Raw genomic sequence first — 57671 nt, forward strand, 5'->3', positions numbered from 1 at the left:
TCTCTGTTGCTGCATTTCCGTTTCCGGATGGTCCAACATAGTCACGGAACTTACACTCATAGTAACCTCCTACCACATTCAATGGGTCAACAACTTTCACGTTGATTGGTCCACCGTTGTAGTCGTATTCCAATTCATCCTTGAATCCATTGGTAACAATCGCATTCTCTGATGCGGTAGTCAATTGCAATTCTCTTCCTCCGTTTCCGGTTCCATCCAAGCGTGTGATTCGTGGAGTCTGTCCGTAAACAGAGTTTGCCATCGATCCACCCAATTCCGGTGAAATGTTGTGAGGAATTGCAGGAATACCAGCTAATGGTGTACCATCTGCATTAATACGTGAACGTAAGTAAGGTTTTTTCTGTCCATCAAGGAATTGTGCATCACTCGGGTCATATGGTTTATAGTTATTGTAACCATAAGCAACTGCCAGGTAATAATAAGTCTTGAAGTTCACCAACTTACGGTCTCCCGCTGCAAATAAATCTTCTGTTACTCTGAATGTATGATTAACACCCAAATCAGCCCCCTTCACTTTCTCTACCGGGAAAGAAAAGCCTAATTCTTCATCAAATTCGAAGTTAATCAAACGCTTCACTCCATTTTTAACGTCACATTGCGCTACCAAACGAGCTACAGTCTGATCATCCAAGTCAGTAATACCAACTTGTGCATTTTTCAACTGATAGATCTGGTATCCTTCGAAGCGGTAGAATTTGTCATAAACAATACCTCCTGTTGATGGATCTACGATGTTAATTAAATCTTCCTCGATGTATTTCTCCTGGTAGTTATTTGAGTTAATTGGGTTATCCAACATGATAATCAACTCATTCCCCATTTCCTGGATTGTCATTACCGGAGCATTTGGTGGCTCCAAAATTCGGAAACAGTTGTCAAACAATGCTTGCGCTTTTGTATCCGCAGTTTTCAATGAGTTTACAGAAGAGAAAATTTGTCCTTCAAAACTTCTTGCATAAACGATACCAACTGTAATGTTGTTCACCGCTCCAGGACGTAATGTAAATGGTCCTGCAGACTGAACGAAACGACGGTCACCTGATGGATTGGATGTAGATCCTGTTCCACATGGCTCAAATTCCGACCAATCAAATCCCGGATCAACTCCGGCAGTTGCCCAATTCAAAGTATCAGAATCAGCAGGGAACATGTAATTTGTTTCAATTGATCCAACACAAGGTGCTCCAGGGAATCCTGTTCCTCCATAGTACAACTGATCTCCAAACTGCCACAAACCTTGCATATAGTTGTAGAACTGAGAAGATGAATTTGGATCCGATTGTCCAGCAGGAGCATTTGTTCCTGTATAGATTGTAAAGTTACGCATACCGTAACGCTCGTTATCTGCAATTCCGTCTCCGTAACCGATACCCAATCCTTTGTAAACAATCCCTTTGTTTGCAATAGCATTTGCAACAGTAGGAATCACTAACTGACCAGTAAGTGTATCTACAACTGGTCCCGGGTTATCCGATCCATCCGCATCCTGGTAAGGACCTTCAAAGAAGTCAACTCCAATTGCAGGTGGATTAACTCCAAATCCTGGTCGTCCGGAGTTCGGCTCATCATTCAAATCCCCGTTATACATGTAACTCAATCCACGAGTCACATCACATCCTGCGTAGTCATCATTGTAGTTTCCTAAATCCGCATCGACATATTGTGAGAAATAAGTATCATACAATGTCTGAGTACCACGGTTGATCAACTCATAGTTATAGAATGTCATTTTATTGATCTCATCATCCGTTGCAAAAGCAAAAGCCTGAGCATGGATTTCCATTCCAATCGGTTCACCTTGTGATTCAGTGTGAATGTTTCCTTTATCGTTGAATACCCACCAGTGAGTCTCATCTCCAAATAAACTAACACGTCTGTCTGCTCCACACTGAATGTCATTACGACCTAAGATATCATCATACCATGGGTAATCACCTTCTTCAGGTTCGTAGAACATATCATTGTTCACATCATAAAATGGTGCAAGAAACTGATCTTGTCCACGACCAATATCTCCGTTACCCGGCCAAGCATTGATCTGAGCCAAAGTTTCGTTTGTTGGAGGAGGACAATCACCTGTCGTACAATCATTATAGGTAATGAATAGTATAACACCAGCTTTTGTAATCGTGAAAATGTTGTCATACAACAAACACTGATCCGGGTCAATGGTTCCATCACCATAATCGCGTCTTGCAGTATCTCCCTGAACAACAGACGGATCGAAGTTACCTGTACCATACTGAACAGTAAGCGGACCAGGCCAGAAGTCATTTCCATCTTGGCGGAATTTAACGGCAGCCAATTTCAATTGACCATTCACGTCAGTTCCTCCCATCCAAAGTGCTCCAGCATAAATTGTTGTAACTGCAGTTTCACTTCCTTTTTTCTTTGGAACAGTATAAGTTGCTAGTCCGTTTGCGCGATCCAGGAATAACAATCCTCCTGTTTCCAACTGACAACTAACATCATTAAAGGACATGGTTTTACGGTAATTCGCAGGTGCACAATTGGCAGCCTTTGTTGTCACCGTGGGTTTCGGCTTATTCCCAGCCGACTTCCCTTTCCCAAAATCATGATTATACGCATTGGCCTGACCAATGAAGCACATCGTAATTGCGAGCGATAAGTATTTTAATGTTCGTTTCATACTTTAATTTTTTTCTTTCTTAGAAATCAAACTTAACCCCTAAGCGAATAGTTCTTGGTGCACTAATATTAAATGGATTAGCCACTTTCATTGCGTAATAATCTCTGAAAGACTGCTCATCCAGCTGGTTTTGAATTGATGTTTGGTACTGAGCTGCTGCCAAATATCCATCATCATTCCAGTTACCTGTAGCTCTATAAACACCTAGAACGTTCATTGTATTGAAAAGGTTGGTTACACGAAGATAAACTTGCAAATAAGTTGATTTTTTCTTTGTGCCGTCTTTCCCACCGAAGTTAAGTCCAAACGTACGATCCAACTGAAGATCCAAACGATACTGCCAAGGCAATCTTGAACCATTTACTGTTCCAGTAATACCGGAAGTGTTTGGATTCAATAATGCATCACCTGTAACACCTGTTTGTGAACTGTAAGGAGAACCTGAATAGATATTCGTAATGATATTCAATCCTGTATTCTCAAGGATCTTAGCATCACCAATCATTGGTCCGTTGTAATCAGCTCCTTCACCGTAACGGTAATCAAGTGTGATTGCAAATGTATGACGTTGGTCATATGAATAAGGGAATACACTACGTAAGTTCGGCAAACCTGCAGTTTGAAGACCTGTCAACAATGAAGCTGCAGAAGTTGCATCAGAACCTGTACCATCAGCAAACTGCAATGTATATGCAGCTGTTATACGAACGTTTCCAGTTCTACGAAGGTCGTAAGAAACCGTCAGACCTTTCACCGTACCGAAGTCACGGTTACCAAATGTGCGGTATGTATTCGGGTAAGCCTCAAATACATTCATCAACTGCACATTGTTACGTTGTTCACGATAGAATGCAGAGATTTTCAATGATGAAGTCTTAGACAAAACTTGTTGGAAACCGATTTCGTAATCGATTGTTTGTTCCGGTTTCAAGTTCGGATTGTTGATCGTATTTGTTCGAGATTCGATGAACTGATAATCAATCGGATTAAAACGGTTACCTGTTGTAGGACGTTTCGTCAAGATATCGTAATGTGCAAAGAATGATGCCTCATCCGAAATAGGGAATGAAAACGCGATACGAGGCATCACATTGATTTGTGGTTTGTAATCCTCAAATGCATCTGCATTCACTTTTTGATTGGTAGCAGCAGAAGGATCTTTCAACCAAGGCGAAATACCTGTAACACCACGAATCAATTTCGGATCTTCAATTGCGATACCATTTGCATCATACCATTGATCACCATTTCTAAATCCATTGATTCTAGTCGGGCTGTTCACGTCATCAACATACACCACATAATCATCACCCATTGAAGTAGGGATCACCATGTTTGCATATTTTGTAGGATCACCTGCGATCAAAGATCTAGCTTCTGTAACGTTGTTAGCAGTATAAACCAAATATTTGTCTTTTAGCACCGGTTGATTCGCATCGAATACATCCACACGAACCCCTACGTTGAATACGATGTCCTTGAATGCAAACTTATCCATGATGTAACCAGCGATGTAAACCGGTTGGAATGCACCAATGAAACGTTTGTAGTTTCCATTCTCATCAAATTCATTGAAATACTTATTGATATCCGTATTTCCTTTCACTTTTTTACCTGTATGATCGTACCCGAAGTAATTCACATAGTTATCTCCCTGGTTGAACAATTCATCCGGAGAGAACATATCTAATGAGAATGTACTTGGATCATATTGATCAACTACAACATAATCAGTTCCAGCAGGATTAAATCCAAGTTTTTGACGAAGATTGTAATCGAAGAACGATTGTTTGTCATCATTTTCCTGACCACCGTATTCACCTGTTCCGGATGTATAAGCATATCCGGTATTCAAACGGTCGTAGCTGTATTGCTGGTAAGCACCAAAATTAACTACTGTCGGATTAGTCAAATCCAACTCTGTTAAGTGATTATTCGCTAACAAACGAGCAGTTGTCCAAAGTGAAATCGGTCCTGCATTTCCATTTGACCAACCTCTATCCCAACGTTGTTCGTATTCAAATCCTAAAGAGATGGAGTGGTCACCAATGTTCACTGAACCTGATCCTGTAATACGGAACTGATCTTGCTCTGATTTACTGAATCCATTATTCGGTGTACCGATGTTATTCCAGATTCCATAAACTGAAGTAGGAACATCACCGTTTCTCAATGCACGTCCGTTTTGAACTTGCAACAATGTCTCAAAATGGTCTGTTGGATTACCTGCGTATAGGTCAAAATAATTTTGAGTGATCGCAGCTAAAGCAGAGTTTGTCTCAGAAGCCTGGAATTGAACCAAATATTCCTGAGGTGTCGCAGTTTGGTAATAGTCACCATTTTTGAATTCGTAAGTAGGACGGAAACTTCTTGTAAACTTCCCTACGTGTCCATAACTAAACAAATCGTATTTGTGGTTCTTATCGTAAGTTTCAGTTTTTGTTTTTGAGTAATCCACCATGATGGAATAAAACGCCGACTTCACTTTTGAACTTGATCCTTCTTTATTGTTCGAGAATCGTTGAGTGAAACGTCCGTAAACACGGTAATCCAATTGATTGTAAACTCCAAAATTAGTGAAGTTCAACAATGAATTATCATAGTCGTAATTACTTCCATAAGAGTAGTTCAATGATCCCCCGAAAGTCAAGTTGACTGAAGGTCCAGTATTCACATCAATTTTAGCGGAAGCAGAAATTGTTGAACGACCAGCATTCATTCTCCATTTCGTTTTTTCGAAATCACTTTCTCTCAGATAATTTGCATTGTGGAAAGTTCCGTTACCTGTAGAGCTCGCTCTTACCGGATTGTCCAACAAATAATCTCTAGCTTCTTTCTTGATTCGGTATGACCCACCATTCAAAGGACGGCTGTCCAATTCATTCGTGTAGTTCACAGAAAGCAAGAAACCTAAGATTGGTTTTGTTTTTTTACCTGTTGAGTCTTTTCTCATTAAAAGTGGTCCGGAAAGTAATCCTTCAACTAGGTTGTATCCGAATTTATCCAATCCAATCACTTTTCCGTCATACCCGTTCGGGTCTTTTCCTTTAAAGTAGAAACCAGATGTTACACCTTCCAATGAACCAAAGTATTTAGCCGATGGACCACGTGTTGTTACAGCGATAATACCACCGGTAGCATCACCATAGTTAGCTGGCAAACCTCCGGTAATTACAGATACCTCCTCAATTGCTGATTTCGGTAAGTTAGAAGACCCACGAACTTTGATACCATCAATAAAGAAGTACGTACCATCCGAACGAGAACCACGAACAGAAAGTTCTCCCGTTCCCTCATTGGTAGTAACCCCACCTACCGTACTTGCAACTCCAGCTGCAGAACGTGTTGGTAGGCGCGCGATGTCCTCACGCGTGATCGTCGCCCCGGAAGGACCACCATCTTTATTAATTAATGGGACTTTGTAGGCCACGATAACGACTTCATCTAGGGCTTTTTCACCCGATGGGAGTCCGAGAGCAGTGTTGTCCAGGAAAGTGATACGGTCAGCATTGACCACAACTCCTCTAATTGAAGTTGCCTGATACCCTTCCCCCGGATTACTGATCTCAACATCGTAAGAACCTGGTGACAACGAGTTAAGTTGAAACTTACCATCTGTATCAGTGGTTGTGTTCCCCTTAACCGTTCCATTCTGCTTGATGACTACGATACAATCGTATATAGCCTCCTTGCTGTCCTTATCAACAACACTACCACGAATCGTTCCCAAACCTGATTGGGAATAACCGTAAGTCACTGTCAACAAGATACTTGCAATTAACAAGTTGAGTTTACGTAACATAAGTACAGTTTAATTTTACATCATTTTTATTGTAACAAAGCGTGTAAATATAGTAATTTTCGATTTGTTAACATTTCCTAAAAAACTTTTGTGATTTAAAGTAAATTAACGCTGATTAACTTTCCCTTAACGTTTGGAACCTTCAAAAGCCCTTATTCTTAAGGCATTGGTATTAAATAATATCTGAATTAACCATCCTTTTTAAACGATTCTGACATACCTTTGCAGTATGTCTACCATTTCTATTATCAATTTAAATGCTGTTTCTATTTATTTAATGGAAATCGATTTTTCTCATTTTGAAACGTACAAATCGACGTTGAATATGGAGGAAAATTTGAGGTTAAATGGCATTAAGCATCCCGAGAAAAAATTGGAGTTTGCAGCCTCCAGATATCTGAAACATCACCTTTTCGGTGAAGCGAATATCGAATATGATTCGACGGGAGCTCCTGAAATCAAAGGCGTTGGCTTCATTTCCCTATCTCATTGCAACACCCATATCGTATTGGCAACCTGTGTCGAACATTTGATTGGCGTGGATATCGAAGAGGTGCGTGAAAAGGCTGTTCTGCTTGCTCCCAAATTCATCACTCAAAAGGAGTCCTTGATTTTTGATCAAACGAATTCCATAGACATGTCGACTCTTTGGTCATTAAAAGAATGTTTATACAAGCTTTCTGATCGGAAAAAACTAATTTTTAAGGAGGATATACTGGTCTCCAGGCGGGATGACAAACTTTTTGGAACGATCAAAAAAACATCCGGAATCTATGAATATGAGCTACATGTTGAAAACTTCCAAAATATTTTAATAACTTTCAATTTAGGAAAAGGAAAACTACTACATGAATATTCTGAATAAAATTCAATCCAAAAACGGGCAATTAGCTCTATTGATCGATCCTGAAAAGACAAAAACGGAAGAACATCTGCTGGAACTTATCCGGAAAGCTGAATTTGCGCTGATCGATTTCTTTTTTGTGGGAGGAAGCACTGTTACAAGAAAAGAGATTGAAGCGGTTGTTTCGATCATTAAGAAAAACTCTTCCATTCCAATTGTGTTATTTCCCGGATCCAGCAACCAGCTATCGGAACAGGCAGACGCATTACTTTTCCTGAACCTCATTTCCGGCAGGAATCCGGATTTCTTAATCGGTCACCATGTCTCATGTGCGGAAGAAGTGCTGGATATGAAACTCGAAGTGATTCCAACTTCCTACATCCTGATTGATGGAGGCAAAATGACCTCCGTTGCTTATGTCAGTCAGACAACACCCATTCCCAGGGAGAACAGCACCATTTCGTTAAAAACAGGAATAGCAGGGTTCCTGATGGGACAAAAGCTTACCTATTTTGATGCAGGCAGCGGTGCACTTCAATCTGTTCCAACCCAATTAATCATTGAATTGAAAAAGAAGATTGATACTCCGGTTATAGTGGGAGGTGGTGTTCGTTCGCTGGAACAAATCGAATCATACAAGAATGCCGGTGCCAATGTGATTGTAATCGGAAACAAGATCGAAGAGAACATCGACTTTTTGCTTGATATTGAGACTTATCAAAAAAGTTCATTTAGAGTCGATTAGAAAAATCAATACCGTTCAATCAGCATCAAACACACTTCAATAAATAGAGGCGTTGTTTAATCACATTGTTAAAAATAATCAACTATATTTACCCAGTGTGAACTACGAAAACTAGGAGTTTTATGCTTTTTCAAGTAATTTAAAACCTTGATACAAAGCATATTAATTAAGTAACAAAGCCAAAAAAGCTCTCAAATTCGATACAGATTACACCACCGCATTTTTTATTAAAATGTTAGTTAAGTTGAAAAAAACAATGTTGAATCTATTAAATTGTTAAACATGCGCAAAAAATTACTTTTGGGTGTATTTTCTTTAATTGGTGTGATTTCAACTGGGAAATCATTTGCTCAGGAAAATCACTTCACTTGTGGAAGTCATACACAAATGAAAAAATTGTATGCCGAAAATCCCGGATTAGAGGAAGATTACAAAAAATTATTACACCGTTATACAGAAACTCGTATCGTTGATGGAAAATCAATTACGGTTCGTATTATCCCTATTGTTTTCCATATCGTTCACGAATACGGTGTAGAAAACGTTTCTGACCAGGTAATTCAAGATCAAATGGCAATCCTTAATAGAGATTACCGCAAACTAAATCCGGATACCAGTATAGTTGTAAGTCCTTTTGATACACTTATCGGTGATTCAAAAATTGAATTCCGTTTAGCTACATTGGATCCTTATGGAAATTGTACAAATGGTATCGAGCACATTTACGATCACAACACCAATCAAGGTGATGATTACTCCAAATTAAGCCAATGGGACAGAGACAAATATTTGAATGTTTGGCTTGTTAAAACAATTGGATCTGCCGGAGTTGCTGGTTATGCTTACTATCCGACAGGTGTTACAGGAACAGGTTTCTTCAGAGATGGAATTATCATCCTTTACGATTATGTAGGAAGTATTTTCCCAAGTAGCCCCAATAATTCAAGAGCTTTGACTCATGAAATCGGTCACTACTTAGGATTGGCGCACACTTGGGGGAATGATAACGATCCAGGTAATGCAGCTAGCTGTAATCAGGATGACGGTATTGATGATACTCCGAACTGTATCGGTATGACTAGCTGTCAACTAGCTTTGAACTCTTGTGTTGACGGTGTTCAAACTACAGATTATTGGTATCCGAATGATCCACAGGACAATGCTCAAAACTACATGGATTATTCCTATTGTTCCGTAATGTTTACAAAAGGTCAGTCGAATTTCATGAACAATGTATTGGATCAGGAAACTAGTGGACGTAACAATTTGTACACTGCAGCTAACTTGATTGCAACAGGAACTTCTACCATAACTCCTGTTACTTGTACTCCGAAGGCTGATTTTTACGTGGATGCAAATGGTGCTTCAGGTAACAGCGGACCAAATGCAAATGGTATTACTGCTTGTGTTAACGATCCTATCGCTTTTAAAGATGCATCATGGAAAGCAGGTGTCACTTCATGGTCTTGGAGTTTCCCTGGAGGAAGCCCTGCAACTTCAACAACTCAAAATCCAACTGTAACGTATGCTTTACCAGGATGGTACGCAGTTACTCTAACAGTATCCAATACTGCTGGATCTGATACTAAAATGGTTGATCACATGATTTACATCCAAGGTGATTGGGCTGAATATTTAGGTCCAAGAACAGAAGACTTCAACCAAAACGGAAATTTCTGGATTTCTCACAATCCTGAAAACAACTATCCTTCATTCAACCGCGTTGCAACTGGAGGAAGAGCAAACTCTGGATGTTTCAAGTTGAACAACTACAAGAATGTTAACGGAGCTCAAATGTTTACAGACGATTATTACTATTACGATCGTTTAGGAAACTCGAAAGATTATTTGATTTCTCCTGCTATTGATTTGAGAAGTACATCAAATATCAATATCTCATTTGATTATGCTTATGGTACAAAAGCAACTGCTTCTACAGATATCACGGAGAAATTGGTTGTTTACTACTCAAGAGACTGTGGTAAAACGTGGATTCAAAAAACATCCATTACTGGTGCTGCGTTGATAACAGCTGGTTATCAGAATGCGGATTACGTTCCAAACAATGATCTTCAATGGAAAACAGCTACTTTCACATACACACCATCAGCTGCAGATAACAAGACCAGATTCAAATTTGAGTTTATCGCTTCTGACTTCTCTTCTAACTTCTACTTTGACAACTTCAATATCAGTGGAACACTAGGGATTGAGGATAATGGAATGCTATCTAACATTTCAATTGCTCCAAACCCTGTTGCTACTGGATCTGACTTGTCAGTTGAAGTTGCAAACACAGAAATCGGAATGAAACTGATTGTGATGGACTTGAAAGGTGCAATGATCTCAACTACTGAGGTTCCTGCTTCTTCCGGAGTTCAAACAGTAAATATCCCTATGAATGTTGCGAAAGGATGTTATATCCTATCAGCAGTTCAAGGAGCGGCTAAATCTACTCACCGAGTAGTAGTTTATTAAAAAGATTCAACTTAAACATAGGAAAGTCCTGACGATAAAAGTCAGGACTTTTTTTGTTTAAACAACTCGCTATTCAGTTGGAAATTACTACTTTCACTCTATGAACCCTCGTGTTACATTTGCTACTCCTTATCCATTTCAAAGACCTGCATTCATCGGAATTCGTGAATACAGTTTTGTGAATTTACTTGGCGACGAATACAGTGTTCAGTTTGTTCAGAAAAACAGTCATATCATGAACTACATTGTAGACTTGAGTCTGAAAAGTCATGATCAGGATGAATATCAAACCATGAATACAGGAGATGTTTACAAAGTAATGGCAACAGTCGTGGCAATATTACTTGATTTCATAGAGCAAACCCCTTATTGTCAAAGCATTGAATTTGTCCCTGTTTCAGAAAACGATCAATTATTCAACAGAAGATCCGTCTTATTTCTGAGATATGTGCAACTATTTAAAACCCTAACCGGCTGGGACTACAAAATAAACGACGGTCTCTTCACCCTGACTCGTCCGAAAACAAAATAATTTGTCTTATTTTGCAGTATGAAGTTTGAAGAATTAAACCATCGACTGGAAAACACACTTATCGAGTTAGGCCTTGAAGGCTATACCGAAAGACAACAAAAATTAATCAAACTATCCAAACAAGGAAAAAATCAGTTGATTTTCGCAACACCCGATCAGGATCTGATTGATGGAATGCATTTCATCTCATTTATGAGAGCTCCGGAAATGCTGGAAGGTTCCCCTCGGGTTTTATGGATCACCCCATCTTGGGAAAGTGCCCGTGAAAAAGTAAAATCATTTCACCACTTAATGAAACGAACGGATGTTACCATTGAACTTGCAGATGATAAAAGCAAGATCATTGAGCAACGCAATGCCATTTTCGAAGGTGCTGAAATAATTATCGGGAATCCAAAGCGATTATTGGAATTGTATAATCAGAATGGGATTCACATGAATCAGTTGAGCCTGGTTATTATCGATCAAGCTGAAACTATCTGCAAGAACCCGATCACCATTCAGTCTATCAAACGAATTGCCGAGAGCTTGCCAAAATGTCAAAAATTGATTTTTTCGGAAGGAACGCATGCTCGCCTTGAAACTTTTTGCGAGGATATTTGTACCTTTTACGAAACTTCTGAAATCTGATCGCATGTTAGCCAAACAACTGAAAAACATTTCCACTATTTGTTATATCATTGGAATGGTATGCGCGGTTTTACTTTACTCACGCAACACTTTTGGTATTACGAATGCAATACGAATCGGTTTTTATGTTTTTGGCGGGCTAGGACTTCTTTTAAGTCTTCTTCAATTTCGGTTTATTCCGGAAGATAAATGGGAAGAGTTCAATTTGTTGTTTTGGATCGGATCCCTGGTTGTATTTATCGGTTTTGTGACTCAAACCATGGGGCTGAATTATTCGTCCTACATTCTGATCCTTGGTCTTGCAATTACCGGTTTCTCCTATTTTGTGAATCCATTCAAAAAAGATAAGGACGAAGAAGACGAACTTTTGGACAACTGAATCAGGCACCAATCACTATTTAAAATATTTTTATATTTAAGGTAAAACCAATTCATTGGTAATTGCGTATTTGGTATACTGAAACGTTGCACACTAAACCTGCATTGTGAAAAATTATTTCGTTGTATTTATTTTATCTTTTGTTCATTTACTTTCGAGCGCGCAAGTTTCAATAACGGAGCACGATGACTTCCTGAAACTGGAAAGGAATCAACTAAAGTACTTCATAGCACCGAATCATCAATCGAGTCTTCAGGCTGTCAAATCACATTTGAATAGCTTCAAACCGATCAATTCCCGAATGGTTAACCTGGGGTTCGAAACGAAGGATGTGTGGTTCTATTTTGAAACCAAGAACCTTTCTAAATCGCGCCTTATACGCATGCTTAAATTAAGCAATCCGATTATCGATGAAGTGGATGTCTATAAACGGATTGGAAACAGTACGTTCATTCCTGTTGCTCATAGCGGAGATCAACGTCCCTTTGCATGGCGTTACAATGGGAACCGCGAATTAATCTTCCCTTTAAAATTGGATCCACACAGTACAAATGGCTTCCTGTTCCGCGTAAATAACGGCGGAGAACAATTCTACTTTCAAAGTTCACTTGAAAAAGGCTCATACATCCAGGTAAAACACGGAAACAAACAAGTGTTCTACGGTCTGTTATTCGGAATAATGATTTTCATTATCATTCTCAATTTAGCGATTGGAATCTTGTTTCGTCAACGAATTGCTTACATCTACACTTTATATGGGGCTTCCTTCACCCTACTCCAGATGTCCTTATTAGGTTTCGGGACAACCTGGCTTTGGACTGATCAGTATTTCATTTCGAATAGGGCAAATCCAATCCTGGCATCGTTGGGTGTTTTGTTTTTCCTAAACTTTACCTACCGTTACCTTGAATTGCATATCAACACGCCTAAAATCAAACCGATAGTAAGGACGATTCAACTTGTTTTATTACTGAATGTTTTTCTGAGCCTTATTCCCGGAACCGCATTTATGAATATTTCGGCTATCACCGTAAATGCGATGACCCTGATATTAAATCTGTTCATCATTTACCCTTTAATTATCACCCTGAAAACGGGTTCAAGGACTGCCAAATCCTATTTGGTCGCATTCTCCATTCTACAAATCTCTGTTTTTGCATTTGTACTAAGGAACTTTGGAGTCATTCCCAACAGTTTTCTAGCAGATAACGGTTTGCAAATCGGGTTTGCCGTAGAAATGATCATTTTGACATTCGGGATATTGCAGCGATTCAAAATCATGAATGATGCCTCCATTTCCGTACTGGCAGAAGCAAATGAACTGAAAGAGAATCTGAATATCCAGTTGGAAGCAGAAGTTGAATTAAGAACAAAGGAAGTCATCCAACAGCGGAATGAACTGGAACATAAAAATGAAGAGATTACAAGCAGTATCTTGTATGCAAAACGGATTCAGAACGCGCTATTGCCAAGCAGTTCCTATTACTCGACCCTCATCCCGCATCTAAATGTTTTCTATTATCCGAAAGACATTGTTGCCGGAGATTTCTATTGGGTCAAACGTATCCGTATCGGAGAAGATATCTGGAAGTTTGTTGCTGTTGCCGATTGTACCGGACACGGCGTTCCGGGAGCCATGATGAGCGTCTTATGTATGAACGCACTCAATGAATCGTCCCGCTTGTTAGAGGATGCAGATCCAGCAGACCTATTGACCCGTGTCAGCTCTTATCTAAGAAACTATCTGTTAACAGATGGAATGGAGCTCTCCGATGGAATGGATATCTCCGTAGCATGCTATAATTCTGAAAAACAGATTTTACGTTTTTGTGGTGCCAACAATCCATTATGGATTTTAAACGAAGGGGAGATTCAAGTGATCCCGCCTACCAAAAGACCTGTTGGTAAATCAGAGTCCAGTTTAGCATTCGAACTACATGAAATGAGTTACCGGGAAAACCAGCGCATTTTATTGTTTTCAGATGGGTGCATTGACCAGTTCGGTGAGAAATCCGGGAAAAAACTGAAAACTCCGGGACTGAAGAAATTGGTTCTCGAAGAGTATGATCCGAATCCACAAAATCACCTTCAGAACATTGAACAAGGTTTAATGAAATGGATGGGAAAAGAAGAACAATTGGATGATATCTGTATGATGCTAATCGATTTGAATTAAAAGGTTGCCTTCAAACTCATATCCAGGCTATTAAAACTATGGGTTAATGCGCCAACGGATATGAAATCCACACCTGTCTCTGCAAAAGCACGAATAGTTTCTTTCGTAATTCCGCCGGAAGCCTCCGTTTCGTAGCGACCGTCAATTTTCACAATCGCTTCGTTCAACAAGTCCGGAGTGAAATTATCCAGCATGATCCGATCCACCATTCCTGTTTCCAGAACCTCATCCAATTCTCTCAGGTTACGGACCTCTATCTCCACTTTCAATTTTTTTCCGGTGGATTTCAAATAATCATGGGTTCTTAAAATAGCTTGTTTGATTCCACCTGCAAAATCCACATGATTGTCTTTCAGCATGATCATATCGTAGAGTGCAAAACGGTGATTCATCCCTCCTCCAATCCGGACAGCCCACTTTTCCATATAACGAACTCCGGGAGTAGTTTTGCGTGTATCCAATAAATTTGTTCGGGTTCCTTCCAACAGATCAACATAGCTCTTTGTCTGGGTTGCAATTCCCGACATCCGCTGCATGAAATTCAACAAGGTACGTTCTGCTGCCAAAATGGATTGCGCACTTCCTTTCAGGTAAAAAGCAATATCTCCCGGTTTCACAGATGTTCCGTCAGTTAACAGCTCTTCAAAGACCAATGTTGAATCCACTAGCTCACAGACTTTTTTGGCCACTTCAACACCCGCAAGAATGCCGGTATCCTTCACCAATAACTTTGCAATTCCGGAAGCATTTACAGGTATACAAGCCAAAGAAGAATGGTCTCCATCTCCTAAATCCTCTTGAAGAGCGTTTTTTACAATTTCATCAAACATGGAACAAAGTTAATGCAAAATGCAGAATTATGAATTCAAAAATCCTACTGCTTAATGGTTCTGTTTTTTTGAATTTTGAATTTTGAATTCACTCGATGGAAAGTGATTCGATCTTCAATTCCGACCCGATATGTTTCCATTTGATGGTTACGCGAAAAGATTCACTTTTGGAGGAATAGGTTCCGGTAGTTAGCGGAGAATCATCGCTCTCCTTACCCTTGAATGTAAAACGGAAGCTCGAAACCGGTTTTCGGTTAAAGAAATCTTTCAACAATTGAGTTGCTTGGGATTGCGCATAAATGCCTTCTTTCCCTTGAATCTGAAGCAATACTTTATCCTTTCCATAAGAAATGATCTTTGCGGCATCTTCTCTATTGAATGCTTGTTCAACGGCTGTGAAATTTGCATCTGTAACCGTATGAAGTGATAAAATAAAAGAAGCTATTAATGATAAAACAAAGCCCATATTTTCAATTGTTATTTGACCGCATGCAACAAATATAGTGCCTAAAATCAAATCCCGGCAATTCTCTACTATTTTAATAGATTAGTTTGCTCTTACTCCATGAAAAAAGCGAAACAATGGCGAATGATTTAGGTGGATTTAATGACTAGCAACAATTTTCGTATATTCGTTGCATGCAGGTAACACTACTTTGTATTGGTAAAACAGGAAAGAAATTTCTGGAGGATGGAGAACAGGAGTACTTAAAAAGACTGCGGCATTATATTCCGTTTCAACTACAAATCATCCCGGATATCAAACAGGCAAAAAGCTTATCTGTAAGTCAAATCAAGCAGCGGGAAGGAGAATTGATCCTGGAAAAGATCAGCCCGACAGATTCGCTCATCCTATTGGATGAAAACGGGAAGGAATACAGTTCACTTGAGTTCTCAGCTTATCTTCAAGACCAGTTCAATCGGGGTGGCAAACAGATTTGTTTTGTTGTTGGCGGACCATATGGTTTCAGTGATGCAGTCTACCAACGGTCGAATGGAATGATTTCCTTGTCCCAGATGACCTTTTCGCATCAGATGATCCGTTTGTTCTTCATCGAACAAGTTTATCGTGCAATGACTATTTTGAGGAATGAACCTTATCATCATCAGTAGGCATGAAATATCCTGAATTTACCCTGTATGATTATATTTTCTTCACTGCTTACCTGGTTCTATTCAGTCTGATTGCCATTCTTATTTTTCTTAAGAACAAAGAGAATCCGGAATACCGTTATTTTCTCCCCCACTTTTTTTGGAAGATATTCATGGGGTTTGCTATGGCTTATGTTTATGTCTACAGTTACGGTGGAGGTGATACAACCGCATATTGGCAGGGAGCGGATACTCTGAACAATTTGTTTTACCAATCTCCTGAGAACTATTTCACGGAGTTATTCTACACCTCAAACAAAGGGTATCTTCCGCATTATTACAATCAGACAACCGGCATACCACCAGTTTGGATTTACAATGAGCCAAACTCCTGGTTTATCTGTAAATTAAGCAGTCCTATTTCCTTCTTCACTTTCAAAAGTTACCTGACATTGAATCTGTTCTATTCGGTAATCACCTCTTTTATTTCCTGGAAATTCTTCCGGTTCCTAAATTCATTTTTAACGATCCAGACCAAATACATCGCTTACGCAGTTTTATTCATTCCTACAGTTGGGTTTTGGTGCACAGGAATCATGAAGGATTCCGTTACATACGCGAGCTTATTAGTCGTCATTATGGGAGCGTTCAAGATTCTTTACAAACAATACAACATCAAAACAATCATTGCTACGCTTATAGGAATCTGGTTTATTTTTGTCACCCGTTCGTTTCTCCTATTACCAATTGCAGTCCCTCTATTTATCCTGCTTATTTTCAGACTAAATCGCACCAAACCATTTATAGTTCGATTTTTAACACGAATGACCGGAATATCTATTGCAATTTCGAGTATTGTCTTCTTTATGAGCAGCTCTTCCCTATTCGGAGAATTCTCATCAAATAATTTGACAGAAACAGCCAACACCATTTACCTCGACTTTCAAAATAATACCGGATACACCGGAAAACGCTACGATCTGGGAATCTCTGAGGTCAATTCAGTTACCATGATTACAGTTATTCCAAATGCTATCCTGACAACACTCTACAGACCTTTTATTTGGGAAGCTGATAATGCACTCATGCTTATTAACGGTTTGGAAGGCACGCTTTTTCTCATCCTGACCTTAGTCATCATACGAAGAAGAAAAAAAACAACTTTTTCGATTTCCAAGCAAGGAATTCAAACAAAAGATTTTATTCTTTTCTCCGTGTTATTTGTTTTGATTCTGGCCTATTTTGTAGGGTTAACATCCGGTTTATTCGGTGTTCTTGCACGTTTGAAAGCTCCTACCCTTCCATTTTTTCTGTTATTTATTTTTAGCAGACTGGAAAGAAAAAATGAACAAAATCCAACAGTTCCGGAATAATTAAGTCTATGAAATCAACTTTGCCTTACTTTAAAAACCTGGATGGTCTGAGAACAATTTGTTTTCTGATGGTTTTTTTCTTCCACAGTTTCACCAGCAAAAATGCCGAAGTTCTGAACTCAAACACTTACAAAACCATCAAAGTTGGTCTCTTTGCAAATGGAAACCTTGGAGTAAACTTTTTTTTTGTATTGAGTGGTTTTCTAATCACTTATCTATTAATCATTGAAAAACAAACATCTTCCAGCATCAACGTCATTCATTTTTGGCTTCGGAGAGTCTTACGGATCTGGCCTCTTTATTTTTTTTGTGTATTCTTTGGGTTCTTTATCTTTCCACTCATCAAATCGTACCTGGGACAAAGTCCTCAGGAAACAGCCCATTTATTTAATTATTTGAGCTTCACCAGCAACTTTGATTTCATTTTGAATGGGAGACCGGACGCATCTATTCTGGGAGTTCTCTGGAGTGTTGCGATCGAAGAACAGTTTTATCTTATCTGGCCATTGTTTTTAGTTCTGATACCAATCAGATACTATTGGATTTTATTTACCTCTTTGATTTTACTGAGTTTGGGATACCGAGTTACTCATAACGAATATTATCATATCGAATTCCATACACTTTCCTGTATGAACGACCTCGTAATCGGTTCATTTGGTGCCTGGTTCATTATTCGCTATAACTCATTGAAAAATGCGCTTGTAAAACAATCCGTGCTGTTACAAGTTATTCCTTATGTGCTTTTTGCCATTCATTTTTTTATCCGTGACGAATTAATGAATTGGAATGAAAATCTGATTCCTTACGAACGCATATTCAGCTCACTGATTATGTTGTGGATTATTTTGGACCAGGCAGTCAACACAGAAGGGATTTTTAGACTTTCGCGCTTTAAACTACTAACCCAAAGCGGAAAGTACACTTATGGTATGTATTGCTTGCATTTTTTGGCCATTCTAATCATTGTCACAATCTCCAAATCGCTTTTGCATCAGGACAACTTCCTGACGGTCTTAATAGTAGAACCAATAAGTAGTCTTGTTCTGACTTATTTTATATCTTTGGTTAGCTTCAACTATTTTGAGACTTACTTTTTGAAATTGAAAAGTAGGTTTACTTAGTTAAGAGAACCAAATCTCGCTACTATGAAACACCCGTTTACCAATCAGGTATCAGAAAAACTTCTGATACTAATCATCCTTTTTTTTAATTCAAGAAACTGGGTTTACAAAGTTGTACCGACCAATACCCATTACAAAAAAGGAAGCATCAGAAATGTTACGCGAAAAGGTATTTCATATCAATTAGACCTCAGTGATTATCAGGAATGGCTGATCTATTTTTATTGCAAGTCTGATTCCAGTGAATATGTTTTGGATTATCTGAACAAATCCGAAGTCATTTTTGATATTGGAGCTAATGTGGGACAAACTGCTCTTAGCATGTTCAAAACGCAAAAAAAGAAAGCTCTGAATCCTTCCGTTTATGCTTTTGAACCCTTTCCAAGCACATTTCAAAAATTGGAGACCAATATCCGGCTGAATAAACAACTTGAAATCAAAGCTTACAACCTGGGACTTAGTAAGGAAAAAGGAAGTTTACACATGATGAAACCTACTCTTGGAAATAGCGGTGGTTTTCGCATGACAAATGATCAGAAGAAAGGGATTCCTGTTTCGGTCATTTCAATTGATGAATTTGTTTTTGAGAAGGATATTTCGCAGGTCGATTTCATCAAAATTGATGTGGAGGGATTTGAATTACAAGTATTGAAAGGCGCAGAACTGACGATCAAACGATTCAAACCGATTCTGGTATTTGAATACAGCATCAAAAATATTGAAGCGCAACAAGGAAATATAGACATTGCAATAAATCAGTTGATTTCAATGAATTATGAAATTAGCACCAAAGAAGGTCTTTCGAATTTAGACGAGATTCTGACTTTAGATTACCAAACCGATCTGATTTGCATCCCTAATTGATAATTCACAGCCTTAATCTGCGGAATTTTCTTTATTTTGGTGGCATATTTGAACAAATGCATCCTGAAAGTAAGTATCTACTCGAAATAAAATCAAAAAGCAAATTCAGCTTTGGTTTCAAAGAAATTTTGAGTTACTGGGAATTGCTTTATTTCTTTACTTGGAGAGAAATAAAAGTTAAATACAAACAAACAGTTTTAGGCTTTCTTTGGGTCATATTGCAACCTGCATTAATGACCATCGTTTTTACCTTCTTTTTAGGAAATGCCATTTCATCCGTTTCTAAATTAACCGTTCCTTATCCGCTATTTGCCTTAAGCGGATTAGTAATCTGGGGCTTTTTCAGTACAGGTCTATCCAACGCAGCAAACTCGATGGTCAACAACTCGAACATCATCAAAAAAGTCTATTTCCCGCGTTTGATCATTCCTTTTTCTGCCATTCTTAGCTCAAGTGTCGATTTCCTGATTAGTTTATGCCTGTTTTTTATTGCTCTGATTTATTTCCAAACGCCAATAAACTGGCTACATCTGCTTTATCTCCCGCTGGCACTGATCATGATTTCTTTTTCCACATTAGGAATCGGAATGTTCCTGGCTGCGCTGAATATCAAATATCGGGATGTGCGCTACATCCTGCCTTTCTTTATTCAGGGAATGCTATTTGTGTCTCCTATCATGTTCCCCATTTCAATTACCAATAACCCGGTTGCAACCACCATTTTACAATTCAATCCGGTTGCAGGTGCTTTGGAATTGATCCGAAGCGTATTCTTGAATTATGAAATGAATTTGACAACGATTGCATATAGCTCCATTTCCACTCTTGTTTTTTTCATGATTGGATTGTACACTTTCCGAAAAACAGAGGCTTATTTTGCCGATTTAGCTTAACTTTTTGATTCTCTCCAGTGAAACCAATCTTAGAAATTGAAGCAATAAGCAAAAAATACTTGATTCAAAAGTCAGGGCAGCAACCTTATTTGAGTTTGCGCGACTCATTATCCGGTTTTTTCAAGCAAAAAGAAAAAGAAGAATTTTGGGCATTAAAAGATATTTCCTTTCAGGTAGAAGCTGGTGAAAGTATTGGAATCATTGGTAAAAATGGAGCAGGGAAATCCACCCTTTTAAAGATCCTTTCTCAAATTACTCCTCCAACTTCAGGGAAAATTACTGCTCGCGGAAGAATTGCTTCCTTATTGGAAGTGGGGACCGGATTCCATGCCGAACTTACAGGAAGAGAAAACATCTTCATGAACGGTTCGATACTCGGAATGAAACGAGCAGAAATCTCGCGAAACTTCGATGCAATTGTAGACTTCTCCGGAGTGGAGCAATTTTTAGATACTCCACTGAAGCACTATAGTTCCGGAATGCAATTGCGTTTAGCTTTTGCCGTAGCTGCATTTCTTGAAAATGAAATTTTGATTATTGACGAAGTACTTGCTGTCGGTGATGCCGAATTTCAAAAGAAATGTCTCGGAAAAATGAACGAGGTGAGCAAAAGTGGTCGTTCCATTCTTTTTGTAAGCCACGATCTTGATACTGTTGCCAATCTATGTAACAAAGGAGTCTATCTCAAAAATGGTCAAATTGCTCATTTGGGAGAAATTTCCGAAGTTCTGCACAGTTATTCAAAAAACTATGGCAGCTCCGACCAACAATGGGAATTGAATCAACGCCCGGGAAATGACAAAGTCCGTTTGAACAGTGTATCACTGGTGAATGAACGGCATGAACAAATTCATCAACCGACTATTCACGATAAAATCGGTGTTCGCATTGAATATGAATTGTTTGAGGACAACTTTTCCCCTTCACCGAATGTTCATTTTTACAACACCAATAATGTGTGCTGTTTCCTTGGAATATCGGGTGTGAAAACGACTGTAAAAGGAACCTATGAAGTGATCATTTGGATTCCGGCAAATACGATGAACAACATCCAATACAACGTAGGAGTTTCAATCACCACCTTGAAAACAGTTGAAGTTCATTTAGATATCAGGGATTTGATCAGTGTTGACTTTTTTGAAGATAAATTTAAACGAATTACTGATTTTAGTGGTGTCATTCCCGGTATGGTAAGACCAACCACAATCAGTGAACTAAAAAAGATAAAGTAATCGAATCATGGATAACATTCACGAAATTATTGAAGAGAATTTTTGTTTGAAATTTGAACTTGATTCACTCGCGGATCATTTACTTTTTGGAAAACACGAAAGATGGGTTCATGGCTTCATGAATAAATACGGCGACGAATTGCATCTCAAACGGTATGAATTTGCCCAAAACCATATTTCAGGAAAACGGGTACTGGACATTGCCGGCGGAAGTGGCTACGGAACCTATTACCTTGCTCAAAATGGTAATCCACTTGAAATCCATTCTGTCGATTTGAGTGAAGATTCTGTCCGTTATGCAAAACACCGTTATCCAAATGAAAAAATCACTCGTTTTGTTGACAATGCGGAAACATACGAAAACAAAGATTACTACGATGTGGTCGTGAGTTTTGAAACCATTGAACATCTATCCAATTATTCGGCTTTTCTGGAACGTGTATTTTCATCTTTAAAATCAGGTGGGAAATTAATCATTTCGACTCCGGTTACTGCTGTTACAACTACCAATAACATCAATCAATTCCATGTAATTGAGTGGTCTTTTAATGATTTTCAGCAACTGATCCGAAACTACTTTAGAATCGACGAAGTCTTTACCCAAAATATTTCGATGAAATCTCAGGTAGTGGATTCTTTCACTAAGAAAATTCGTTACAAATTGAATCCCGAAAAGTTTCAAACCTTTGATTCGTCTTTGAAGACTTTTAAAAATGATATTGATTTCAAAAATATTCACACCGGATTCCAAGTTCTTGTTTGCACCAAAGAATAATCAATGAAAGCTGCGTTTACTATTTGTTCCTTAAATTATTTGTCTTTGGCTCTGACACTTAAAAAGAGTATTCAGAAGACAAATCCGGAACTTCCGTTCTTTATTTTTCTGGCAGATAAATTAAACGGTGTAATCAGTGATGAATCCATTATTGAAATAGAGGACATTCAAATCCCTCAGACACAATTTAAAACACTTACCGAAACTTACAATATCATTGAATTCAATACGGCATTAAAGCCATTTATCATCGAATATTTGGATCAAAACAAGGGGTTCACCTCATTGATTTATCTGGATCCGGATATCGTGGTTTATGATCAGTTGGATTCCGTATGGAACGAATTGGTGAATGGAGAATTTATCCTGACTCCTCACATGATTAAACCGGTTGATCAGGCAGAATTGGACTATCTGACTTTAGGAACTATCAACACAGGCGTTTTCAACCTGGGATTTATCGGAATTCAACTAACAGATTCTTCTCGCAAGATTATTTCCTGGTGGAAAAACCATTTGCTCCATTATGGTCACAACAATATTTTGAATGGTGAATTCTACGATCAGAAAGTCATGAATTTACTTCCTGTTTTTTCCGATAAAACCATTATTTCCAGAAATTTCGGATTGAATGTTGCGGAATGGAACCTCCATGAACGAAAACTTTCCAAAGTTGACGGAAACTTTTTTGTGAATGAACACTATCCTTTGGTATTCTTTCACTTTAGTGGCGTAAAAATGACTAGCGCTGCTGAAAACAGTCAAAACAACATTCAGTTCAAACGTATTCAATCCGATCCGTTAAGTGAATTACTGAATGAATACATTGCCTGCAATATCGAAAACGGGTTTGAACAATTGAAAAACATTCCCTGCCATTACAAATTGCGTCCGAATATCCATCGGGCATCACGCTGGGAAATCTACAAATACAAACTAAAATCATGGCTCAAGTCGAAATAATCCCCTTATTTCCTCCTGCAGAACCCATCGATTTAAAAGGGGCTTTTGACAACGACCCACCAATACATGAGGCAGTAGCCATTCATATTTTGGGAAAGGCTCGTGTGAATTATTATGGCTATGTCTTTCAAAATGGTCGCGTCTACGAACACTTTGTTTCGCCTAGACACCGTGGAACCATTACCTGGAAGAATAGTCTCAGTAATTACCTGAAAAAAAAAGTCGTTCGGATTGATTCTCCTGTAATCAGTATCGCACATGGTTGGTATGACAATTACTATCACTTTACATTGGAGGTGTTGGTTAAAGTTTTCTTGTTGAAAGATTACCTGAATGAAGCCACCATCATTTTTCCTGCAAAAACCAGTGAATTTCATCGGAAATGGTTCGATATAATCGGCTTGAAAAACATTCGATACATCGCAGAAAATGAAGTTGTTGTTAGTCCGAAAGTGATTTCATGTAATTTCCCCAATCGCGATTTGAATCATCATCATTTGATTACGCCTCTTTTTAGAAAATGGATTATTGAACAATCCCAAAAAAGAGGTTTCTTGGAAGTAGCTCAATTTCCTTCTAAGCTATTCATCGACAGAGAGAAAGCAGCCTATCGAAAAATTATCAATCACGAAGAAATAAAACAAGTAATCACGGATGCTGAAATTCCCATGCTCAATTTGGAAGAGCTTACTTTGGAGGAACAAATCAATGCACTGTATTTTGCAAAGCATGTTTCTTTTGTCCATGGAGCAGGATTGACCAATATTCTTTTTTGTAATCCGGAAACACGCATTTTCGACTTTTGCCACACGAATTTCAATCAACATTGTTTTTATAAATTGAGTGTTCCGCTCAAGCTGGATTACCAATTAATCAAATGCGACGGCAATGATGTTCATGAGCTACCCGGATATTGCGATTTGTTTTTACCTTTAAATTCAGTGAGAGAAATCATCAAATGAAGCGTATTTCAGTAATCATTCCAACGTTTGATCGGGGCAATATATTTGATGAATGTATCCAATCTGTGCTGGAAAGCATTAGTCCCCTTGATGAAATCATTGTTGTAAACGATTCCAAAAAACAGGCGCTTCAATTAAAGTTAGAAGACAAACGCATACAAGTGTTTGACAATCCAAAAAGCGGTGTTGCATCCGCACGAAACATGGGAGCTTCTCATGCTCAGGGTGAATTCCTGTTGTTCATTGATGACGATATGATCATTAATTCGCATGCAATCGAATCTTGTTATCAATTGATTTTGGAAAACCCGGAAACAGCAATCAATGCAGACTGGGTTTATATTCCGGAAGAGCTGCAAAAAAGCGAATCGAAACCCTTCAGAAGGTACTTGGAGCGCATCGAATTCACTTCTTTAAAAGGATGGTGTACAGATTTGCAATGGGTAACAAACGGAACAGTGCAAGCAAAAGGAATTACTTCACAATTTTTGTTGATCCAACGAAGCATTTTCGGGAAAATAAATGGATACAATGAAGCTTTTCATTTCGCGGGATTTGAAGATTATGATCTTGGCAAGCGCTTAGAAAAGACCGGACTAACATTTCTGATTAATACACAATGCCTCATTTATCATAATGAAAAAGACAGAATGGAGATCATTCCATTTCTCGAACGCAAGAAAAGAGGTGCATTTACCAGAAAAGAAGCCGTTATGATGGGCTATTCGGAGCTTAAAATTCCTTATTCGAAAATCCAATGGTTCTATTACTCAATCCTTTCTTCTCTGTCACCAATGATTGTATCTGTTGTCAAACGGATTCCAAATAGAAAATCGTGGGATCGACTTTATACGCATTTAATGAATCGACTAACCGGAATTTATATCTTCGATGGCTACAATGGAAAAAGATAATTATTTCCCGGCATTAACCGGGATTCGTGCGATAGCTGCATACATGGTATTTTTTCACCATTACAATCCCTTTTCCTCCTATCAGAATCAAGTAAGATACTTTACAGATGAATTGCATACAGGAGTTACTTTTTTCTTTGTTTTAAGTGGTTTTCTAATCGCTCAAAGATATTTTGACAAACAAATTCGGTTCAAGGATTATATTTTTCTGCGTTTTGCCAGAATATTCCCACTTTTTTTGGTCATTCTTATTGGAACTATCAGTTATAACATACTCATTCTAAAGTTTAATGTTTCCAGCGAAATGATTCATTTCTTACTGAATGCGACCTTGCTAAAGGCATTTTCATCTCAGTTTATTTTTACCGGAATTCCTCAGGCATGGTCCTTGTCTGTTGAAGAACTCTTTTACTTAACAGCTCCCTTCATTTTTTATTTAATCAAGAAAAAACGCATCTTCCTGATTCTAGCTCCTCTTGTGCTTTTAACAATCGGATACTTGCTCTATCTCATCTTTCATCCAATTTCATTTTATGGATTTTTTGATTCTACGGATCTGATATTCAACTACACTTATTTTGGAAGATGTTGTGAATTCTTTATTGGAATTGCTTTGTTCTACCTCTACTCCCGTTATTCCATCAAAATCAAGTACATCACCTGGATCGGATGTCTAGGTTGCATTTTAGGAATCCTTTCAATCAGTTTTTTCAGGGATCACGGAGAACTTGGAATTCGTCACCCAATGGGAATGTTGATTAACACCCTTTTGCTTCCCCTTTTAGGAATTGCACCTTTATATTTTGGCTTAATCACAGAAAGAACACTTCTTTCAAGATTGCTTTCATCGGGAGTATTTCAACTGTTAGGAAAAAGCTCTTATGCATTCTATTTGATTCACTTAGGATTTATTTTTATGATTGTTAATCACTTTACTGAAAATAGTTTAATCAACTTTTTGCTTATTCAACTGATTTCAATCGGCTTATTCAAATTCATTGAAGAACCGGTTCATAAAAGATTAAGGTCTTATATTAGACGAAAAAACACACTAATTGATATGAATCCATCATGAGTATGAAAGATCTTTTCCGGTCCGTTCTAAAACTTCCGATACTTGAAAAAGGCTGGGTTCAATTGGTGAAAAATAAAACCTACGGCACTTCTATTACGAAGTTCACTCCCAATCATTACAGCTACAAAGATCCAACTCTTCGAACTGCGACAAGAGATGGGATCAATTACGAACTGAACCTGGCAAACATTGTTGAATGGCATCTTTATTTCGGATTCAAGGAAATCGCGAAAGAGAAGCTACTCCAATTGAATTCAAATCCGATTACCGTTCTTGACGTTGGGGCGAATATTGGAGAAGTATCGTTCAATTTTGCAAACAAATATCCCCGGGCAATCGTTCATGGTTTTGAACCTCATCCGACAACCTTTCAGAAATTGAAAAGGAATCATGCCCTAAATTCATTCAAAAACCTGCATCTTCAGAATCTTGGTTTGGGAGCACAAAAGGGGGAAGTTTATTTTGAAGAACGGGAAATTGGAAATCCGGGAATGAATCGTGTAACATCCGATCCGAAAAAATCAACCCATAAAATTGCAATCACCACACTCGATTCATTTATCGAAGAAAATCAGATTCCTCCGGTTTCAATTATTAAAATTGATGTGGAAGGCTACGAACATGAAGTATTGAAAGGTGCTGTAAACCTGCTAACAAATAACAAACCGCAGCTTTTTATCGAATTGGATGATTCAAACTTGATGGAACAAGGAAGCAACGCCACAGATTTCATTCAATTCATCGAATCTTTCGGTTATGTAATTGAACATGCGGAAACAGCTGAAATCATTACTAAAAATAGCGATCTGAAGAATTCTCATTTCGATATCATCTGTAAACCTATCCTTTGAAAATCTGCTACATCATATCGGATATTGACAAAGCTGTTTATTTCGAACAGACGGCTCTTGCATTGAGAAAAAAAGGGGTGGACGTTTCTTATATCCTGATCAATTGCACCAATAAAACCCTGCATCTTTTTCTAAAAGAAAACGACTTTCCGGTCTTCACTTTAGAAACTCCGTCCCTATTGAAATCACGCAAAGCAATTGGGGAATGTAAAGTCCTTTTAAAGCAATTAGAAATTGAGGTCGTTCATTGTCATTTGGCGCATGCTAATTGGATCGGATTGTGGGCTTCAAAACGTGCCGGAATTAAAACCCGAATTTATACCCGACATTCCGGTGAACCGCTGAAATTGCATTGGAAAGAGCGATTGATCGATAAAATACAGAACCGTTTAGCAACCAAGATTGTTGCCATTTCAAAAAACATCGATGATTTATTGAATCACCAAGCCGTCCCGAAATCAAAACGAATCCTTATTCACCATGGATTTGATCTGGAACGATTTTCCAATCCCGATTCGGAGGAAGTTGAACGAATCAGAAAGCAGTATAATCCGGACAACCTGAATCCGACTATTGGAGTCATTTCGCGTTGGCTGGAATTAAAAGGAATCCAGTATATCATTGAAGCTTTTCAAAAACTATTGAAAGATTATCCGAATGCACAATTATCCTTGTTCGGAGCTTCAGAAAACGCAGATTATTCATCCGAAATAAGCGAGCTTTTAAAACAACTTCCCAAAAAGAACATCTCTATTGTGTCTTTTGAGAACAATGTGTACGATCTCTATCAATTATTTGACATCTATATCCACGTACCGGTGAATCCAAGTTGTGAAGCATTCGGACAAACTTATGTCGAAGCATTGGCAGCCGGTATTCCATCCATCGTTACTTTGAGTGGAGTTGCCCGGGAATTCATTGTTCCTGAAGAAAATGCGTTGGTAGTTCCATTTAAAGATTCGCAAGCTATTTATGATTCCATGATTCGTTTATTAAACGACCCGTTCCTTTGCGAAAAATTAGCATCTAATGGGCTCAATAGTGTTCAAGGATTGTTTAGCTTTGAGGATTATATTTTGAAACTTCAAGAACTCTACTCCTTATAATTCATGTTTCTCACCATCGTTATACCAACATACAATCGTGCTCATTTAATTGAAAGTACGCTCAAAAACGTTTTGAACCAAACGTGTGATGATTTCGAGGTGATTATCATTGATGACGGAAGCACGGACAATACGGAAGAAATCCTGCAACCATACCTATCTGAAAAGGTCCGTTATTTACGTATCCGGAATAGTGAACGTGGTGCGGCAAGAAATCGAGGAACAGAGCTGGCAAACGGAGATTACATCAATTGGTTCGACAGCGATGATGAAATGCTTGAAAAACACGTAGCATCCGCCAAAGAATTAGCTTCCAAACACCAATACCCGGAAGTTTTGAATCTGATGTACCAGATCAAAGACGGAATGAGCGGGAAAACAACTCCTGTTCAATCTTCCTACTCCAATGGTCAAAAACAACGGAAGAATTTTCTAATTGAAGGCAATTACCTGGCGTGTAATCCGGTAATTGTGCGCAAAGACATTGCACTGGAAAATCCATTCATTGAAGATCGTGCTCTAAGTGCCAGTGAAGATTACGAATTGTGGTTGCGCCTACTAGCCAAATATCCGTTCCATCAATCGGCTGAAATCACTTCTTTTTTGATCCAGCACGACGAAAGAAGCGTAAACACCATGACCGATCCTATTAAGTTAGAGACCCGGTTTCTTACATTCTTAAAATATATTGACGAAAATCAAGCTTTAAAAGAGTTTTTGGATGCCGATTATCACTATTTCGTGATGAGAAACTACTTAATCTTAGCTGTTGATTTAGCATACAACGACCACAAGCGAAAAGGTTTCTTTTATTTGAGAAAAGCAATCCGCGAACATAAAAGTGCGTTAAAACAACGTGTTTTCTGGGCTACATTGAAACATTTGATCCTTTAATTTCACGAAACTTTCATTTAACCTTGTCAAATATTCGTTCAACACTTCTACTTATTTTTTAGTCAACAAAAATGTTCTTTCATCCATAGATGCTATTAATTTTGCAAGATGCTTGATTCCCAATATCAACAGTGCGTGAGATGCGTTATGGATACGAGTGATCCTGATATTGTGTTCAATGAAGATGGCACCTGTAACCATTGTTCCGATTACATTTCCCGAATAAGGCCACTTTTTGATGACTCGAAGAAAAATAATGAGAAGGTTCGGAATCTGATTGATCAGATCAAATCCAAAGGAAAAGGAAAATCATACGACTCGATTATTGGTATCAGTGGCGGAGTGGATAGCTGTTACACTGCATACTACGCAAAAATAAATGGGTTGAATCCGCTTTTGGTTCATTTGGATAACGGATGGAATACGGAACTAGCTGTTCAAAATATCCAAACCATTGCAGTAAAATTGGAGCTGGATTTGGAAACGGTTGTACTTGATTGGTCTGAATTCAGAGAAATTCAACTGGCTTTTCTGAAGTCCTCCATAGTAGATATTGAAATTCCAACCGACCTGGCAATTCCAGCCGCTCTTCATCAATTAGCGACAAAATATGGCGTGAAAACTATCCTTTCCGGCGGCAATTACTCTTCAGAAGGGATTTTGCCACTTCAATGGGGATATCATGTCATGAAGGATATGAAACTCTATCGGTATATTGTGCAGAAATACAGCAGTATCAAACGCAAAAAAACACCCGGTTTCGGACTTTGGCAAGAATTCTATTTCAAGATGATCAAAGGAGTTAAGACCCATTACCCCTTGAATTTCATCGATTATAACAAAGATGAAGCACGATTAATTCTAGAAAAGGAATTAGGATGCCAGTTTCCGGACAGAAAACACCAGGAATCACGCTATACTGGTTTTTGGCAGTCGTATATCATGCCTGTAAAATATGGGTTTGATTATCGTTTAGCTACTTTCTCCACTCAAATTTGCTCCAATCAAATTACCCGTGATGAAGCTTTGGAAAAGCTTAAAGCGCTACCTTACAATCCGGAGACACTGGAAAAAGAGAAGCGCTTTATCTGCAAAAAATTACAAATTTCGTTGGAAGACTTTGATTTAATACTCAAGCAACCACCTTTGACGTATAAAAACTTTCCAAATTCAAAAAAGCGGATTAATTTCGTCTATAGCGTTTATCACTTATTATTTCCAAAAAAATGACAATGATCCAGTCAAAAAAAAACATTCTTATTACCGGTGGAGCAGGTTTTATACCTTCTTCTCTTGCTGACAGGTTGCTGCAAAATCCGGATTACTTCGTCGTACTGGTTGATAATTTTCTTACCGGAAAAAAAGAAAATATTCCACAGCATGAGAATTGCAAGTTCATACATGGAGATGTCAATAATTTTGATGACATCGCTCCTGTTTTCAGCTTGTATAACTTTGATTACGTATTTCATTATGCTGCTGTTGTAGGAGTAAAACGAACACTGGAAAATCCCATCATGGTGTTGGATGACATTCATGGGATTCGAAATATTTTGGATCTTTCCAAACGAACCGGAGTTAAGCGTGTGTTTTATGCCTCTTCTTCGGAGGTTTATGGAGAACCTGTTCATTTGCCGCAACATGAGACTATAACGCCATTAAACTCGCGATTGCCTTACGCCGTGGTGAAAAATGTCGGTGAATCTTATTTGCGTTCTTATCAGCAGGAATATGGATTGGATTATACCATCTTCCGATTCTTCAATACCTACGGACCAAAACAAAGTACCGACTTTGTCATGTCGCGCTTCATTCGTCTGGCATTGGCAAATCAAGATATTCCAGTCTATGGGGACGGTTCACAAACCAGAACATTCTGCTACATTGAAGACCATTTGGATGCTTGCACAAAAGCCATGGAATCTGATCTGGTAATCAACGATGTTGCCAATATCGGAAACGGAAAGATCGTAACGATTATGGAACTGGCCGAATTGATTATTCGACTGACGAATTCCAAATCGAAAATTGTTCATTTACCGCCATTGGAAGAAGGTGATATGACGAGAAGACAACCCGATATCGAAAAGATGAATACTTTGTTAGGGAAACCCTTCACTAGTCTGGAAGATGGGATTCAGAATATTTTGAATAATCTGATTTAAACCGTAACTTGACATGAGGTTAATTAGTTGTCCTCTCGCATTTAACTGAAACCTGAAATGAAGAATGTGCTTTACTTGTCATACGATGGTATGACTGATCCCCTAGGACAAAGCCAGGTATTGCCCTATTTGATCGGGTTAAGTAAAAGAGGATTTCATTTGACGCTTATCAGTTTTGAAAAACCGGATCGGTATTCTCAGGAAAAAGCAAAAATAGAAGCGCTTTGTAATGAAAACAACATTCATTGGAAACCACTTAGCTATACCAAAAAACCACCTGTCCTTTCAACTATTCTGGATATCCGAAAAATGAAAAAGAATGCCTTTGTCCTGCACCAGGAAAAATGCTTTCAACTGGTTCATTGCAGAAGTTATATCAGCGCTTTGATCGGATTGAAACTCAAGAAAGAAAAAGGGGTGAAATTCCTTTTCGATATGCGCGGTTTTTGGGCGGATGAACGAGTAGAAGGCGGAATCTGGAATCTGAAAAACCCCTTGTTCAAAACCATTTACAACTACTTCAAAAAGAAAGAACGCAGCTACTTTGAAGAAAGTGATGCAATTGTCAGTTTGACTGAAGTTGGGAAATCCGAAATCTTATCCTGGAATTTAAACGCAGTTACTCCCGAAAAAATTCAGGTTATTCCTTGTTGTGTAGACTTAAAACTCTTCAATCCCCAAAAAACAGACTCCGATCTCATCCACAAAAAAAAGTTCGAGTATCATTTGACTGACAAATACATTGTGGGTTACGTCGGTTCTATTGGAACTTGGTATCAATTGAGGGAAATGCTCTTGTCTTTCAAACACATCCTTCAGTTAAAGCCCCATGCCGTTTTTCTTTTCGTAACGAAAGAATCTCCTTCAACCATTCAATCGGAAGCTGAAAATCTCGGGATAGCAGCCGATTCAATCCGGGTTGTGGCAACCCAGCATCATAAAGTTCCTTGTTTCATCTCCCTTTTCGATTGTTCCATCTTTTTTATTCGTCCCAGTTTTTCAAAAAAAGCTTCTTCCCCAACGAAACAAGGGGAAATAATGGCAATGGGGATTCCATTGATCTGTAATGCCGGAGTTGGTGACACCGATGAAATTGTGATGCGTTATAGTTCCGGATTGGTTCTAAAAGACACAACGGAAGAAACTCTCTCCTCCTTCACTTTGGACTTTCCAACTTTTGACAGAGAAAGAACCATGCTGGGAGCGAAAGAATATTTTGGTTTGGATCGCGGGGTTGAATCGTATTTCACCATTTACGACAAATTTGTCGGATAATTTTCTTTACCTGTAATCTCAAAAAAAAAGCTCATTTTTGCTCCTGTGAAATTGAAAAAGCTCCATATCATTGCCCCATATCCAAAAGGAGAAGCACCTTCACAGCGCTTTCGATTCGAGCAATATCTGTCTTTTTTGGAGGAAAACGATTTTGAGATTCGTTATCATTCCTTTCACACCCCGAAAAGCTGGGAAAGACTTTACAAGAAAGGCCATTTCATTCAGAAATTCCTGGACTTAAACTACAATTTTCTTCGTCGTTGGATTCTTTTATTTCAATTGATCGGAGCAAAACACCTATTCATGCACCGGGAAATGACACATCTTGGTCCCCCGGTTTTCGAATGGATCCTAGTAAAAATCATGCGCAAAAAATACGTTTACGACTTCGATGATGCCATTTGGATTCCGAATTACAGTTCTGCGAATGCACGCTTTCAAAAATTGAAGTGCTATTGGAAAGTACATTACCTCATCAAATGGGCATCGAAAGTAAGTGCAGGCAATGATTTTTTAGCAGATTATGCACGTGCTTTCAATTCGAACGTAGAGGTGATCCCCACAACAATTGACACTCAAAACCAACACACCAAATTGGTCAACCAAGAGCACAAACCCTTGGTGATCGGTTGGACCGGAACACATTCGACCATGCATTACCTGGATTTTGTCGTACCCATTTTACGTAAATTGGAAAACGAATTTGAGTTCCGGTTCAAAGTCATTTCAAATAAAAAACCCAATTACGAACTGAACTCTTTGGTTTACATGGATTGGAAAGAAGAAACGGAAATTGAAGATTTGGCAGAAATCCAGATCGGGATTATGCCGCTTGTTTTGGATGCCTGGTCAGAAGGGAAATGTGGATTCAAAGCATTGCAATACATGGCACTCGGAATGGCAAGCATTATTTCCCCGGTAGGTGTAAACACGAAGATCATTCAACACGAAGAGAATGGATTCATTGCAGAAACTACCGACGAATGGGAACACGCACTCCGAATATTATTGGAGAACGAGCAATTACGAATCGAATTTGGAAAAAAGGCAATAGGGTCCATTCAAAAAAACTGGAGCGTGGATGTTTGGAAGGAAAACTATTTAAAATTGGTTCAATAAGTCATTCTTTCGTCGATCCATTAAAAAAATCAGGTACCTTTGAGGTTGCTCTTTTTACTCGGTTCAAAAAAGTGAAAAGGGTTCAAAAGGTTCAGAATTCGAGACTATTTAGTACAATCTATTTGAACTTTTTCACTTTTGCATTTTGCATTTTGACTTTTGACTTTTTAATTCATTTATGGGAACTCTTCATTCAGACCAAACATTCAGTAAGCTCAATTCCAACCAATCTGATCTGGAACCGGGTGATTATGAAAATTGCACGTTCAAACACTGTGATTTTTCAAATACCAATTTCTCGAAATTCAAATTCATCGACTGCGAATTTTACGAATGCAACCTGAGTGTCAGTTCAATTTCCAATACCTCATTTCAAGATATCAATTTCATCCATTGCAAATTATTAGGATTGCGGTTCGATATAGCAAATCAATTCGGACTTTCACTCTATTTTGAGAATTGTACCTTGAATCATTCCTCTTTCTATAAATGTCGTTTACCCAAAATAAAATTTCAGGGTTGCCAACTTCAGGAAGTTGATTTTACCGAATCTGATTTAAGTGATGGTGTGTTTACCGATTGTGATCTGATGCATGCAACTTTCGAAAGAACCAACTTAGAGAAAGCTGATTTCAGAACTGCATCCAACTTTTCAATCGATCCGGAAAACAATAAAGTGAAGAAAGCAAAATTTTCAGTGAATGGTTTGGCCGGACTATTGAATAAGTATCAGTTACAAATTGACTAACTAAAAAAGGTGACCAACTCTGACCACCTTTTTATCACTAGAGTCATTGGGACTCAACTGTAAAATCCTCAATTGTTAAGAACCACAACCAACACATTCGATGTAGCTGTCCATTGGACGAACTCCCTCTACCTGCATTTTCAAGTTATGGATTTTGTCTTTGATGTCCATATCTGCAAACATGTCACCCGTCAACTGTGCTTCCAGCACTGTGATTTCTTCTTGTAATTTTTGTGTGTTTTCCATTTTTTGAAGGGTTTAAAATGAACTTTGAAAGTTAGGGAATATCCTGCGATCAATTATAATGCGGTATTCATGACTTATGAGCAGAGTTTTTAACAAGGGACTTCGACTACGCTCAGTCACCTTGTTTATCTAATCTACTTAAGCTAAAGTGTGTTTTATTTCTGCATTCAGCTAACATTTTTAAGTCATTCTTCCGATTTTCAATTAAAGCTTGCTTTTTACTACGACTCCATCCTTGAATTTGTTTTTCCCTGTAAAATGCAAAATCAATTCGATCAAATTCTTCAAAATAAATTAGTTCTACCGGTCCATATTTCCGAGTATGATTCGACCCTAATCCAAATTGATGCTCCTCTAGTCTTTTATCTAAATCTTTCGTGCTTCCAGTATAATAACTATTATTTGAACAAAGTAATATGTACATAAAGCAAGTCATTCAATTTCTTGTTTCTACTTAAGATACTGAAAAATATTTTTATCAGCAAAAATAGTGACCTTTTAAAGGTGACTGAGCGCAGTCGAAGGCACAATAAAAGAAAAATCTCCCTGTTAAATCAGCTAGTTTTTACCTATCTTTACTTGCTACTCAAAAGTGGATAAAAACAAGAAAAGGACATGTGCGGAATAGCTGGATTTATTGACTTCAACGGAGCTTCTTCAGAACAAGACCTGGAAGATATGACACATGCTTTGGAGCATCGTGGTCCTGATGGATTCGGAACTTTTATCCAAGGAACTTCTGAATATAAAATCGGATTCGGTCACCGAAGACTTGCAATATTGGAGCTTTCTGAATTGGGGAAACAACCCATGTCCTGGAATCAATACACCATTGTTTTTAATGGGGAGATCTATAACTTTTCCGAAATCAAAAATGAACTGGAAAAACTAGGTCATTCCTTTTTGGCAGAATCCGATACTGAAATGATTTTGCATGCTTACGCAGAATGGGGTGAAAAATGTCTTGATCGATTTATTGGAATGTTTTCCTTTGTTATTTATGATTCCAAATCCGAAGAAGTATTTATTGCAAGGGATCGCGCCGGAGTAAAGCCCTTATTTATTTATGAGAAGAACGGATTGTTTCTCTTTGCATCTGAATTAAAGGCTTTTCACCAACATGCAGATTTCGAGAAGAAAATAAGTACACAAGCTGTTCAAGCTTATTTACAATATGGAAGTGTTCCTACTCCACATTGTATTTTTGAGAATTGTTCGAAATTGGAGCCTGGTCATTACATAAAAACATCCCTGAAGGATTTCAAAACCGATTCTACACCGTATTGGAATGTGTATGACTATTACAATAAGCCCAAATTGGTGATTTCTCCGGAAGATGCAAAACAAGAAACAGAACGCATTTTGAAATCAGCATGCGAATACCGCATGGTTGCCGATGTTCCGGTTGGTGTATTCCTAAGTGGTGGCTACGACAGCACTTGTGTAACCGCCCTTTTGCAAAAGGATCGGACGGAAGCGTTGCGCACATTTACTATTTCAGTCCCCGACATTGGTCTGAATGAAGCTCCTTATGCGAAAGAAATCGCAGAACGGTTACAAACAAATCATACGGAAACGGAATGTACAGCGCAGGATGCTATTGATCTGATTGCTCAACTACCTTATTTCTATGATGAACCCTTTGCCGATTCAAGTGCCATTCCGACAACCCTGGTTTCAAAAATTGCGAAGCAGGATGTCACTGTAGCTTTAAGTGCAGATGGTGGTGACGAAGTTTTTGCCGGTTATAACCGGTATGAATTGATTCTCAAATACGTAGAAAAACTGAATAAAATTCCGGGATTTGCCCGAAAAAGTATGGCTGGGGTAATGGACCTGGTTTCCGCAAATTCCATTCCCGTCCTAAAAAACAAATACAACTTTGCCCAACGGTACGAAAAAACCAAATCCATTCTTCGGAACACGAGTGACCAAAATATCATGCTCAGCGTTAGTCAATTGTTTACCGAAGAGCAGATCAACAGTCTTTGCACTAAGCGATTTGAAAAATTAAGCACCTATTTTGACAGCAAGGAATTGAAAAACTACAGTCCCTTAGCTTTTGCTCAGGCAATGGATTATCAAACCTATTTATTGGATGATATTCTCCAAAAATTGGATCGGGCTTCCATGTCTGTGAGTTTGGAAAGCAGGGAACCCTTGTTGGACCATAGACTAATTGAATACGTTGCTCAATTACCGGATGAATTGAAATTTCGGAATGGCTCCAAAAAATGGCTTTTAAAGGAAATTGTCCATAATTATATTCCTAAGTCAGTAATGGACCGACCGAAAATGGGCTTTGCAATTCCAATCGAATCCTGGTTAAAAAACGAATTACGCGACCTGTTGGAAACTTATCTCTGTGAAGATAAAATTAATGAAACCGGATTCTTCAACTGGAAAGAAATTGAAAAATTGAAAAGCGGATTTTTAGCCGGAAGAAAAGAATTTGGAGTAAAAATATGGTATCTGCTTTCTTACCTGATGTGGTTTGAAAAGTGGGGGAAATAAAAACAAATTAAATCTGGGATTATGGAGAGTATGAAGAATGTGGCGATAAAAACCACGATGGAATTTGATGTCTCTGCACGTGATCTTTGGGAAGCGATAACAGACCCTTCACATTTCAAGAAATGGTATTTTCACATACATCATTTCACAACGAAAGTTGGTGAAAGCTTTGACTTCTATGAATCAGAAGCCCGTAAGTACCTGCATCACTGCACCGTTCTTGAATTGGAAGAAGGTAAAAAATTTGTGCATTCATGGGAGCACCCCGAACAATCGGAAGGCTCTTCCATCGTAACGTGGTTGGTTGAATCGATCGACAGTAACCATTCCAAATTAACTTTAACCCATGAGGGAGTGGAATCCTTTTCTGATGCCGGACCTAATTTCACTCCGGAGAATTTTCAAATGGGATGGGATGCAATCATCAAAAACTCCTTGCGGAATTACCTCCATCTGATCGATAAACTTCATTTTTCCATTAACATCAATGCTACAAAAGAAAAAGTATGGGAGGTTCTTTGGAATAAGGAAAGTTATAAAATCTGGACTGCTCCCTTTGGTGAAGGCTCTCATTACAAAGGCGATCTGGCTCCCAACGCACGTGTTCATTTTTTGACACCTAACGGAAGTGGAATGTATAGTGACGTGATGTTCTATAAAGAGCATTCATTGATCGTATTCAGACACGTTGGGGGTATGAAGGACTGCGAGGAGCAGGAAATCGATAACGAAAGCAGACATTGGACCGGTTGTTTCGAAGTTTATCGTTTAGTGGAGATCAATGCAAACACAACGGAATTGGAAGTTGAGGTGGATGTAACAAACGCACACATTGAATTCATGAAAAAGAAATTTCCAATCAGTTTGGAAAAAGTGAAGGAATTGAGTGAAAAATAGATCACTAAAGAACTGAAAACATGAACCGCTGAGCAAACTAATTTGAGCCGCTAACCAAAATCATTTCTGTATATTAGAACGAACTTTGTCCTATAAATTCAAGTATATGAAAAAAGTCATTTTAATTACGGGTGCTTCTTCAGGGATGGGGAAAGTGTTCGCACAAGATCTAGCGAAAGAAGGACATATTGTTTATGGTGCTGCAAGAAGAGTTGATTTATTGAAAGAATTAACCAAAAAAGGAGTCAAAACCATTGAGTTAGATGTTACAAACGATGAATCCATGCAATCGTGTGTTCAAACAATTTTAGATAAAGAAGGTCGAATCGACGTGCTTGTAAATAATGCCGGGTATGGTTCTTATGGAACAATTGAAGATGTTTCCATGGAGGAAGCAAAACGTCAATTGGATGTCAACGTTTTTGGTTTGGCTCGAATGACTCAATTGGTTCTTCCATCCATGCGCAAACAGAAATCAGGAAAAATCATCAATATTTCTTCCATTGGAGGAAAAATAGCAACTCCTTTCGGGGCTTGGTATCACGCAAGTAAATTTGCCGTAGAGGGAATGAGTGACAGCTTACGCACGGAAGTGAAACCATTTGGAATTGATGTCGTTGTCATCGAACCAGGAGGAGTAAAATCAGAATGGGCGACTATCGCTTATGAGAATCTGACCAAGACAACCCAAAATACCGCTTACAGTGAAATGGCGAATAAATTCAAAAAGGCATTTGAAACAACTATTTCAAAAAATGCGGAGCCTGAAGTTATTTCGCGCCTGGTATCAAAAGCAATCGCTGCCCGAAAGCCAAAAACGCGTTATTCGGGAGGATACATGGCGAAAACGGTATTATTCTTCCGTCGTTGGTTTGGGGACAGAACAATGGATAAGATCTTATTGAGCCAACTTCCAAAAAATTAGGAATTCTCCATGGCAGATCAACTCCAAGAAAACATGCTATTCTCCTGTGTTCATGAACAGCATTTTGGCACAGAACAACTGGTTCTTCACCATGCATTGAGCATTGTGATATCCGGGAAAATGGAAGTCTTCACTCCGGAAGGATCTCGCTTCTTCGAAGAAGGTAAAATGGGAATCATACGTAGGAATACTCTTTTGAAAACCCGCAAACATCCTGCATTGGACGGAAGACCTTTCAAATCATTCACCATTTTCCTTACCGAAGAGTTTTTACAGCAATTCGCCCTGCAGAATAACATTCCGACACAAGAGCGTTTCAGTGGAAGCTCCTTGTACGAGATTCCTGACGAATCTTTTATCAAAGGATTTTTCCAGTCGCTTCTTCCCTATTTTGAAAAACCCGATTTCTTCACGTCCAAAATGGCCACGCTGAAAACCGAAGAGGCTGTGGAACTTTTACTTCGATTGGATCAATCATTTTATAGGTTCCTATTTGATTTCAGTGAACCCTTCAAAATCGATTTGGAAGCATTTATGCAAAAAAACTACCTGTTCAATATTCCCTTGGTGGAGTTTGCGCGCCTTTCCGGTCGAAGTCTTTCGACTTTCAAACGTGATTTCTCCAAAACATTTCGAGAAACTCCTGAAAAATGGTTGAAACAACAGCGGCTTGTCGAAGCAAAAAACCTGCTCCAATCAACCAACCTAAGACCTTCTGATGTTTATTTACATGTCGGATTTGAGAATTTCTCACACTTTTCAAACTCTTTTAAAAATTATTTCGGTTTCAATCCTTCTACTGTTTTTAATTCCTAGAAAAAATGTAACTTAACTCAAAAAAAAAAATGAAACTACTTTTCGCTTCTTCCAATGCGTACAAGATTGCTGAGATCAAAGGGATTTTACCTCTTGGTTTTCAGCTAATTTCATTGAAAGAGATTCATTTTCACGACGAAATTCCGGAAACAGAAGATACCATTGAAGGAAATGCTATTCAAAAAGCCACCTTTTTGGCTGACAAAATGAATATTCCCTGTTTTGCAGACGATACAGGATTAATCATTCCAAGTTTGAACAATGAACCGGGAGTTTTTTCAGCACGCTATGCCGGCGAACAGCGAAATCCTGACGACAACATGGATTTGGTATTGGAAAAACTAAGTACCCAATCTGATCGAAGTGCACATTTCACGACCGTTATTGCATTGTATATCCATCATAAGGTGCATGTCTTTGAAGGACGCATCGACGGAACAATCATCCATGAGAAACGCGGAACTCAAGGCTTTGGCTACGATCCGATTTTTCTACCCGATGGCAGCGATAAAACATTTGCCGAAATGAGTGTTGAAGAAAAAAATGCAATGAGTCATCGTGCAAAAGCATTGGAAAAAATGATGGTTTACCTAAAGCGGATCGGATAAGGAAAATTAGCAAACAGTTCAATCATTAATAGACTAAAAGAGAGCGGTTTAAATTTTAAAATTCACCATTCAGTTTACTCAATTGGAAAGTCCTAAAAATTAACTATCTTATTTATTGACAATCCAATCTTCAACCCTTAAATTTGCCATCGTCGGTTAGGAATGATTCTTAGCACAATAATCAATTATAATAATCAAATTATGGCAGATTCAAATTCAACAATTCTGTATACACTTACTGATGAAGCTCCAGCTTTAGCAACGTATTCTTTCTTACCCATCGTCAAGGCATTTGCTGCAACGGCAGGTATAGAAGTGGAATCAAGAGATATTTCATTGGCGGCACGTATCCTGGCAACCTTTCCGGAATACCTGACAGCTGAACAACGTGTTCCAGATTCATTGTCTGAATTGGGTAAATTAGCTACAACACCTGAAGCAAATATTATTAAACTTCCCAATATTTCCGCATCCATTCCACAGTTGAAAGATGCTATTGCAGAATTGCAGGCATTAGGATTCAAGATTCCTGATTATACGGAATCTCCTGCAACAGAGGAAGAAAAAAATGCGAAAGCCAAATACGATAAAATTAAAGGTAGTGCTGTAAATCCGGTGCTTCGCGAAGGAAATTCAGATCGTAGAGCCCCAAGAGCTGTGAAAAACTACGCAAAGAAACATCCCCATTCAATGGGTGCGTGGTCAGCCGATTCACAAACCAAGGTCGCTAGTATGCCAAATGGCGATTTCTACGGAAGTGAAAAATCAGTTGTACTTCCAAGTGCTACGGATGTAAAAATCGAATTGATCCAAAACGATGGAACATCAAAGGTTCTAAAAGATAAGACATCGCTAAAAGCAGGTGAAATCATTGATGCTTCTGTAATGAGCCAACAAGCGCTTCGCAACTATATTGCAACCGAGATTGAAGAAGCAAAAGCTAATAACCTGTTACTTTCCGTTCACTTGAAAGCGACCATGATGAAAGTATCGGATCCGATTATCTTTGGTAATGTGGTTTCCGTTTATTTCAAAGATGTTTTCGAAAAACATGCTGCTGAATTTGCTCAATTGGGAATCAATCCTAACAACGGTTTAGGTGATTTGTATGCTAAAATAGAAGCCCTTCCGGCAGATAAAAAAGCGGCAATTGAAGCGGATATCAATGCAGTTTACGCAAAGAATCCAGCTATTGCAATGGTGAATTCTGAAAAAGGAATCACCAATTTACACGTTCCAAGTGACGTCATTGTAGATGCTTCCGTTCCGGCGGCAATCCGGACTTCCGGTAAAATGTGGAACAAAGAAGGAAACTTACAGGATACATTGATGATTATTCCTGACAGATCTTATGCAGGAGTTTATCAGACAGTTCTTGATTTTTGCAAAAAACATGGAGCATTGGATCCGACAACCATGGGATCTGTTCCAAATGTCGGTTTAATGGCTCAGGCAGCTGAGGAATACGGCTCACATGATAAAACATTCCAGATTCCTGCAAATGGTAAAGTGCGTGTTGTTGATGCAAATGGTACCGTTCTATTGGAACATGCTGTTGAAGCCGGAGATATCTGGAGAATGTGCCAGACAAAAGATGCACCAGTTCGCGATTGGGTAAAATTAGCTGTTACAAGAGCTCGTTTAAGCAATACTCCTGCCGTATTCTGGTTGGATAAAAATCGTGCACACGATGCCGAATTGATCTCTAAAGTGGAATTGTATCTAAAAGACCACGACACTTCCGGATTAGATATTCGTATCCTTTCTCCTGATCAAGCAACCCAATTCACGTTGGAGCGCATTGTGAAAGGTTTGGATACCATTTCAGTAAGTGGGAACGTGCTGCGTGACTATTTAACAGATTTGTTTCCGATTCTCGAAGTTGGTACGTCTGCTAAAATGCTTTCAATCGTTCCTTTAATGAATGGTGGAGGTTTATTTGAAACCGGTGCCGGAGGTTCCGCTCCCAAGCATGTGGAGCAATTCCTGGAAGAAGGTTATTTGCGTTGGGATTCACTTGGTGAGTTCTTGGCTTTGGCGGTTTCCTTTGAACACATGGCGCAAACTACAGGTAATGCAAAAGCGAAGGTTTTAGCAGAGACTTTGGATGCAGCAACTGAGAAATTTTTGGAAAACGATAAATCGCCCGCTAGAAAAGTAGGTGAGATCGATAATCGTGGAAGTCATTTCTTTTTAACTCTTTATTGGGCGCAAGCACTGGCTGCACAAAATAACGATGCAGAACTGAAAGCAAAATTCACACCTGTTGCCCAATCTTTATCCAATAATGAGAATAAAATTAATACTGAATTGATAAGTGCTCAGGGACACCCGGTAACTATTGGTGGTTATTACAAACCAACGCTTGAATTGGCGACCAAAGCTATGAGACCAAGTGAAACATTCAACGGAATTATTGCGGGAATTTGATTTAATTCATAAACAGAAAAAAGTTCGGCACTTTTAATGAGCAGAAGTGTCGTTTAAAAATAAGAGTCCGGTTTCGGGACAACAAGACAAAAAAAGGGCTGTTTCAATGAAACAGCCCTTTTAATTTCCCACTAATTAGGATATTCTGAGAATATCTTAATTATTTTTCAGACAACGTTCCTCCTGAAAGAGCACAAGTTGTTTCAGCAGCAGATTTTCCTGATTTGTTCAATCCCGGGTAATCAGTTGTGTGTTTTTCACCATCAGAATCCGTGTAAGTACATACGTAATCTTTTTTGCAAGAAGCCAATGCGAATGTTGCTACAGCAGCAACCATAATAAGTTTTTTCATGTTTAATTTAAGATGAAAGGTTATTAAATAAAATTAATTACCGCGAATATAGTTTTTTTTCTGAGGACTGATTCCGCAATAGCAAAAAAAAATCTGTGCGTTTTTTGAACAAATGGAACAAAAAAAATGGTCGGAAAAAATTCCGACCATTCGTGGGCTAATGCCCCATAATAATTTCAAAAATTATTATTTTTTGTTTGTTGTACAGCTAGAACCTGTAGTAAATGTAATACCACCAAGAGAAGCTTTTCCTTCACATTCTGCTTCAGCATCTTTCTTAGTTTTCCCGTTGATGTCGTAAGACGTAGTCTCACCATCATAAGTACAAGAACAAGTCCAATCTTTTTTACAAGAAGTCAATCCCAAAGTTGCTACAACAGCAACAAATAATACAAATTTTTTCATACAATAATTAAGATGAAGGTTTCAAAAAATAAATTAACAGCGCGAATATAAATCTTTTTTTTTTTAGATAGAACAACTCTGCTAATTAAAATCTAGTTGATTTTACAATCAATTATTTCATCTGAGTATTTTTCACAGCTATCCTTCGCCGTTTTTTTGGAAGCTTTAACCGTGAAACTATAACCGTCTGAACAAGTGCATGTTTGCGACTTCTGACAGGATACAAGGGCGAATAAACCCACTACAAAATAAAAAATCTTATTCATAACTTGAAGTTAATACTAATTTTGGAAAATCAATTATGAAATTTCCGTCATTGTGCGCGTACTAAAATTTAAAATTGGATTCTTTCTTCTGGTTCTTATTAGTTCTTGTCGTACAATTCAACCGGAAGCTCCAACCAGTGTAAACTTGACGGATACCCCACCTGCAATCAATTCCGGAATCAACAGCATTGTAGTGCCGATAGAAATCAATCTTTCTGCTTACTTCAAAAAAGCCAATAAAACAGTTCCGGCTATTACCAAGGGTTCTGACAAACCGTGCAATGGGATCCGCTATGAATTTGAATTCCAAAAGGATTCTTTCAATATTTCCACTGTCAACAACCATTTATTATCCGAATTACACGGTTCTTACTGGATTAAAATGGAATATTGCGCAGCCTGTTCAGACCTATTGAGCGCTACCCCTATCTGTCTCGCTCCGATTATTCCTTTTTCCTGCGGAATCAATGAGAAAAAACCCTCCTTGCGCATTCGTTTCGCTACAGAACTGAATATCGATGAGAATTATGGCTTGAACACAAAAACAAGTATTGACGAATTAAAATCCTTGAATCCATGCGAAGTGACCTTGTTCAGATTTGATGCCACAGATGAAGTGATCAAAGAGGTCCGCAAGACCTTGAAAAAACAATGTGATGAAACGGATAAGCAATTGGCAACTATTTCTTTCCAAAAAGAAGCGAAAGATTTGTGGAAGGATATGAATCAATCGATCAAGATTCCTTATCTGGGCTATGTCCATTTCGAACCGATTTCACTTTCCCTGGTTAAACCCCGTTTAAATCAAAATAAACTGTACACGACTTTGGTCCTGAATTGCAAAACGTACCTCAATCAGAATTCCATAAAAACGCCTTCCACCGAGCTTCCAAAATTAAACATTGTCTCAAGTGCTCCAAAAGACACATTCGATCTGTTTACCGATTTTGAACTGAATTATGATTCAATCTCACAATTATTCACCGAGCAGATAAAAGGAAAAACCATCGATTTTAATAAAAATCACTTTGAATTTAATTCTGTTGCTGTAAGTGGCTTGGACAAAAGCAGGTTGGTTTTGGCAATTCAATTCAGTGGAACAAAAAAAGGAGTTCTCTACTTACAAGGTGTTCCACAGTTTAATAACGAAACCAAACTATTGGAGCTCACGAAACTCGAATACGATCTGAAGACCAAAAGCATTCTTCTCAAAAGTGCAAAATGGTTATTTTCAAACCGGATCTATTCAGAACTTGAAAAAGCCACCAAGCTGGATCTGACGGATCAGTTCAATGATCTGAGTAAAATGATCGACCAAAATCTTCAAAAGAAAGTAGGCGATTTCAGTTTATCAGGAAAAACACATGATGTTACAGTTGTCCACATCTTCCCTACAGCTGAGCATTTATATCTTCGAACCTGTTTGAAGGCCCAATTAAATGTAAAATACTAACCAAAAAATACATTTAGTATGCTCAGTCAATCCATTCAGAAAGTAGAAAAAAAGGGGGTTTTTCAAAATTGATGAAAAAACTATCTTTGCATTCGATGAAATATACTCTCCTACTATTTCTTTCCTTCTTTTTTACAAATGCGTTTGGGCAACAGGTTCTCGAAAGCTCTGATGCTATTTCTGATTGTACCGGTGCAACGAACCTATTGAAAATAGGCGAATACCGGATGCAATTCTCCGGAAAAGGTGGAAAAACAAATGATTTTCAAGCTTATCCCTCACTAAATAACATCGAGGAAAAAAACACCTTATTCTGTTCATTTAAAGCATCTTTCAACGGGCGATTCACTTTACATGCAACATGTCCTGAACCGATTCAGATGATCATCTTTGAAGGAGAAACAAAGTATCCTTGCGAAGAAATTGCGAAAGGTTCTGCAGAAATCAGACGAATTATTGCAAAACCGACCACCGAACTGGGCTTGGGACTGGTGGTGTCTCAGAATACCCTTTACCCAATTGATTTGGTTGCCGGAAAAGAAATCATCATTTGTTTTATTGGTGCACCAAAAGTAAAGGAGTTCATGGAAGTAGATTTTGATTTCGAACCTATTACAGGAGAACTTCAGGAAACATCCGAAGGAGGAAAACTGATGGATCTTAGGACAGATAAAAATGAAGCAGGTCTTTCTATTCTGGTTCGGGATTATGAAACGGGAAAACCGGTGATTTCCAATCTAACGCTGAGTGGAATCAAAGATATAACTGCTGCTTACCAAGGTTCGGATTTCCGTTTCTCTATTGATAAATCCGGCAAGGTGCAATTGAAAATCGATGCCGAAGGTTATTTTTTCGTTGACAGGGAGGAACCTGTCTCTGCGAATACCGAGACCGAAATTGTCATTTGGATCGAACCCCTGGGTGAAGGAAAGAGCATGCAAATCGATGAAATCGAATTTTATCCGGGGTCATCCGAATTTCTTCAAAGCGCAGAACCTAAATTAAGACGATTAAAAGACTTCCTGGCCTTGAACGCTGGAATCAAAATTGAAATTCAGGGTCACGTACATTCCAACGGAGAGAACACATTTGAAGCTCAGAAATTATCGGAAGCGAGGGCAAAAAGGGTCGCTCACTACTTAGTTGAAAATGGAATCGATAAAACCCGCTTGACCACTGTCGGATATGGTAACACAATGCCTATTTTCCCGAATGCAAAATTTGCTTCGGAAGAACAGAGCAACCGCAGGGTCGAGATCAAAGTACTCTAAATTGAGAATGTATAGAATTGACAAGAGGATTTCCTAATTTTAAGACAATCCATACTTTTCAATTATCCATTCTCCCTTTTCAACTGTTTTAAGAGCGTTTCATCCACAAACTCAGGAATAGTCACCTTCAACTTAGGTTCTGCCTCCATCGCTCTCTTAATGGCAAAAATAGCACCTTCATTCCGTGCCCAGTTTCTTCGTGCAATTCCATTGTTCACATCCCAATGCAACATGGACTTCAATCTTCTGTCTGCATCTGAAGAACCATCCAATAACATTCCGAAACCTCCGTTGATGACTTCTCCCCAACCTACTCCGCCTCCATTATGGATGGAAACCCAAGTAGCTCCGCGGAAAGCATCCCCGATCACATTCTGGATTGCCATATCTGCAGTGAATCGCGAACCATCATAAATATTCGAAGTTTCACGATAAGGCGAATCCGTTCCTGAAACATCGTGGTGGTCACGACCAAGTACAACCGGACCAATGATCCCTTTAGAAATAGCCTCGTTGAAAGCAGACGCAATTTTCATTCTTCCTTCTGCATCTGCATATAGGATCCGTGCTTGGGAACCAACCACCAGTTTATTTTCCTGAGCACCTTTGATCCATTGAATATTGTCCGCCATCTGTTGCTGAATCTCTTCCGGACTTTGTTGTTTCATCAGTTCCAAAACTGCACAGGCAATTGCATCTGTCTTTTCCAAATCTTCCGGTTTTCCGGAAGCACAGACCCAACGAAAAGGTCCAAACCCATAATCAAAACACATCGGTCCCATGATATCCTGAACATACGAAGGATATTTGAAATCGATTCCATTGGATGCCATTACATCAGCTCCAGCTCGGGATGCTTCCAATAAAAATGCATTACCGTAATCAAAGAAGTAAGTTCCTTTCGCCGTATGTGCATTGATCGCACTTGCGTGACGAATAAGTGTCTCTTGAACTTTTGCCTTGAATAAGTCAGGATCTTCAGCCATTAACCGATTCGACTCCTCGAAAGAGATCCCAACCGGATAATACCCTCCTGCCCAAGGATTGTGAAGTGAAGTTTGATCCGAACCCAGATCAATATGTAAATTTTCCTGGTCAAATTTCTCCCAGACATCTACCACATTTCCTAAATAAGCAATGGATACCACTTCTTTATTTGATTGCGCTTCACGCACTCTTTTCACCAGATCATCCAGATTTTCAATCACTTCATGAATCCAACCTTGTTCATGTCTGATCCGTGTAATCTTTGGATTCACTTCTGCACAAACGGTTACACAACCCGCTATCGTTCCAGCTTTCGGTTGAGCACCGCTCATTCCTCCCAAACCTGATGTAATAAACAATGATCCAGCCGGACTTTTCTTGATTTTCCGGAAACCATTCAAAACGGTGATCGTTGTCCCATGAACAATTCCTTGCGGTCCGATATACATATAAGAACCGGCAGTCATTTGACCGTATTGCGTCACTCCTAATGCATTGAATTTTTCCCAGTCATCCGGTTTCGAATAATTGGGGATCATCATTCCATTTGTAACCACAACGCGCGGAGCATCTTTGTGTGAAGGGAAAAGCCCCAGTGGATGTCCTGAATACATCACGAGAGTTTGATCATCTTCCATTTCTGACAGATACTTCATCGTCAAGCGATACTGGATCCAATTTTGGAAAACTGCGCCATTTCCACCATAGGTGATCAATTCGTGCGGATGTTGAGCAACTGCATAATCCAGATTATTTTGGATCATGAGCATAATTGCCTTCGCCTGCATTGATTTCCCTGGGTATTCATCGATCGGACGAGCATACATTTTATAATCCGGTCTGAAGCGATACATATAAATCCTGCCACGTTTCTCCAATTCTTCAGAAAACTCCACTGCAAGTTCGGCATGCTGTTCGGTTGGAAAATACCTTAATGCATTTTTTAAAGCCAGGATCCGTTCTTCTTCGGAAAGAATCTCTTTGCGTTTCGGTGCATGATTGATTGCCAATTCATACTCTTTCTTCGGAGGAAGTGTTACAGGGATTCCTGCTGTTATATCGTTTTGAAATTCGTTCAGATTCATAAAATACACTTATGTTGCGAAATTAAGAAATCTACCGTTATACCCAAAGATAGACCAGGCTTAATTCGATTATCGTAAAACAATAAGGGGCTACCTGTTTAGATAGCCCCTTATTCTACGGATCAATTAATTATTTTTGAAGAGTTATACTTCCATTCCAAACGTATTTCTTATCAGAAATAAGCTCTCTTGTCCGGACAAGCCAGGTGTATGTTCCTTGCGGCACAAGCTGACCATTGTAAGTCCCATCCCAAGATGCATTTACATCGTGTGATTCCCAAATAACCTCACCCCATCTATTAAAGATTTGAAGCTCAAAATCAAATTCATCCACTCCTTCAATATAGATTCTCCAGGTTTGGTTGAATTCATCACCATCAGGTGTGAATGTATTCGGGGCGTATATAATTACTTCCGGCAGAATAACCACCTCTTTTGTAACCGTGTCTGCACAACCCAAATAAGATGTCGCAATGAGTGTTACATAGTAAGTTCCTGTCTGACCATCAGGATAAAGAACCGTTTGATCATCGTTTGTTGATGAATTTGGCGATGCTCCCGGGAAACTCCATTCGTAGGTATTTGCATACAAGGAATATTCAGTAAATAACACTTGTGTATTGAACATCGTTATCGGTTCAGGACTCCATTTGAAATCTGCAACCGGAGTTTGCATCACCGTAAGCGTATCAGTAAATGTTGTCGAATCAATACATCCATCAGGAGACGTAACAATCAATTGAACATCATAAGTTCCATTCATCATCGAGGATGTTGTCAATGAATTCACATCGATAAATTCATCTCCATTACTGATTCTCCAAATGGTATTTTGAGACAACGTTGAATCTGTCGTATTAAACAAAGTAAATACAGCAGGTTCACATTTCGGTGTCATATCAATTGCAATTTGAGGGACCGGAACCGGATATGCATTAATAATTCCTGATATGGTTATCGGAGTGGTTTCACAAACATCATCAATTGTAACACTATAAGTAGTCGTTTGCAATGGTGAATCATTTAATGTACTTTGAGTTCCAATATCTGTCTGACCGGTATTCCAAGTGATCGTATAAGGAGCACCGATACCTCCGGAAGCCAAGACCGTCAATGAATCTTCATAACCGGGACAAGTGAATGCATCCGGTGACATGATTGCGGAAAGTACCGGGTTCATCGTCACATAGATTGAATCTTTATTTGACCAACATCCTAAATCAGTTTGAGCTTGAACCGGGTAATAAGCATTCACAGAAGGATTCACCTGAGTCACAGCAACCAAAGCAGGATTGTGATCCCAATGATAGGAATAAGTTGCACCACCCGTTGCCAAAGCCCAAAGAGTTGCTGTACCGTTCTGACAAATCGTGGTATCATTTGCAACAGTCATCACAATCAATGGAGGATCAGTCAATGTGGCGGTTGTACATTTTTGACATCCCAAGGTGTTTCTTGCACAAACAGTATATGTTCCTGCTGCAAAACCTCCTTGTGTATTGGATGTTTGCCATGTCACACCATTATTGAAACTATACTCACTGGCACCAGCGCTTGTAATTGTTATCGTACCGTCACTTGATCCATTACAAACCGGATTTGTTGTTGCAGCCGCAATCTGAAGTTGTGAAACAGTAACGACAACCGTATCTCTAATAATACCACAAACGGTACTTGTTTCTCTTAAGACAAATTTATAGACCCCCGGTTGATTTACCGTAACGTTTGGTGTCATCGAACTGAAGTTTGGAGAGAATGCGGCAGTTGCTGCAGGAACCAAACCAGTTGGCACAATTGCTTGCCAGTTTGCAGTATTTGTAGGACTTCCTACGCTTCCTGTTAAATGAATCACTTGCCCCAAACAAACTGTTTGATTCGGTCCTGCATTAGGTGCCGGAGGATTTACAACTGTAATTGTAAAAGTTGCCGTATCAACCAGCGCAGGAGTTGTTCCCATTGGAGGTTGAGTAACCTCTACCGAATAGGTAGTTGTGACTGTTGGATTCACTGTTGTTGTTCCAGCTGAAGGATTTGCCACTGCTGTTGTCACTAACCAGTTAAAACTAGGATTTGTATATCCTGGAGTAGCAATAGTTACTGATGTTGAATTCCCCAAACAAATTGTTTGATCTGCTGCAGAAACACCACATACAACTTGAGCTGTCCCAAAGAAGTTCAAATTGACATTTTGATTCGTGAAACTGTAGTTCGATAAACACAAGATAAATGATTGACCAGCAGTAACGGTTAATGGGTTTTCATAACTCGATTGAGACCCACCAGCAGGAAGGTTTCCCGGAGGAGCCATACCGGTATTACCATTACATGAACCATTCCAGTTACATGAAACGGGACTTAATGTATTTCCATTAATTCCTGCACAAGCATTACCTGTGTTATTTGGCCACATGATCCAATCGAAACATCCACCTTGATTACCAATCATTGACCAAGCCAATGTTCCATTTGATACTACATTAATAGTAATAAATGTAGAAACTGTTTCACCTGACAATAGACAACCGGAATTCCCTGGCGAACCATTCGGGTTAGAAGACGGATTAGAAACCGATCCGGATGTAAAATCCACCGTGTTATAAGCTGGTTGTGTACCGGTTATAGGAAACGATGGTGTTGCACATCCAGGAATAGCTAAATTACAGTTAACGGGTAATTGTTGAGCCCAAATTCCAAATGAACAAAACAATAATAAAGTATGTAATAGTATTTTCATCGGATTAGTTTTCTGAACAATTCGTAAATGGATAAGGATTTACAGGATCAACTCCATGCAAACCAATTTGCAAACAACTGTAAGCAGATGAATAAGTTCCCATCCAGGATACAAATTCTGTTGTCGTGAACGCACTAATGTTCTTTGTAATTAAGAATAATCTATGAGTTGGAATATCAACTCGAACTACGCTTACGTAAGGTATGGAACGCAATTGATTTTCCAATGTCGTTAAATCATTCTGATCGCTCAAGTTCACCATGCATTGCGCAAAAAAAGTAGGTGTACTTGTTTGAGAAGCCGTAGTTTGAGTGTTCCCCCAAAAGGCTCCCAATACAAAAATAAAGCCTAGTATTAAATTCTTCATAGTTTGGTACTTTGATTTCTAAACGGTTTAATTACAATTTGGTTGCTTTGAGTTCATAAAAACATACCGCTTTTAAACATTTTGTTAAAAATCAGTCTATTAACATGAAATCAACTGCAATTTTCACTTTTCCGAATAATTTTTCATTCCAACTGAATATCAAGGCCTTAAATTACGAATCTTTTGGTACTAGCTCTATTTATTCCCCCAAATAATAGTTACTAGAAATAAAAAAGGGAGTCCACCTCGGCGGACTCCCTTCTTCACTATTTTTTTACTATTTCTTTACTTTATAAAAACCGGAAGTTTTTCCCCGGATAATAAGCTGTTTCACCTAATTCTTCTTCAATTCGCAACAGTTGGTTGTATTTAGCCATACGGTCACTTCTTGATGCAGAACCCGTCTTGATTTGTCCACAATTCAATGCAACCGCCAAATCTGCAATGGTATTATCTTCCGTTTCACCACTTCTATGCGACATAACCGAAGTATAACCATTTCTTGTTGCCATTTGAACCGCTTCAATTGTTTCGCTCAAGGAACCGATCTGATTTACTTTTACCAAAATTGAATTGGCAATACCTTTTTCAATTCCTTCGGACAAGCGTTTTGTATTGGTAACGAACAAATCATCCCCAACCAATTGAACCTTGTTTCCAAGTTTATCTGTCGCTTCTTTCCAACCGGCCCAATCATCCTCAGCCAATCCATCTTCGATGGAAACAATCGGATATTTCTTACACCAATCAGCCCAAAAATCAACCATTTGAGAAGATGTCATGGAATCTCCGGTAGATTCAAAGAGATACAATCCTTTTTCTGCATTGTAAAATTCAGAAGATGCTGCATCTAATGCGATGTGTACATCATGCCCAGGTTTAAATCCGGCTTTTTCGATTGCTTGCAATACCACTTGGATTGCTTCTTCATTCGATCCTAGGTTTGGAGCAAATCCACCCTCATCACCCACATTCGTAGACATCCCTTTCTCTTTCAGAACGGATTTCAAGTGGTGGAATATTTCAGTTCCCCAGCGCAAACCTTCCGAAAAGGAAGATGCGCCGAAAGGCATCACCATGAATTCCTGAACATCAATCAAGTTATCTGCATGAGATCCTCCATTGAGGATGTTCATCATCGGAACAGGCATTGTGGTTGCACCAACTCCCCCCACGTATTTAAACAAGCTCAATCCCGCTTCTTGCGCAGCTGCTTTAGCAACCGCCAAAGATGTGCCCAAGATCGCATTCGCACCCAATTTCGATTTGTTCGGAGTTCCATCCAATTCCACCAAAACACGGTCTATCAGTTTTTGATCGAAAATATCCATCCCGATCAATTCTTCAGCGATGATCGAATTTACATTCTCAACAGCTTTCAAGACTCCTTTCCCCAGGTAAACGGATTTATCACCATCACGTAACTCAACTGCCTCATGTATTCCAGTTGAAGCTCCGGATGGAACCGCTGCTCTTCCAACTGCACCATTGGTTGTGTAAACATCCACTTCTACCGTTGGATTACCTCTTGAATCTAAAACTTGTCTTCCGACAATGCGTGCGATATAACTCATGTGTTGATATTATTTAGAAGCTCAATGCTTCGCTTGTTTCATATTTGCAATAAACTGATCGAATAAATAGCGGGAATCATGTGGTCCGGCAGATGCTTCAGGATGGTATTGCACTGAAAAAACGGGTTTATCAGTCAACATAATCCCTGCAATAGTTTGATCATTCAAATGTTCGTGGGTCACCTTGATTCTTGGATTGGATTGAACACTTTCCTTTTCTATCACGAATCCGTGATTTTGTGAAGTGATCTCCCCTTTTCCAGTCAGTAAATTCATGACCGGGTGATTAATCCCTCTGTGTCCGTTGAACATTTTTTCAGTTTTCAGTCCTTGACTCAATCCTAAGATCTGATGTCCAAGACAAATTCCGAATACTGGAGTACCAATCTCCACCAATTCTTTTACCAAAGCAATTTCGTTCGGCATTGCAGATGGATCCCCGGGACCATTCGATAATAAGTATCCATCCGGATTAAACGCTTGCATCTCAGCAATAGTCGTACCCATTGGAAACACCTTTACCAAACAACCTCTCTCAACCAAACAACGAACAATATTTTTCTTCACTCCAAAATCAAGCAGGGCAACTCGCAAAGAACTTGCCGGATCTCCTACTTCGTAAGCAACTTTCGTCGCTACTTTGGAAGATAATTCCAGCCCATCCATTGACGGAACTTCCTTGACTTGTTTCTGAAGTACTTTTTCATCCAGAATTTCAGATGAAATAATGGCATTCATTGCGCCTTTATGTCTGATGTGACGAACCAAAGATCGCGTATCGATATCCGTAATACCGACTTTGTCATTATCGACCAAGTAATCCTGAAGATCAGATACCCCTGATGCTCTTGAGAAATTATGTGCGAATTTTTTGGTTACCAATCCTGCAATTTTCACAGTTTCGGATTCAACCTCGATTGGATTCACACCATAATTTCCAATATGGGAAGTCGTCATGACTAGTATTTGCCCATAATAGGAAGGATCAGTAAATACCTCTTGATAACCGGTCATTCCCGTGTTAAAAGCAATCTCTCCGGTGGTTGTACCTATCTTTCCGGTAGCTTTGCCATAAAATACTGTTCCGTCTTCTAGGACCAGGAGCGCAGGCTTGCGTTCTTCCATATACTAAAATGTTTTTGCAAAATTAGGATTTCTATTCCAACTTCAAAAGTATAGTTCATAAAAAAGGGCATCCGTTAATAACTGGACACCCTTTTTTTATCTTAAAGATGAGAAATCTTACTCTTCATCCTTTTTTTCTTCTTCAGTTGAATCTGCTTCTTCTGTCGGAGCTGCTGCCTCTTCTGCCGCGGCAGATTCAGCTTTCACTTCTTCAACAACTTCTGCTTTTGGAGTTTCTTCAACTACAACTGCCTCTTCTACCACTTCAGTTGCTTCTGCAGCAGGAGCCGCATCTGCTTTCTTAGTAGCAGTAGTTGAACCACCACGACGAGAACGACGTGTTGTAGTTTTCTTCTCACCAGAAGTGTAAATTTCGTTGAAATCAACCAACTCGATCAAACACATTTCAGCATTATCACCTAAACGGTAACCTGTGCGGATGATACGTGTGTATCCTCCCGGACGGTCTGCAATTTTCGGAGCAATTGTTCTGAAAAGTTCCGTTACAGCTTCTTTACTTTTCAAGTAAGAGAAAGTTGTACGACGATTGTGAGTTGTATCGTCTTTCGATTTTGTCAAAATAGGTTCAACATATACACGTAAAGCTTTTGCTTTAGCGATTGTTGTTGAAATACGTTTGTGCTCGATTAACGAACAAGCCATGTTAGACAACATTGCAGCTCTGTGTGCAGTTTGTCTCCCTAAATGATTGAATTTTTTTCCGTGTCTCATAACATTTAATTTCGTAAGTAACGGTTAGCTAGATTTAGTATCGCATCAATCTAGCCACCTATCACGACATTATTTAAAATTTAATTGCGATACTAGTCTTTATCTAATTTGTATTTAGCTACATTCATACCGAAGTTCAATCCTTTTGAATCTACTAAGTCTTCCAACTCAGTTAAGGATTTTTTTCCGAAATTACGGAACTTCAATAAGTCATTCTTGTTGTAAGAAACCAAATCTCCAAGCGTTTCAACGTCTGCTGCTTTCAAACAATTCAGAGCACGAACCGAAAGATCCATATCTACTAATTTTGTTTTCAACAATTGACGCATGTGTAACGATGTCTCATCAAATTCTTCTGTTTCAGATTTCACTTCACTATCTAAAGTGATACGCTCATCTGAGAACAACATAAAGTGATGGATCAAGATTTTTGCTGCTTCTTTCAAGGCATCTTTCGGATGAATCGAACCATCTGTAGTCAATTCCAAAACCAATTTCTCGTAATCCGTTTTTTGCTCTACACGGTAATTTTCAATCGTGTATTTAACGTTTACAACTGGTGTAAAAATTGAGTCGATAAAAATCGTTCCAAATGGAGAATTACCTGTTTTGTTTTCCTCTGCAGGAAGGTAACCACGTCCTTTAATGATTGTCAATTCCAACTCCAATTTAACAGAGCTTTCCATGTTACAAATCACTAAATCCGGGTTCAATACCTGGAATCCTGAAGTGAATTTACCCAAGTCACCAGCAGTCAACTTATCTTGTCCAGAGATAGAAACAACAACTGTTTCATTATCTGTTCCTTCGATTTGTTGTTTGAAGCGAACTTGTTTCAAATTCAACACGATTTCGGTAACGTCTTCAACAACACCTTTCAAAGTTGCGAACTCATGGTCCACTCCTTCGATACGTACTGAAGAAATAGCATACCCTTCTAATGAAGAAAGTAAAATACGACGTAATGCGTTTCCTACAGTGATACCGTATCCTGGCTCAAGCGGACGGAACTCAAATTGTCCTTTACGCTCGTCCGACTGGATCATAATTACCTTGTCAGGCTTTTGAAAATCTAAAATTGCCATTTTGTTTTTCTTCTTTTAATTGTTTCGCAGTTGCGCGGTCTGAAAGATTGAAGAATGTCCATCAAACCCTTTGGCTGCGACTCAATAATTAATTATTACTTAGAGTATAATTCGACGATTAATTGTTCCTTGATATTTTCAGGGATCATATCACGAGAAGGAATGCTCAAGAACTTTCCAGTTTTTGTAGCTGAATCCCAATCTAACCAATCGTAACGTTTGTTTGTTGAAGCTGTCAAAGCAGAAGTAATTGCTTCCAATGATTTTGACTTTTCACGAACGCTTACAGCATCACCGATACGTAATGTATAAGAAGGAATGTTTACCACTTCTCCGTTTACAACGATGTGTTTGTGAGTTACCAACTGACGAGCAGCACGACGAGAAGGAGCAATTCCTAAACGGTATACTGTATTATCCAAACGTGATTCACACAATTGTAATAATACTTCACCGGTAATACCTTTCATACGCGATGCTTTCTTGAATAAATTCGAGAATTGACGCTCTAAAATACCGTAAGTGTATTTCGCTTTTTGTTTTTCACCAAGTTGGATAGCGTACTCAGACTGCTTTCCTCCTCTGCGTTTGTTCGGTCCGTGTTGTCCGGGTCCGTATTGTCTTTTTTCCAGTGACTTGTCTGGGCCAAAAATTGGGTCGCGGAAACGACGTGCAATTTTCGACTTAGGGCCTGTATATCTTGCCATACTATAAAACTATAAAAGGGGGATTATGAATTAAGGCTTTTCCTTCGATAATCAATTTCCCCTTAAGATTAAATTACTATTATTAAACGCGACGTCTTTTTGGTGGACGACAACCATTGTGAGGAAGTGGAGTTACATCAATGATTTCGATTACCTCGATACCATGATTGTGAATTGCACGTATAGCTGATTCACGACCAGCACCTGGTCCTTTCACAAATACACGAACTCTACGTAATCCGAAGTCATGTGCTTCTTTAGATGCATCCTCAGCAGCAATTTGTGCAGCATAAGGAGTGTTCTTTTTAGAACCTTTGAAGCCCATTTTTCCAGCCGATGACCAAGAAATAACCTGACCAGCGTTGTTAGTCAAAGAAATAATCACATTGTTGAAGGTAGCTTGAATATGCGCTTCACCCGCTGCGTCTACTTTGACGTTTTTCTTCTTCTTTTGATTTGCTTTTGCCATTTCTAACTATTATTTAGTTGCTTTCTTCTTGTTAGCAACTGTTTTTCTTCTACCTTTTCTAGTACGAGAGTTGTTTTTCGTACGTTGACCTCTCAATGGAAGACCAGCGCG

The 57671-nt window shown here is 38.8% G+C and carries 51 protein-coding genes and 1 pseudogene (1 of these 52 running past the window's edge); 34 read left to right on the forward strand and 18 right to left on the reverse strand.

The features are described 5' to 3' along the window. Together AAG807_RS15865 and AAG807_RS15870 are read right to left on the reverse strand one after the other, a co-directional pair. Positions 1–2671: pseudogene (locus AAG807_RS15865) on the reverse strand (T9SS C-terminal target domain-containing protein); the annotation flags it as partial. A gap of 19 nt (positions 2672–2690) precedes the next feature. Beyond that, positions 2691–6473, reverse strand: coding sequence for a carboxypeptidase regulatory-like domain-containing protein (locus AAG807_RS15870; RefSeq protein ID WP_341906045.1), 3783 nt, complete (start codon positions 6471–6473; stop codon positions 2691–2693). A 229-nt stretch (positions 6474–6702) separates the two neighbouring features. Between AAG807_RS15870 and AAG807_RS15875 the strand changes: the two genes are divergently transcribed. The 7 genes from AAG807_RS15875 (at position 6703) to AAG807_RS15905 (ending at position 14257) form a co-directional block, all read left to right on the forward strand. Then, positions 6703–7338, forward strand: coding sequence for a 4'-phosphopantetheinyl transferase superfamily protein (locus tag AAG807_RS15875; protein ID WP_341906046.1), 636 nt, complete (start codon positions 6703–6705; stop codon positions 7336–7338). Continuing rightward, positions 7322–8062 (forward strand): geranylgeranylglyceryl/heptaprenylglyceryl phosphate synthase, encoded by a 741-nt coding sequence (locus AAG807_RS15880; RefSeq protein ID WP_341906048.1) that lies wholly within the window; start codon positions 7322–7324, stop codon positions 8060–8062. The genes AAG807_RS15875 and AAG807_RS15880 overlap by 17 nt, the downstream gene beginning before the upstream one ends. 282 nt (positions 8063–8344) lie before the next feature. Beyond that, complete coding sequence (locus AAG807_RS15885) at positions 8345–10540, forward strand: M43 family zinc metalloprotease (RefSeq protein ID WP_341906051.1); 2196 nt, start codon at positions 8345–8347, stop codon at positions 10538–10540. A 100-nt stretch (positions 10541–10640) separates the two neighbouring features. Continuing rightward, on the forward strand, positions 10641–11072 hold the full coding sequence (locus AAG807_RS15890; RefSeq protein WP_341906054.1) for a hypothetical protein: 432 nt from the start codon (positions 10641–10643) through the stop codon (positions 11070–11072). A gap of 18 nt (positions 11073–11090) precedes the next feature. Further along, positions 11091–11702 carry a DEAD/DEAH box helicase gene (locus tag AAG807_RS15895; RefSeq protein WP_341906056.1) on the forward strand — a complete coding sequence of 204 codons (612 nt, stop codon included), beginning with the start codon at positions 11091–11093 and terminating at the stop codon, positions 11700–11702. A 4-nt stretch (positions 11703–11706) separates the two neighbouring features. Then, positions 11707–12081 carry a hypothetical protein gene (locus AAG807_RS15900; protein ID WP_341906059.1) on the forward strand — a complete coding sequence of 125 codons (375 nt, stop codon included), beginning with the start codon at positions 11707–11709 and terminating at the stop codon, positions 12079–12081. 106 nt (positions 12082–12187) lie between these two features. Continuing rightward, the gene (locus tag AAG807_RS15905; protein ID WP_341906061.1) at positions 12188–14257 is read left to right on the forward strand and encodes a 7TM diverse intracellular signaling domain-containing protein; all 2070 of its coding nucleotides are present in this window, start codon (positions 12188–12190) and stop codon (positions 14255–14257) included. On the opposite strand, the gene nadC is transcribed toward AAG807_RS15905, so the two are convergent. Both nadC and AAG807_RS15915 read right to left on the reverse strand, forming a co-directional pair. Beyond that, positions 14254–15087 (reverse strand): carboxylating nicotinate-nucleotide diphosphorylase, encoded by an 834-nt coding sequence (nadC, locus tag AAG807_RS15910; protein WP_341906064.1) that lies wholly within the window; start codon positions 15085–15087, stop codon positions 14254–14256. The two genes, AAG807_RS15905 and nadC, sit on opposite strands and share 4 nt — an antisense overlap. 88 nt (positions 15088–15175) lie before the next feature. Further along, positions 15176–15553, reverse strand: a complete 378-nt coding sequence (locus tag AAG807_RS15915) for a DUF4783 domain-containing protein (RefSeq protein WP_341906067.1) — start codon at positions 15551–15553, stop codon at positions 15176–15178. A 173-nt stretch (positions 15554–15726) separates the two neighbouring features. Here AAG807_RS15915 and rlmH point away from each other — a divergent pair, with 173 nt between their 5' ends. The 19 genes from rlmH to AAG807_RS16010 all read left to right on the forward strand — a co-directional run bounded on the left by rlmH (position 15727) and on the right by AAG807_RS16010 (position 34512). Further along, the gene (gene rlmH, locus AAG807_RS15920; RefSeq protein WP_341906070.1) at positions 15727–16200 is read left to right on the forward strand and encodes a 23S rRNA (pseudouridine(1915)-N(3))-methyltransferase RlmH; all 474 of its coding nucleotides are present in this window, start codon (positions 15727–15729) and stop codon (positions 16198–16200) included. A gap of 2 nt (positions 16201–16202) precedes the next feature. Then, the gene (locus tag AAG807_RS15925) at positions 16203–17552 is read left to right on the forward strand and encodes a hypothetical protein (protein ID WP_341906073.1); all 1350 of its coding nucleotides are present in this window, start codon (positions 16203–16205) and stop codon (positions 17550–17552) included. Between the two features lie 8 nt (positions 17553–17560). After that, a complete protein-coding gene (locus AAG807_RS15930; protein WP_341906076.1) occupies positions 17561–18676 on the forward strand; it encodes an acyltransferase in 1116 nt (371 codons plus the stop codon). 24 nt (positions 18677–18700) lie between these two features. After that, a complete protein-coding gene (locus tag AAG807_RS15935) occupies positions 18701–19540 on the forward strand; it encodes an FkbM family methyltransferase (RefSeq protein WP_341906080.1) in 840 nt (279 codons plus the stop codon). Positions 19541–19668: 128 nt separating this feature from the next. Further along, entirely contained in the window at positions 19669–20433 is a 765-nt protein-coding gene (locus tag AAG807_RS15940; RefSeq protein WP_341906082.1) for an ABC transporter permease, read from the forward strand. A 17-nt stretch (positions 20434–20450) separates the two neighbouring features. Beyond that, positions 20451–21665, forward strand: coding sequence for an ABC transporter ATP-binding protein (locus AAG807_RS15945; protein WP_341906083.1), 1215 nt, complete (start codon positions 20451–20453; stop codon positions 21663–21665). 7 nt (positions 21666–21672) lie between these two features. Continuing rightward, on the forward strand, positions 21673–22440 hold the full coding sequence (locus AAG807_RS15950) for a class I SAM-dependent methyltransferase (protein ID WP_341906085.1): 768 nt from the start codon (positions 21673–21675) through the stop codon (positions 22438–22440). Between the two features lie 3 nt (positions 22441–22443). Beyond that, positions 22444–23403 carry a hypothetical protein gene (locus AAG807_RS15955; protein WP_341906087.1) on the forward strand — a complete coding sequence of 320 codons (960 nt, stop codon included), beginning with the start codon at positions 22444–22446 and terminating at the stop codon, positions 23401–23403. Continuing rightward, a complete protein-coding gene (locus AAG807_RS15960; protein ID WP_341906090.1) occupies positions 23385–24365 on the forward strand; it encodes a glycosyltransferase family 61 protein in 981 nt (326 codons plus the stop codon). The genes AAG807_RS15955 and AAG807_RS15960 overlap by 19 nt, the downstream gene beginning before the upstream one ends. Further along, complete coding sequence (locus AAG807_RS15965; protein ID WP_341906094.1) at positions 24362–25279, forward strand: glycosyltransferase; 918 nt, start codon at positions 24362–24364, stop codon at positions 25277–25279. The genes AAG807_RS15960 and AAG807_RS15965 overlap by 4 nt, the downstream gene beginning before the upstream one ends. Further along, positions 25257–26354 (forward strand): acyltransferase, encoded by a 1098-nt coding sequence (locus AAG807_RS15970; protein WP_341906095.1) that lies wholly within the window; start codon positions 25257–25259, stop codon positions 26352–26354. The genes AAG807_RS15965 and AAG807_RS15970 overlap by 23 nt, the downstream gene beginning before the upstream one ends. Beyond that, the gene (locus AAG807_RS15975) at positions 26351–27205 is read left to right on the forward strand and encodes an FkbM family methyltransferase (protein ID WP_341906098.1); all 855 of its coding nucleotides are present in this window, start codon (positions 26351–26353) and stop codon (positions 27203–27205) included. The genes AAG807_RS15970 and AAG807_RS15975 overlap by 4 nt, the downstream gene beginning before the upstream one ends. Next, positions 27202–28311, forward strand: coding sequence for a glycosyltransferase family 4 protein (locus AAG807_RS15980; protein WP_341906101.1), 1110 nt, complete (start codon positions 27202–27204; stop codon positions 28309–28311). The genes AAG807_RS15975 and AAG807_RS15980 overlap by 4 nt, the downstream gene beginning before the upstream one ends. Before the next feature lie 3 nt (positions 28312–28314). Further along, on the forward strand, positions 28315–29205 hold the full coding sequence (locus AAG807_RS15985; protein WP_341906102.1) for a glycosyltransferase: 891 nt from the start codon (positions 28315–28317) through the stop codon (positions 29203–29205). A 108-nt stretch (positions 29206–29313) separates the two neighbouring features. After that, positions 29314–30435 carry an N-acetyl sugar amidotransferase gene (locus AAG807_RS15990; RefSeq protein ID WP_341906104.1) on the forward strand — a complete coding sequence of 374 codons (1122 nt, stop codon included), beginning with the start codon at positions 29314–29316 and terminating at the stop codon, positions 30433–30435. 2 nt (positions 30436–30437) lie between these two features. Next, a complete protein-coding gene (locus AAG807_RS15995; RefSeq protein WP_341906107.1) occupies positions 30438–31370 on the forward strand; it encodes an NAD-dependent epimerase/dehydratase family protein in 933 nt (310 codons plus the stop codon). A 57-nt stretch (positions 31371–31427) separates the two neighbouring features. Next, a complete protein-coding gene (locus AAG807_RS16000; protein ID WP_341906109.1) occupies positions 31428–32645 on the forward strand; it encodes a glycosyltransferase in 1218 nt (405 codons plus the stop codon). A gap of 45 nt (positions 32646–32690) precedes the next feature. Further along, a complete protein-coding gene (locus AAG807_RS16005) occupies positions 32691–33764 on the forward strand; it encodes a glycosyltransferase (protein WP_341906111.1) in 1074 nt (357 codons plus the stop codon). A 178-nt stretch (positions 33765–33942) separates the two neighbouring features. Continuing rightward, positions 33943–34512, forward strand: coding sequence for a pentapeptide repeat-containing protein (locus tag AAG807_RS16010; RefSeq protein WP_341906113.1), 570 nt, complete (start codon positions 33943–33945; stop codon positions 34510–34512). Positions 34513–34587: 75 nt separating this feature from the next. On the opposite strand, the gene AAG807_RS16015 is transcribed toward AAG807_RS16010, so the two are convergent. Beyond that, complete coding sequence (locus AAG807_RS16015; RefSeq protein WP_013685511.1) at positions 34588–34758, reverse strand: hypothetical protein; 171 nt, start codon at positions 34756–34758, stop codon at positions 34588–34590. Positions 34759–34870: 112 nt separating this feature from the next. Further along, positions 34871–35182 carry a GIY-YIG nuclease family protein gene (locus AAG807_RS16020; RefSeq protein WP_341906116.1) on the reverse strand — a complete coding sequence of 104 codons (312 nt, stop codon included), beginning with the start codon at positions 35180–35182 and terminating at the stop codon, positions 34871–34873. A 191-nt stretch (positions 35183–35373) separates the two neighbouring features. Between AAG807_RS16020 and asnB the strand changes: the two genes are divergently transcribed. From asnB to AAG807_RS16050, 6 genes are all read left to right on the forward strand, one after another. Beyond that, positions 35374–37272, forward strand: a complete 1899-nt coding sequence (gene asnB, locus AAG807_RS16025; protein WP_341906118.1) for an asparagine synthase (glutamine-hydrolyzing) — start codon at positions 35374–35376, stop codon at positions 37270–37272. A 21-nt stretch (positions 37273–37293) separates the two neighbouring features. Next, entirely contained in the window at positions 37294–38169 is an 876-nt protein-coding gene (locus AAG807_RS16030) for an SRPBCC domain-containing protein (protein WP_341906121.1), read from the forward strand. Between the two features lie 106 nt (positions 38170–38275). Beyond that, positions 38276–39094, forward strand: a complete 819-nt coding sequence (locus AAG807_RS16035) for an oxidoreductase (RefSeq protein ID WP_341906124.1) — start codon at positions 38276–38278, stop codon at positions 39092–39094. 9 nt (positions 39095–39103) lie between these two features. After that, positions 39104–39910, forward strand: a complete 807-nt coding sequence (locus AAG807_RS16040; protein WP_341906127.1) for an AraC family transcriptional regulator — start codon at positions 39104–39106, stop codon at positions 39908–39910. 29 nt (positions 39911–39939) lie between these two features. After that, complete coding sequence (gene rdgB, locus AAG807_RS16045; RefSeq protein ID WP_341906130.1) at positions 39940–40518, forward strand: RdgB/HAM1 family non-canonical purine NTP pyrophosphatase; 579 nt, start codon at positions 39940–39942, stop codon at positions 40516–40518. Positions 40519–40719: 201 nt separating this feature from the next. Then, complete coding sequence (locus tag AAG807_RS16050) at positions 40720–42948, forward strand: NADP-dependent isocitrate dehydrogenase (protein ID WP_341906132.1); 2229 nt, start codon at positions 40720–40722, stop codon at positions 42946–42948. A gap of 160 nt (positions 42949–43108) precedes the next feature. On the opposite strand, the gene AAG807_RS16055 is transcribed toward AAG807_RS16050, so the two are convergent. Both AAG807_RS16055 and AAG807_RS16060 read right to left on the reverse strand, forming a co-directional pair. Next, entirely contained in the window at positions 43109–43300 is a 192-nt protein-coding gene (locus AAG807_RS16055; RefSeq protein ID WP_341906135.1) for a hypothetical protein, read from the reverse strand. A 186-nt stretch (positions 43301–43486) separates the two neighbouring features. Further along, the gene (locus tag AAG807_RS16060) at positions 43487–43705 is read right to left on the reverse strand and encodes a hypothetical protein (RefSeq protein WP_341906138.1); all 219 of its coding nucleotides are present in this window, start codon (positions 43703–43705) and stop codon (positions 43487–43489) included. Between the two features lie 318 nt (positions 43706–44023). On the opposite strand from AAG807_RS16060, the gene AAG807_RS16065 reads away from it, so the two are divergent. Continuing rightward, positions 44024–45424, forward strand: coding sequence for a DUF4403 family protein (locus AAG807_RS16065; RefSeq protein WP_341906141.1), 1401 nt, complete (start codon positions 44024–44026; stop codon positions 45422–45424). Positions 45425–45495: 71 nt separating this feature from the next. Further along, entirely contained in the window at positions 45496–46695 is a 1200-nt protein-coding gene (locus AAG807_RS16070) for an OmpA family protein (RefSeq protein ID WP_341906144.1), read from the forward strand. A gap of 62 nt (positions 46696–46757) precedes the next feature. Here AAG807_RS16070 and AAG807_RS16075 read toward each other — a convergent pair whose 3' ends face one another. The 10 genes from AAG807_RS16075 to rpsM all read right to left on the reverse strand — a co-directional run. After that, positions 46758–48767, reverse strand: coding sequence for a urocanate hydratase (locus tag AAG807_RS16075; RefSeq protein WP_341906145.1), 2010 nt, complete (start codon positions 48765–48767; stop codon positions 46758–46760). A 130-nt stretch (positions 48768–48897) separates the two neighbouring features. Then, positions 48898–51501: a gliding motility-associated C-terminal domain-containing protein gene (locus AAG807_RS16080; protein WP_341906147.1), complete on the reverse strand. Its 2604-nt coding sequence runs from the start codon at positions 51499–51501 to the stop codon at positions 48898–48900. Between the two features lie 4 nt (positions 51502–51505). Then, a complete protein-coding gene (locus AAG807_RS16085) occupies positions 51506–51868 on the reverse strand; it encodes a hypothetical protein (protein WP_341906150.1) in 363 nt (120 codons plus the stop codon). 290 nt (positions 51869–52158) lie between these two features. Then, positions 52159–53442, reverse strand: coding sequence for a phosphopyruvate hydratase (eno, locus tag AAG807_RS16090; RefSeq protein ID WP_341906152.1), 1284 nt, complete (start codon positions 53440–53442; stop codon positions 52159–52161). Between the two features lie 21 nt (positions 53443–53463). Then, positions 53464–54567 carry a glutamine-hydrolyzing carbamoyl-phosphate synthase small subunit gene (carA, locus tag AAG807_RS16095; RefSeq protein ID WP_341906154.1) on the reverse strand — a complete coding sequence of 368 codons (1104 nt, stop codon included), beginning with the start codon at positions 54565–54567 and terminating at the stop codon, positions 53464–53466. A 117-nt stretch (positions 54568–54684) separates the two neighbouring features. Next, positions 54685–55299 carry a 50S ribosomal protein L17 gene (gene rplQ / locus AAG807_RS16100; protein ID WP_341906157.1) on the reverse strand — a complete coding sequence of 205 codons (615 nt, stop codon included), beginning with the start codon at positions 55297–55299 and terminating at the stop codon, positions 54685–54687. 92 nt (positions 55300–55391) lie between these two features. Continuing rightward, entirely contained in the window at positions 55392–56384 is a 993-nt protein-coding gene (locus tag AAG807_RS16105) for a DNA-directed RNA polymerase subunit alpha (protein WP_341906161.1), read from the reverse strand. A 95-nt stretch (positions 56385–56479) separates the two neighbouring features. Further along, entirely contained in the window at positions 56480–57091 is a 612-nt protein-coding gene (gene rpsD, locus AAG807_RS16110; RefSeq protein ID WP_341906163.1) for a 30S ribosomal protein S4, read from the reverse strand. Between the two features lie 82 nt (positions 57092–57173). Further along, a complete protein-coding gene (gene rpsK, locus AAG807_RS16115) occupies positions 57174–57560 on the reverse strand; it encodes a 30S ribosomal protein S11 (protein ID WP_300356795.1) in 387 nt (128 codons plus the stop codon). A 9-nt stretch (positions 57561–57569) separates the two neighbouring features. Continuing rightward, positions 57570–57671 carry the 3' end of a 30S ribosomal protein S13 gene (gene rpsM / locus AAG807_RS16120; RefSeq protein ID WP_294861415.1) on the reverse strand. It continues 273 nt past the right edge of the window, so the window shows 102 of its 375 coding nt (coding positions 274–375); its start codon lies beyond the right edge, outside the window; the stop codon is at positions 57570–57572.

The organism is Fluviicola taffensis DSM 16823, assembly GCF_943372375.1.
GTDB lineage: Bacteria > Bacteroidota > Bacteroidia > Flavobacteriales_D > Crocinitomicaceae > Fluviicola > Fluviicola taffensis_A.

What these genes read in the sequence shown, in the direction of transcription:
- AAG807_RS15870 (WP_341906045.1), bottom strand. Translation starts at nt 6,473, where the DNA reads ATGTTACGTAAACTCAACTTGTTAATTGCAAGTATCTTGTTGACAGTG.
- AAG807_RS15875 (WP_341906046.1), top strand. Translation starts at nt 6,703, where the DNA reads ATGTCTACCATTTCTATTATCAATTTAAATGCTGTTTCTATTTATTTA.
- AAG807_RS15880 (WP_341906048.1), top strand. Translation starts at nt 7,322, where the DNA reads ATGAATATTCTGAATAAAATTCAATCCAAAAACGGGCAATTAGCTCTA.
- AAG807_RS15885 (WP_341906051.1), top strand. Translation starts at nt 8,345, where the DNA reads ATGCGCAAAAAATTACTTTTGGGTGTATTTTCTTTAATTGGTGTGATT.
- AAG807_RS15890 (WP_341906054.1), top strand. Translation starts at nt 10,641, where the DNA reads ATGAACCCTCGTGTTACATTTGCTACTCCTTATCCATTTCAAAGACCT.
- AAG807_RS15895 (WP_341906056.1), top strand. Translation starts at nt 11,091, where the DNA reads ATGAAGTTTGAAGAATTAAACCATCGACTGGAAAACACACTTATCGAG.
- AAG807_RS15900 (WP_341906059.1), top strand. Translation starts at nt 11,707, where the DNA reads ATGTTAGCCAAACAACTGAAAAACATTTCCACTATTTGTTATATCATT.
- nadC (WP_341906064.1), bottom strand. Translation starts at nt 15,087, where the DNA reads ATGTTTGATGAAATTGTAAAAAACGCTCTTCAAGAGGATTTAGGAGAT.
- AAG807_RS15915 (WP_341906067.1), bottom strand. Translation starts at nt 15,553, where the DNA reads ATGGGCTTTGTTTTATCATTAATAGCTTCTTTTATTTTATCACTTCAT.
- rlmH (WP_341906070.1), top strand. Translation starts at nt 15,727, where the DNA reads ATGCAGGTAACACTACTTTGTATTGGTAAAACAGGAAAGAAATTTCTG.
- AAG807_RS15925 (WP_341906073.1), top strand. Translation starts at nt 16,203, where the DNA reads ATGAAATATCCTGAATTTACCCTGTATGATTATATTTTCTTCACTGCT.
- AAG807_RS15930 (WP_341906076.1), top strand. Translation starts at nt 17,561, where the DNA reads ATGAAATCAACTTTGCCTTACTTTAAAAACCTGGATGGTCTGAGAACA.
- AAG807_RS15935 (WP_341906080.1), top strand. Translation starts at nt 18,701, where the DNA reads ATGAAACACCCGTTTACCAATCAGGTATCAGAAAAACTTCTGATACTA.
- AAG807_RS15950 (WP_341906085.1), top strand. Translation starts at nt 21,673, where the DNA reads ATGGATAACATTCACGAAATTATTGAAGAGAATTTTTGTTTGAAATTT.
- AAG807_RS15955 (WP_341906087.1), top strand. Translation starts at nt 22,444, where the DNA reads ATGAAAGCTGCGTTTACTATTTGTTCCTTAAATTATTTGTCTTTGGCT.
- AAG807_RS15960 (WP_341906090.1), top strand. Translation starts at nt 23,385, where the DNA reads ATGGCTCAAGTCGAAATAATCCCCTTATTTCCTCCTGCAGAACCCATC.
- AAG807_RS15965 (WP_341906094.1), top strand. Translation starts at nt 24,362, where the DNA reads ATGAAGCGTATTTCAGTAATCATTCCAACGTTTGATCGGGGCAATATA.
- AAG807_RS15970 (WP_341906095.1), top strand. Translation starts at nt 25,257, where the DNA reads ATGGCTACAATGGAAAAAGATAATTATTTCCCGGCATTAACCGGGATT.
- AAG807_RS15975 (WP_341906098.1), top strand. Translation starts at nt 26,351, where the DNA reads ATGAGTATGAAAGATCTTTTCCGGTCCGTTCTAAAACTTCCGATACTT.
- AAG807_RS15985 (WP_341906102.1), top strand. Translation starts at nt 28,315, where the DNA reads ATGTTTCTCACCATCGTTATACCAACATACAATCGTGCTCATTTAATT.
- AAG807_RS15990 (WP_341906104.1), top strand. Translation starts at nt 29,314, where the DNA reads ATGCTTGATTCCCAATATCAACAGTGCGTGAGATGCGTTATGGATACG.
- AAG807_RS15995 (WP_341906107.1), top strand. Translation starts at nt 30,438, where the DNA reads ATGATCCAGTCAAAAAAAAACATTCTTATTACCGGTGGAGCAGGTTTT.
- AAG807_RS16000 (WP_341906109.1), top strand. Translation starts at nt 31,428, where the DNA reads ATGAAGAATGTGCTTTACTTGTCATACGATGGTATGACTGATCCCCTA.
- AAG807_RS16010 (WP_341906113.1), top strand. Translation starts at nt 33,943, where the DNA reads ATGGGAACTCTTCATTCAGACCAAACATTCAGTAAGCTCAATTCCAAC.
- AAG807_RS16015 (WP_013685511.1), bottom strand. Translation starts at nt 34,758, where the DNA reads ATGGAAAACACACAAAAATTACAAGAAGAAATCACAGTGCTGGAAGCA.
- AAG807_RS16020 (WP_341906116.1), bottom strand. Translation starts at nt 35,182, where the DNA reads ATGTACATATTACTTTGTTCAAATAATAGTTATTATACTGGAAGCACG.
- asnB (WP_341906118.1), top strand. Translation starts at nt 35,374, where the DNA reads ATGTGCGGAATAGCTGGATTTATTGACTTCAACGGAGCTTCTTCAGAA.
- AAG807_RS16030 (WP_341906121.1), top strand. Translation starts at nt 37,294, where the DNA reads ATGGAGAGTATGAAGAATGTGGCGATAAAAACCACGATGGAATTTGAT.
- AAG807_RS16035 (WP_341906124.1), top strand. Translation starts at nt 38,276, where the DNA reads ATGAAAAAAGTCATTTTAATTACGGGTGCTTCTTCAGGGATGGGGAAA.
- AAG807_RS16040 (WP_341906127.1), top strand. Translation starts at nt 39,104, where the DNA reads ATGGCAGATCAACTCCAAGAAAACATGCTATTCTCCTGTGTTCATGAA.
- rdgB (WP_341906130.1), top strand. Translation starts at nt 39,940, where the DNA reads ATGAAACTACTTTTCGCTTCTTCCAATGCGTACAAGATTGCTGAGATC.
- AAG807_RS16050 (WP_341906132.1), top strand. Translation starts at nt 40,720, where the DNA reads ATGGCAGATTCAAATTCAACAATTCTGTATACACTTACTGATGAAGCT.
- AAG807_RS16055 (WP_341906135.1), bottom strand. Translation starts at nt 43,300, where the DNA reads ATGAAAAAACTTATTATGGTTGCTGCTGTAGCAACATTCGCATTGGCT.
- AAG807_RS16060 (WP_341906138.1), bottom strand. Translation starts at nt 43,705, where the DNA reads ATGAAAAAATTTGTATTATTTGTTGCTGTTGTAGCAACTTTGGGATTG.
- AAG807_RS16070 (WP_341906144.1), top strand. Translation starts at nt 45,496, where the DNA reads ATGAAAAAACTATCTTTGCATTCGATGAAATATACTCTCCTACTATTT.
- AAG807_RS16075 (WP_341906145.1), bottom strand. Translation starts at nt 48,767, where the DNA reads ATGAATCTGAACGAATTTCAAAACGATATAACAGCAGGAATCCCTGTA.
- AAG807_RS16080 (WP_341906147.1), bottom strand. Translation starts at nt 51,501, where the DNA reads ATGAAAATACTATTACATACTTTATTATTGTTTTGTTCATTTGGAATT.
- AAG807_RS16085 (WP_341906150.1), bottom strand. Translation starts at nt 51,868, where the DNA reads ATGAAGAATTTAATACTAGGCTTTATTTTTGTATTGGGAGCCTTTTGG.
- eno (WP_341906152.1), bottom strand. Translation starts at nt 53,442, where the DNA reads ATGAGTTATATCGCACGCATTGTCGGAAGACAAGTTTTAGATTCAAGA.
- carA (WP_341906154.1), bottom strand. Translation starts at nt 54,567, where the DNA reads ATGGAAGAACGCAAGCCTGCGCTCCTGGTCCTAGAAGACGGAACAGTA.
- rplQ (WP_341906157.1), bottom strand. Translation starts at nt 55,299, where the DNA reads ATGAGACACGGAAAAAAATTCAATCATTTAGGGAGACAAACTGCACAC.
- AAG807_RS16105 (WP_341906161.1), bottom strand. Translation starts at nt 56,384, where the DNA reads ATGGCAATTTTAGATTTTCAAAAGCCTGACAAGGTAATTATGATCCAG.
- rpsD (WP_341906163.1), bottom strand. Translation starts at nt 57,091, where the DNA reads ATGGCAAGATATACAGGCCCTAAGTCGAAAATTGCACGTCGTTTCCGC.
- rpsK (WP_300356795.1), bottom strand. Translation starts at nt 57,560, where the DNA reads ATGGCAAAAGCAAATCAAAAGAAGAAGAAAAACGTCAAAGTAGACGCA.